General features: G+C 59.3%; 58 protein-coding genes (1 of these 58 only partly in view). 31 read left to right on the plus strand and 27 right to left on the minus strand.

The annotated features are described in order from the left end of the window. The first annotated feature begins 420 nt into the window (after positions 1 to 420). The 9 genes from GH784_RS21490 (at position 421) to GH784_RS21530 (ending at position 7,433) form a co-directional block, all read left to right on the plus strand. A complete protein-coding gene (locus GH784_RS21490; RefSeq protein ID WP_173994986.1) occupies positions 421 to 1,548 on the plus strand; it encodes a branched-chain amino acid ABC transporter substrate-binding protein in 1,128 nt (375 codons plus the stop codon). A gap of 132 nt (positions 1,549 to 1,680) precedes the next feature. Continuing rightward, entirely contained in the window at positions 1,681 to 2,358 is a 678-nt protein-coding gene (gene rpe, locus GH784_RS21495) for a ribulose-phosphate 3-epimerase (protein ID WP_003515995.1), read from the plus strand. Positions 2,359 to 2,419: 61 nt separating this feature from the next. After that, positions 2,420 to 2,956, plus strand: a complete 537-nt coding sequence (locus tag GH784_RS21500; RefSeq protein WP_013636387.1) for a hypothetical protein — start codon at positions 2,420 to 2,422, stop codon at positions 2,954 to 2,956. 107 nt (positions 2,957 to 3,063) lie between these two features. Beyond that, positions 3,064 to 4,371, plus strand: a complete 1,308-nt coding sequence (gene purB / locus GH784_RS21505) for an adenylosuccinate lyase (protein ID WP_025593893.1) — start codon at positions 3,064 to 3,066, stop codon at positions 4,369 to 4,371. Between the two features lie 69 nt (positions 4,372 to 4,440). Continuing rightward, the gene (locus GH784_RS21510; RefSeq protein WP_003516000.1) at positions 4,441 to 5,004 is read left to right on the plus strand and encodes an alpha/beta hydrolase; all 564 of its coding nucleotides are present in this window, start codon (positions 4,441 to 4,443) and stop codon (positions 5,002 to 5,004) included. Between the two features lie 183 nt (positions 5,005 to 5,187). Further along, positions 5,188 to 5,952 (plus strand): phosphoribosylaminoimidazolesuccinocarboxamide synthase, encoded by a 765-nt coding sequence (gene purC, locus GH784_RS21515; protein ID WP_003516002.1) that lies wholly within the window; start codon positions 5,188 to 5,190, stop codon positions 5,950 to 5,952. Between the two features lie 55 nt (positions 5,953 to 6,007). After that, complete coding sequence (purS, locus tag GH784_RS21520) at positions 6,008 to 6,250, plus strand: phosphoribosylformylglycinamidine synthase subunit PurS (RefSeq protein ID WP_003495372.1); 243 nt, start codon at positions 6,008 to 6,010, stop codon at positions 6,248 to 6,250. A 20-nt stretch (positions 6,251 to 6,270) separates the two neighbouring features. Next, the gene (gene purQ, locus GH784_RS21525; protein ID WP_003516005.1) at positions 6,271 to 6,942 is read left to right on the plus strand and encodes a phosphoribosylformylglycinamidine synthase subunit PurQ; all 672 of its coding nucleotides are present in this window, start codon (positions 6,271 to 6,273) and stop codon (positions 6,940 to 6,942) included. Positions 6,943 to 7,025: 83 nt separating this feature from the next. Further along, complete coding sequence (locus GH784_RS21530; RefSeq protein WP_019567095.1) at positions 7,026 to 7,433, plus strand: hypothetical protein; 408 nt, start codon at positions 7,026 to 7,028, stop codon at positions 7,431 to 7,433. 132 nt (positions 7,434 to 7,565) lie between these two features. Here the strand turns inward: GH784_RS21530 and GH784_RS21535 are convergent, their stop codons facing one another. Beyond that, entirely contained in the window at positions 7,566 to 7,871 is a 306-nt protein-coding gene (locus tag GH784_RS21535; protein ID WP_003516008.1) for a DUF1127 domain-containing protein, read from the minus strand. 93 nt (positions 7,872 to 7,964) lie between these two features. On the opposite strand from GH784_RS21535, the gene GH784_RS21540 reads away from it, so the two are divergent. From GH784_RS21540 to GH784_RS21555, 4 genes are all read left to right on the plus strand, one after another. Next, on the plus strand, positions 7,965 to 9,383 hold the full coding sequence (locus tag GH784_RS21540; protein ID WP_003516009.1) for an aminotransferase-like domain-containing protein: 1,419 nt from the start codon (positions 7,965 to 7,967) through the stop codon (positions 9,381 to 9,383). A 107-nt stretch (positions 9,384 to 9,490) separates the two neighbouring features. Further along, positions 9,491 to 10,081, plus strand: a complete 591-nt coding sequence (locus GH784_RS21545) for an acyloxyacyl hydrolase (protein WP_003516010.1) — start codon at positions 9,491 to 9,493, stop codon at positions 10,079 to 10,081. 114 nt (positions 10,082 to 10,195) lie between these two features. Continuing rightward, complete coding sequence (purL, locus tag GH784_RS21550) at positions 10,196 to 12,430, plus strand: phosphoribosylformylglycinamidine synthase subunit PurL (RefSeq protein WP_065702414.1); 2,235 nt, start codon at positions 10,196 to 10,198, stop codon at positions 12,428 to 12,430. Positions 12,431 to 12,446: 16 nt separating this feature from the next. After that, positions 12,447 to 12,680 (plus strand): BolA family protein, encoded by a 234-nt coding sequence (locus GH784_RS21555; protein WP_003516012.1) that lies wholly within the window; start codon positions 12,447 to 12,449, stop codon positions 12,678 to 12,680. A 136-nt stretch (positions 12,681 to 12,816) separates the two neighbouring features. Here GH784_RS21555 and GH784_RS21560 read toward each other — a convergent pair whose 3' ends face one another. Next, positions 12,817 to 13,965, minus strand: coding sequence for a hypothetical protein (locus GH784_RS21560; protein ID WP_065702413.1), 1,149 nt, complete (start codon positions 13,963 to 13,965; stop codon positions 12,817 to 12,819). Between the two features lie 109 nt (positions 13,966 to 14,074). Between GH784_RS21560 and GH784_RS21565 the strand changes: the two genes are divergently transcribed. From GH784_RS21565 to GH784_RS21575, 3 genes are all read left to right on the plus strand, one after another. Then, positions 14,075 to 14,326 (plus strand): hypothetical protein, encoded by a 252-nt coding sequence (locus tag GH784_RS21565; RefSeq protein WP_013636391.1) that lies wholly within the window; start codon positions 14,075 to 14,077, stop codon positions 14,324 to 14,326. 170 nt (positions 14,327 to 14,496) lie between these two features. Then, positions 14,497 to 14,832: a Grx4 family monothiol glutaredoxin gene (gene grxD / locus GH784_RS21570; protein WP_003516034.1), complete on the plus strand. Its 336-nt coding sequence runs from the start codon at positions 14,497 to 14,499 to the stop codon at positions 14,830 to 14,832. A gap of 138 nt (positions 14,833 to 14,970) precedes the next feature. Next, positions 14,971 to 16,179 carry a multidrug effflux MFS transporter gene (locus tag GH784_RS21575; RefSeq protein WP_065702540.1) on the plus strand — a complete coding sequence of 403 codons (1,209 nt, stop codon included), beginning with the start codon at positions 14,971 to 14,973 and terminating at the stop codon, positions 16,177 to 16,179. A 73-nt stretch (positions 16,180 to 16,252) separates the two neighbouring features. Here the strand turns inward: GH784_RS21575 and GH784_RS21580 are convergent, their stop codons facing one another. The 5 genes from GH784_RS21580 to rpsD form a co-directional block, all read right to left on the minus strand. Beyond that, a complete protein-coding gene (locus GH784_RS21580) occupies positions 16,253 to 17,077 on the minus strand; it encodes an inositol monophosphatase family protein (protein WP_003516036.1) in 825 nt (274 codons plus the stop codon). A gap of 30 nt (positions 17,078 to 17,107) precedes the next feature. Further along, the gene (locus GH784_RS21585; RefSeq protein ID WP_003516037.1) at positions 17,108 to 17,935 is read right to left on the minus strand and encodes an inositol monophosphatase family protein; all 828 of its coding nucleotides are present in this window, start codon (positions 17,933 to 17,935) and stop codon (positions 17,108 to 17,110) included. Positions 17,936 to 17,951: 16 nt separating this feature from the next. Next, positions 17,952 to 18,866, minus strand: coding sequence for a tRNA 2-thiocytidine(32) synthetase TtcA (ttcA, locus tag GH784_RS21590; RefSeq protein ID WP_003516038.1), 915 nt, complete (start codon positions 18,864 to 18,866; stop codon positions 17,952 to 17,954). Between the two features lie 63 nt (positions 18,867 to 18,929). Beyond that, positions 18,930 to 19,859, minus strand: coding sequence for a glutaminase (locus GH784_RS21595; protein ID WP_003495341.1), 930 nt, complete (start codon positions 19,857 to 19,859; stop codon positions 18,930 to 18,932). A 69-nt stretch (positions 19,860 to 19,928) separates the two neighbouring features. Beyond that, complete coding sequence (gene rpsD / locus GH784_RS21600; protein ID WP_003516040.1) at positions 19,929 to 20,546, minus strand: 30S ribosomal protein S4; 618 nt, start codon at positions 20,544 to 20,546, stop codon at positions 19,929 to 19,931. A gap of 451 nt (positions 20,547 to 20,997) precedes the next feature. Between rpsD and GH784_RS21605 the strand changes: the two genes are divergently transcribed. Together GH784_RS21605 and GH784_RS21610 are read left to right on the plus strand one after the other, a co-directional pair. Next, positions 20,998 to 21,981, plus strand: a complete 984-nt coding sequence (locus tag GH784_RS21605; protein ID WP_003516041.1) for a TerC family protein — start codon at positions 20,998 to 21,000, stop codon at positions 21,979 to 21,981. A gap of 131 nt (positions 21,982 to 22,112) precedes the next feature. Further along, positions 22,113 to 22,631 (plus strand): hypothetical protein, encoded by a 519-nt coding sequence (locus tag GH784_RS21610; protein ID WP_065702412.1) that lies wholly within the window; start codon positions 22,113 to 22,115, stop codon positions 22,629 to 22,631. 3 nt (positions 22,632 to 22,634) lie between these two features. On the opposite strand, the gene GH784_RS21615 is transcribed toward GH784_RS21610, so the two are convergent. From GH784_RS21615 to GH784_RS21645, 7 genes are all read right to left on the minus strand, one after another. Further along, on the minus strand, positions 22,635 to 24,152 hold the full coding sequence (locus GH784_RS21615) for a helicase HerA domain-containing protein (RefSeq protein ID WP_065702411.1): 1,518 nt from the start codon (positions 24,150 to 24,152) through the stop codon (positions 22,635 to 22,637). A 126-nt stretch (positions 24,153 to 24,278) separates the two neighbouring features. After that, the gene (locus tag GH784_RS21620) at positions 24,279 to 25,166 is read right to left on the minus strand and encodes an O-acetylserine/cysteine exporter (protein ID WP_013636398.1); all 888 of its coding nucleotides are present in this window, start codon (positions 25,164 to 25,166) and stop codon (positions 24,279 to 24,281) included. 37 nt (positions 25,167 to 25,203) lie between these two features. Beyond that, a complete protein-coding gene (locus GH784_RS21625; RefSeq protein WP_025593915.1) occupies positions 25,204 to 25,842 on the minus strand; it encodes a LysE family translocator in 639 nt (212 codons plus the stop codon). 445 nt (positions 25,843 to 26,287) lie between these two features. Continuing rightward, positions 26,288 to 26,527, minus strand: coding sequence for a DUF1127 domain-containing protein (locus tag GH784_RS21630; protein ID WP_013636401.1), 240 nt, complete (start codon positions 26,525 to 26,527; stop codon positions 26,288 to 26,290). A gap of 380 nt (positions 26,528 to 26,907) precedes the next feature. Then, entirely contained in the window at positions 26,908 to 27,729 is an 822-nt protein-coding gene (gene murI / locus GH784_RS21635) for a glutamate racemase (RefSeq protein WP_065702410.1), read from the minus strand. Beyond that, positions 27,713 to 28,555, minus strand: a complete 843-nt coding sequence (locus tag GH784_RS21640; RefSeq protein ID WP_003516049.1) for an RNA methyltransferase — start codon at positions 28,553 to 28,555, stop codon at positions 27,713 to 27,715. Before GH784_RS21640 ends, murI begins: the two co-directional genes overlap by 17 nt. A gap of 175 nt (positions 28,556 to 28,730) precedes the next feature. After that, a complete protein-coding gene (locus GH784_RS21645) occupies positions 28,731 to 29,261 on the minus strand; it encodes a hypothetical protein (protein ID WP_003516050.1) in 531 nt (176 codons plus the stop codon). Positions 29,262 to 29,477: 216 nt separating this feature from the next. On the opposite strand from GH784_RS21645, the gene GH784_RS21650 reads away from it, so the two are divergent. Together GH784_RS21650 and GH784_RS21660 are read left to right on the plus strand one after the other, a co-directional pair. Continuing rightward, positions 29,478 to 30,692: an NADP-dependent isocitrate dehydrogenase gene (locus GH784_RS21650; RefSeq protein ID WP_003516051.1), complete on the plus strand. Its 1,215-nt coding sequence runs from the start codon at positions 29,478 to 29,480 to the stop codon at positions 30,690 to 30,692. Positions 30,693 to 31,027: 335 nt separating this feature from the next. Continuing rightward, the gene (locus tag GH784_RS21660) at positions 31,028 to 31,654 is read left to right on the plus strand and encodes a glutathione S-transferase family protein (protein ID WP_003516054.1); all 627 of its coding nucleotides are present in this window, start codon (positions 31,028 to 31,030) and stop codon (positions 31,652 to 31,654) included. 77 nt (positions 31,655 to 31,731) lie between these two features. On the opposite strand, the gene GH784_RS21665 is transcribed toward GH784_RS21660, so the two are convergent. From GH784_RS21665 to recA, 3 genes are all read right to left on the minus strand, one after another. After that, a complete protein-coding gene (locus GH784_RS21665) occupies positions 31,732 to 32,115 on the minus strand; it encodes a VOC family protein (RefSeq protein WP_026331055.1) in 384 nt (127 codons plus the stop codon). 75 nt (positions 32,116 to 32,190) lie between these two features. Continuing rightward, positions 32,191 to 34,854 carry an alanine--tRNA ligase gene (alaS, locus tag GH784_RS21670; RefSeq protein WP_153793747.1) on the minus strand — a complete coding sequence of 888 codons (2,664 nt, stop codon included), beginning with the start codon at positions 34,852 to 34,854 and terminating at the stop codon, positions 32,191 to 32,193. Between the two features lie 231 nt (positions 34,855 to 35,085). Beyond that, complete coding sequence (gene recA, locus GH784_RS21675) at positions 35,086 to 36,177, minus strand: recombinase RecA (protein WP_003516062.1); 1,092 nt, start codon at positions 36,175 to 36,177, stop codon at positions 35,086 to 35,088. Between the two features lie 246 nt (positions 36,178 to 36,423). On the opposite strand from recA, the gene GH784_RS21680 reads away from it, so the two are divergent. Beyond that, a complete protein-coding gene (locus GH784_RS21680) occupies positions 36,424 to 37,365 on the plus strand; it encodes a carbohydrate kinase family protein (protein ID WP_065702408.1) in 942 nt (313 codons plus the stop codon). Positions 37,366 to 37,396: 31 nt separating this feature from the next. After that, positions 37,397 to 38,320, plus strand: coding sequence for a pseudouridine-5'-phosphate glycosidase (locus GH784_RS21685; RefSeq protein ID WP_003516064.1), 924 nt, complete (start codon positions 37,397 to 37,399; stop codon positions 38,318 to 38,320). Positions 38,321 to 38,522: 202 nt separating this feature from the next. On the opposite strand, the gene GH784_RS21690 is transcribed toward GH784_RS21685, so the two are convergent. Further along, on the minus strand, positions 38,523 to 40,751 hold the full coding sequence (locus GH784_RS21690) for an OmpA family protein (protein WP_065702407.1): 2,229 nt from the start codon (positions 40,749 to 40,751) through the stop codon (positions 38,523 to 38,525). Between the two features lie 341 nt (positions 40,752 to 41,092). Here GH784_RS21690 and GH784_RS21700 point away from each other — a divergent pair, with 341 nt between their 5' ends. From GH784_RS21700 to GH784_RS21720, 5 genes are all read left to right on the plus strand, one after another. Next, positions 41,093 to 41,866 carry an ABC transporter substrate-binding protein gene (locus GH784_RS21700; RefSeq protein WP_065687228.1) on the plus strand — a complete coding sequence of 258 codons (774 nt, stop codon included), beginning with the start codon at positions 41,093 to 41,095 and terminating at the stop codon, positions 41,864 to 41,866. A 113-nt stretch (positions 41,867 to 41,979) separates the two neighbouring features. After that, a complete protein-coding gene (locus tag GH784_RS21705) occupies positions 41,980 to 42,783 on the plus strand; it encodes an ABC transporter permease (RefSeq protein ID WP_003516067.1) in 804 nt (267 codons plus the stop codon). Continuing rightward, positions 42,780 to 43,610: an ABC transporter permease gene (locus GH784_RS21710; RefSeq protein ID WP_003516068.1), complete on the plus strand. Its 831-nt coding sequence runs from the start codon at positions 42,780 to 42,782 to the stop codon at positions 43,608 to 43,610. Before GH784_RS21705 ends, GH784_RS21710 begins: the two co-directional genes overlap by 4 nt. A 168-nt stretch (positions 43,611 to 43,778) precedes the next feature. After that, positions 43,779 to 44,045: an usg protein gene (locus GH784_RS21715; protein ID WP_003516070.1), complete on the plus strand. Its 267-nt coding sequence runs from the start codon at positions 43,779 to 43,781 to the stop codon at positions 44,043 to 44,045. A gap of 84 nt (positions 44,046 to 44,129) precedes the next feature. Next, positions 44,130 to 44,954, plus strand: a complete 825-nt coding sequence (locus GH784_RS21720; protein ID WP_025593927.1) for a class I SAM-dependent DNA methyltransferase — start codon at positions 44,130 to 44,132, stop codon at positions 44,952 to 44,954. A 101-nt stretch (positions 44,955 to 45,055) separates the two neighbouring features. Here GH784_RS21720 and GH784_RS21725 read toward each other — a convergent pair whose 3' ends face one another. The 4 genes from GH784_RS21725 to GH784_RS21740 form a co-directional block, all read right to left on the minus strand. Then, complete coding sequence (locus GH784_RS21725; protein ID WP_065702539.1) at positions 45,056 to 46,021, minus strand: aliphatic sulfonate ABC transporter substrate-binding protein; 966 nt, start codon at positions 46,019 to 46,021, stop codon at positions 45,056 to 45,058. A 291-nt stretch (positions 46,022 to 46,312) separates the two neighbouring features. Beyond that, entirely contained in the window at positions 46,313 to 46,801 is a 489-nt protein-coding gene (locus tag GH784_RS21730; RefSeq protein WP_003507846.1) for an Lrp/AsnC family transcriptional regulator, read from the minus strand. Positions 46,802 to 46,871: 70 nt separating this feature from the next. After that, on the minus strand, positions 46,872 to 47,516 hold the full coding sequence (locus GH784_RS21735; protein ID WP_194842988.1) for a uracil-DNA glycosylase family protein: 645 nt from the start codon (positions 47,514 to 47,516) through the stop codon (positions 46,872 to 46,874). After that, positions 47,509 to 48,102, minus strand: coding sequence for a thermonuclease family protein (locus tag GH784_RS21740; protein WP_065702406.1), 594 nt, complete (start codon positions 48,100 to 48,102; stop codon positions 47,509 to 47,511). The genes GH784_RS21735 and GH784_RS21740 overlap by 8 nt, the downstream gene beginning before the upstream one ends. A 108-nt stretch (positions 48,103 to 48,210) precedes the next feature. Here GH784_RS21740 and pdhS2 point away from each other — a divergent pair, with 108 nt between their 5' ends. Further along, positions 48,211 to 49,746 (plus strand): two-component system sensor histidine kinase PdhS2, encoded by a 1,536-nt coding sequence (gene pdhS2, locus GH784_RS21745; protein ID WP_065702405.1) that lies wholly within the window; start codon positions 48,211 to 48,213, stop codon positions 49,744 to 49,746. Positions 49,747 to 49,762: 16 nt separating this feature from the next. On the opposite strand, the gene GH784_RS21750 is transcribed toward pdhS2, so the two are convergent. Next, positions 49,763 to 50,167, minus strand: a complete 405-nt coding sequence (locus tag GH784_RS21750; RefSeq protein WP_065702404.1) for a diacylglycerol kinase — start codon at positions 50,165 to 50,167, stop codon at positions 49,763 to 49,765. Between the two features lie 8 nt (positions 50,168 to 50,175). Beyond that, entirely contained in the window at positions 50,176 to 51,210 is a 1,035-nt protein-coding gene (gene cobT / locus GH784_RS21755) for a nicotinate-nucleotide--dimethylbenzimidazole phosphoribosyltransferase (protein ID WP_065702403.1), read from the minus strand. Positions 51,211 to 51,341: 131 nt separating this feature from the next. On the opposite strand from cobT, the gene GH784_RS21760 reads away from it, so the two are divergent. The 3 genes from GH784_RS21760 to GH784_RS21770 are packed head-to-tail and all read left to right on the plus strand — an operon-like array spanning position 51,342 to position 53,045. Continuing rightward, a complete protein-coding gene (locus GH784_RS21760) occupies positions 51,342 to 52,127 on the plus strand; it encodes an adenosylcobinamide-GDP ribazoletransferase (protein ID WP_083211509.1) in 786 nt (261 codons plus the stop codon). Positions 52,128 to 52,146: 19 nt separating this feature from the next. Then, the gene (locus GH784_RS21765; protein ID WP_065702401.1) at positions 52,147 to 52,341 is read left to right on the plus strand and encodes a DUF1289 domain-containing protein; all 195 of its coding nucleotides are present in this window, start codon (positions 52,147 to 52,149) and stop codon (positions 52,339 to 52,341) included. Continuing rightward, positions 52,338 to 53,045: a TIGR02281 family clan AA aspartic protease gene (locus GH784_RS21770; RefSeq protein ID WP_065702400.1), complete on the plus strand. Its 708-nt coding sequence runs from the start codon at positions 52,338 to 52,340 to the stop codon at positions 53,043 to 53,045. Before GH784_RS21765 ends, GH784_RS21770 begins: the two co-directional genes overlap by 4 nt. Before the next feature lie 115 nt (positions 53,046 to 53,160). On the opposite strand, the gene GH784_RS21775 is transcribed toward GH784_RS21770, so the two are convergent. The 3 genes from GH784_RS21775 to GH784_RS21785 form a co-directional block, all read right to left on the minus strand. Then, positions 53,161 to 53,922, minus strand: coding sequence for an ABC transporter permease (locus GH784_RS21775; protein WP_003516094.1), 762 nt, complete (start codon positions 53,920 to 53,922; stop codon positions 53,161 to 53,163). After that, positions 53,919 to 54,845, minus strand: coding sequence for an ABC transporter ATP-binding protein (locus GH784_RS21780; RefSeq protein WP_019567066.1), 927 nt, complete (start codon positions 54,843 to 54,845; stop codon positions 53,919 to 53,921). The genes GH784_RS21775 and GH784_RS21780 overlap by 4 nt, the downstream gene beginning before the upstream one ends. Before the next feature lie 105 nt (positions 54,846 to 54,950). After that, on the minus strand, positions 54,951 to 55,611 hold the 3' portion of the coding sequence (locus GH784_RS21785; protein ID WP_013636424.1) for a sulfite exporter TauE/SafE family protein. Its footprint extends 161 nt past the window's final position; only the last 661 of its 822 coding nucleotides appear in the window; its start codon lies beyond the right edge, outside the window; the stop codon is at positions 54,951 to 54,953.

The following is a 55,611-nucleotide window of genomic DNA, read 5'->3' on the forward strand; positions in this document are numbered from 1 at the left end:
GCAAAGCACAAATAAAGCGCAGAGAAATATGTATATTCTCTTTTTAAATCAATAAATTAGATAAGTGGAAATAAAATGTGCATTTTATTGGGGTGCACTATAAAAGGCAAAATCGCAAACCCGCCCTTATAAAACTGTGCTTATACGCACTGCATGTTACAGTTTTATAAAGTAAAAATGCTCTAAACCATGACGAGCAGTACTTCCGCTCTTATGAAATTACAGAGTGAATTGCCGACCTTAAAAAAGATGAATCTCGGCAAAAAATAATCGCGCGCGATCACATTGAATATATACAACCATAACGCGTCATTGCAGACTGTTGTTTCAAATTGGATGAGTTGCGATCAAAACCGCCGTGCAGTGAACGATGATGTGCGATTATGATGGGTATCAGCGATTTTTCCTTTGGAAAACCAGTTGTTGCCGATAAACATCAAACCGGGACAACAGGATTTCGCGCACGTCATGCTTTCACTTCGCCTGCTAACGATCATCGCCGGTTTTGCCTTTGCGGGCTCAGCATGCGCGGCGTCGATCGGCATCGTTGCCCCACAGAACGGCCCATACGAACTGCTGGGGCAACAGGTCAGGCAGGGCGCGAAGGCCGCGGCCGCCAAGCTCGGGCTAGATGTCGTCGAAATCCATGAAAGCTGCGAAGACGGCAGCGGCGGCGCGATTGCCGATGGTCTCGTGGCCGCCAAGGTCAGCGCGGCAATCGGTTTTTTGTGCACGGAAACGCTTCAGGGCGTTCTGCCGCCTCTGAAATCAGCCGCCATTCCAGCAATCACGCTTTCCAGCCGTGCCCCGATCCTGATGGAAGACGCTCTGAAATATAGCTGGCCGCTTTTCCGCCTAGCGCCATCGGACAAGGCCGAATCGGACCGGGCCTCAGAAATCATCCTGCGCGACTGGAAGGGACATTCCATTGGGCTCGTGGATGATGGCACGATCTTCAGTCGCGATCTGGTAGATCGCATCCGTTCGGCGCTGGAGGAGAACGGGCTGAAACCGACACTCACCGATACGCTGCGCCCGGCACAGGAGCAACAGGTGGCGCTTGTACGCCGGCTGGGGCGCACCGGCATCACCCATGTGTTCATCGGCGCGGAACGCAACGACGTCGCGATTGTCGCCAGAGACGCCGGCTCCGAAAACATTCCGCTCACCATCATGAGCGGCGACGCCATGAATGCGGCAAACATCCCCGTGCCACTTGCGGCAAATGTGCTAGCGGTCACGCGCCCGGCCTATGACACATTGCCTTCGGCACAGGCCGTCGCCGGCGAATTGCGTGCCGCCAATATCGAGCCGGAAGGTTACGTCCTTCCCTCCTATGCGGCTGCGGAACTGACTGCGGCGCTTGCCGAAGCAGCCCAATCCCAAGGGAAACCCGCACCGGAGATACTGGCGAACGGTACCGTCTTCAAAACCGTGCTCGGCGATATCGCTTTCAACCCTTCGCATGAGCTTGCAGACAATCCCTATCGCCTGCAGCGCTGGAACGGCCAGCGTTTCGAACAGGCGGACAAGGCCGAAAGACAATAGGTGAAGCCGGTATCGCTGGAAATTCAGTAATCCGCGGCTGAAAACCGGCGGCAACCGCGCGACAAGCCGTTTCAAACCCTGATACTTGATGCTAAAGGCAGCTTACGCAACGCGTCGAGAGGAGTTTGCCCCATGTCCCTGCCCATCCGGATTGCACCGTCCATTCTGGCGTCCAATTTCGCCAAGCTGGGACAGGAAGTCGCCGATGTGACGGAAGCGGGCGCAGACTGGATCCACCTCGATGTCATGGACGGCCATTTCGTGCCAAACATCTCCTTCGGTCCTGACGTCATCAAGGCGCTCCGCCCGCACAGCAATGCCTTTTTCGACTGCCACCTGATGATTGCCCCCGTCGATCCCTACCTCGAAGCCTTCGCCAAGGCCGGCTGCGACGGCATTACCGTCCATGCGGAGGCAGGCCCGCATCTCCATCGCTCACTCCAGACCATCCGCACGCTCGGCAGGAAGGCCGGCGTGACGCTCAACCCCGCCACGCCGCTTTCGGTCATCGAAAACGTGCTTGACGATGTCGATCTCGTGCTGATCATGAGCGTCAATCCCGGTTTCGGCGGACAGAAATTCATTCCGGCCATGCTCGACAAGATCCGTGCGGCAAAGGCCATGATCGGCGACCGGCCGATCGAACTTGAAGTGGACGGCGGCGTGACGGCGGAGACAGCCGGCGCCATCGTCGCAGCCGGTGCCAACGCACTGGTGGCCGGTTCGGCCGTCTTCAAGGGCGATGGTGTCGCAGACTATCGCAAGACGGTTTCGTTGTTGCGCTCGGTGTCGGAAGCCGCCCGGTCCTGACCCGCCACAGCAGCCGGATACACCGGAGACGGGACGGCAGGGCGTTTGGGTGGGGGCTTTGATGAACAGCGACCGGCGAAATTTCCACGACGTCATCCCGGCAGCGCTGTTTTCGCTCCTCGCTCCGCTTGTCTGGGCCGCCATCTCGGCAGCCACCGCTACCCTCGGCCTCTATCTCCGCAACCGGCTGGAAACCGATCATGCCGCCGATATCGCCGTGCTGTTCTTCTTCGGCGGTCTCCTGGGCTGGCCGCTGGCCATGGTTGCCTTGCGCTTCCTGCCCGCATCCACCAGCCTGCCGCTGCGTTTTGCGGCAAGCTGCCTTGCCATCGCTTTTTTCACGATCGCGGTCGCGGCGGCATTTTTCGCGCTCCAGTACCGCATCTTTTATGCGCAATGGCACGCGCCGGCATTTTCCCGCATCTGGTTTTTCCAGCAATTTTTCACCTCGCTTGGCGCGATCTACCAGTTCTGCATTCTCGGCCTCGGCCTCTATTTTCCTTTTGCCGCCATTCCGCTTGCGCTGGCAGGCGCCATCCTTTGCCGCCGTGCGCACAGAGCGCCACGCGTCCGTTCGGACGTACACCGGACGCTCTAGCATTTTGAATGTACGCATCGAGCCGATGCGAAGGCTTGATAGATTGAGATTCGCGGAACACTTTGCTAAACGGGCAGCAAAATTCCTCCACAAAGAAAGTCATTGCCATGATCCCTCGTTACTCCCGGCCGGAAATGGTCGCCATCTGGTCGCCGGAAACAAAATTCCGCATCTGGTTCGAGATCGAGGCGCATGCCTGTGACGCGCTGGCCGAACTCGGCGTCATTCCGAAATCGGCCGCACAGACCATCTGGGAAAAAGGCGGCAGCGCGACTTTCGACGTCGCCCGCATCGACGAGATCGAGGCCGTCACCAAACACGACGTCATCGCCTTCCTGACGCACCTTGCGGAATTCGTCGGTCCCGACAGCCGCTTCATCCATCAGGGCATGACCTCGTCCGACGTGCTTGACACAACCCTCAACATCCAGCTCGTCCGCGCCGCCGATCTGCTGCTGGCCGATATGGACCGCGTGCTGGCGGCGCTCAAGACCCGCGCTTTCGAACACAAGAACACGGTACGCATCGGCCGCAGCCACGGCATCCACGCCGAGCCGACCACGATGGGCCTGACCTTCGCCCGCTTCTACGCCGAGATGCATCGCAACCGCGAGCGTCTCGTCAATGCGCGCGCGGAAATCGCCACGGGCGCGATCTCCGGTGCTGTCGGCACCTTCGCCAATATCGATCCGCGCGTCGAGGAACATGTCTGCGCAAAGCTCGGCCTCGTGCCCGAGCCGGTCTCCACGCAGGTCATCCCGCGTGACCGCCACGCCATGTTCTTCGCCATCCTCGGCGTCATCGCCTCGTCGATCGAAAACGTCGCCATCGAAATCCGCCACATGCAGCGCACCGAGGTTCTGGAAGCGGAAGAGTTCTTCTCTCCCGGCCAGAAGGGTTCGTCGGCCATGCCGCACAAGCGTAACCCGGTTCTCACCGAAAACCTCACGGGCCTTGCCCGCCTGGTGCGCATGTCGGTCGTTCCCGCGCTTGAAAACGTGGCGCTCTGGCATGAGCGTGACATCAGCCACTCCTCCGTGGAGCGCGCCATCGGCCCCGACACCACAGTCACCCTCGATTTTGCGCTGAACCGCCTTGCTGGCGTCATCGAAAAGCTGGTGATCTATCCCGACAACATGCTGAAGAACATGAACAAGTTCCGCGGCCTCGTGCACTCGCAGCGCGTTCTTCTGGCGCTGACGCAGGCCGGCGTTTCCCGCGAGGACGCCTACCGTCTGGTGCAGCGCAACGCCATGAGGGTCTGGGAACAGGGTGCGGATTTCCTTGAGGAACTGCTGGGCGACGAGGAAGTGCGCGCCGCCCTTCCCGAAAGCGTCATCCGTGAAAAATTCGACCTCGGTTACCACACCAAGCATGTCGACACGATCTTCGCCCGCGTCTTCGGCAACGCCTGAGGCGAGGCTCCCGAAGTTAATGCCATCGCGACCTTGATCGCGACGGCATGAAACCACAGATATGGGCCCATGAAAGTTTCAGAAGCAGATATTCTCATCGTACCGGGTTACACCAATTCCGGTCCTGACCACTGGCAGACACGCTGGGAGCGCAAGCTTTCGACAGCGCGCCGCGTCGAGCAGGCTGAATGGTCAAAACCGGTGAAGGAAGACTGGATCGCGCGGCTGGTGGAAGAAGTTAACGCCTCGACCAAGCCCGTTGTCATCGTCGCCCATTCGCTGGGTGTGCCGACCGTCATCCACGCCCTTCCGGAAATCGGCAAGAAGGTTGCAGGCGCGCTTCTGGTGGCGCCGCCGGATGTCGCCAATCCCGATATCAGGCCGAAACATCTGATGACCTTCGGTCCCTATCCGCGCGATCCATTGCCGTTTCCGGCAATCACAATTGCCAGCCGCAACGATCCCTTCGGATCCTACGAACATGCCGACGATATTGCCGCGGCCTGGGGTGCCATGTTGGTGGATGCAGGCATGTCCGGCCATATCAACGCCGAGTCTGGCCATGGCCCCTGGCCCGAGGGTGGCATGGTATTTGCCCAGTTCCTGAGCCGCCTCAAGGTGAACGAGCCCTGACCATCGCGGCCAGCCGCTGAAGCCGGTCGATTTTCGGCCGGGCAACATTCTTCCGCCCGACACAAGAATTGAAGGGAAGATATGCGAGCCGCATTGTAGAATGCACTCTTTTCCTTTATGGGACCGCTCAAAGACAGAAACGCAACGCCACCAGAATCGGCGTGAACCAAGAGACCTGCCATTATGAACCGTCGCCGCCGTATTTACGAAGGCAAGGCCAAGATCCTCTACGAAGGTCCGGAGCCAGGCACGCTTATCCAGTTCTTCAAGGACGATGCGACTGCCTTCAACAAGAAAAAACACGAAGTCATCGACGGCAAAGGTGTGTTGAACAACCGGATTTGTGAATATGTCTTCACCCATCTGAACAAGATCGGCATTCCCACACACTTCATCCGCCGCCTCAACATGCGCGAGCAGTTGATCAAGGAAGTCGAGATGATCCCGCTCGAGATCGTCGTGCGCAATGTCGCCGCCGGCTCGCTGTCGAAGCGACTCGGCATCGATGAAGGCGTGGTTCTGCCGCGCTCCATCATCGAGTTCTACTACAAGTCCGACGAGCTGGAAGACCCGATGGTCTCCGAAGAGCACATCACGGCCTTCGGCTGGGCCAACCCTGCCGAGCTTGACGACATCATGGCACTGGCAATCCGTGTCAACGACTTCCTGTCCGGCCTGTTCTTGGGCGTCGGCATCCAGCTGGTCGACTTCAAGATCGAATGCGGCCGCCTGTTTGAAGGCGACATGATGCGCATCATCCTCGCCGACGAGATTTCGCCCGACAGCTGCCGCCTGTGGGACATCGAGACCCAGAAAAAAATGGACAAGGACCTTTTCCGCCGCGACATGGGCGGCCTCGTGGAAGCCTATTCCGAAGTGGCACGCCGTCTCGGCATCATCAATGAAAACGAACCGATCCGCGGCACCGGCCCTGTCCTGGTAAAGTAATTTCGGCCTCGTGAAACAATATCGGCCTAGCAAGGTAAAATCAGGAGAAGATCAGGTGATCAAGGCACGGGTGACTGTTACGCTGAAGAACGGCGTTCTCGATCCGCAGGGCAAGGCAATCGAAGGCGCGCTCGGCAGCCTCGGTTTCGGTGGCGTCGGCCATGTCCGTCAGGGCAAGGTCTTCGATCTGGAGCTGGAAGGTGCAGACAAGGCCAAGGCCGAGACCGACCTGAAGGCGATGTGCGAAAAGCTCTTGGCCAATACGGTTATCGAAAACTACTCTATCGCCATTCTCTAAAGCCGCAGGAGCCGCCGACCATGAAATCCGCTGTCGTCCAACTTCCCGGCCTCAACCGCGATCGCGACATGATCGCGGCACTCACGAAAATCTCCGGCAAGGCGCCCGTCACCATCTGGCAGACGGAGACGACTATCCCGGATGTCGACCTGATCGTCATTCCGGGCGGTTTTTCCTATGGCGACTATCTTCGTTGCGGTGCGATTGCTGCACGCATGCCGGTCATGCAGGCCATTCGCGAAAAGGCTGAGCAGGGCGTCAAGGTTCTCGGCGTCTGCAACGGCTTCCAGATTTTGGTCGAAGCGGGCATGCTGCCGGGCGCGCTGATGCGCAACGCCTCACTGAAATTCGTCTGCCGCGAAGTGAAACTCGAAGTCGTCAACAACGACACCGAATTCACCCGCGCCTATGACAAGGGCCAGGTTCTGCGCTGCCCCGTCGCCCACCACGATGGCAACTATTTCCTCGATACGGATGAGCTTAAGTCCGTCGAAGACAACGGTCAGGTCGTTTTCCGTTATGCAGATGGCACCAATCCGAACGGTTCGCTGAACGACATTGCCGGCGTCATCAACGCCAAGGGTAACGTTCTCGGCATGATGCCGCACCCGGAAAACCTGATCGAAGCTGCCCATGGCGGCAATGACGGCCGTGGCCTCTTCGCCTCGGCGCTTGGCGTTATCGCAGCCTGACAAGCGGGCGGGCCATGCGCCTGCCCTCTTCCCGATGATGCTTTTTATGGCTCCAGTTTTTGGCCCTTACCTTGGATGACGCGATGAAACGCCTGCTCCGTTCCCACGCCCCGAAGGCCGCTGGATTGCTTCTCGCCGCAGCAGCGCTTGCTGCGTGCCAGCCCAAGCCGCAACCGGCATCGTCCTCCGCATCCCGTGCGGCATTACCGACGATGGAGCGAATCGCGCTTGGCGCCAATGCTTGCTGGTTCAAATCGGGCGATCCGGCGTTCAAGGCCTATCGCCTGGCGCCCGAACTCAACTCCTTCTCGGGCCGTCCGCGCATTCTGCTCGTACCGCGCAACAGCCCGGAATCGCGCCCGATGCTGGTTATTCAGGCAGAAGGCAACCCGGCAAAGCTCGACGCCTTCGGCCCCGTTATGAACGAAGCCATCTCCGGCCGCATCGCAACCGACGTCAAACGCTGGGCGAATGGCGGCAAGGGCTGCTGATCGGGCAAAACTGCGCTAAAAGCCGGCCAAATACAAAAAAGACCCGCCGACGCCGGTTGGGACTGGCGTGGCGGGCCTGCCGAATGGCTGTTCAGGCACCGGGGAAAGATGGCGCCGCTCTCCGGCAGAAAATCAAAGCGGCCGCGACGGCCATGAAAACAGCTGCGATCTCGCGGCCTCCTTCAAGGCCTCGTCCCGCGTAACGCCGATATCGTCCAGAAGATCGTCGGACAATTCCCGCAAGGCAAGCCGTCCCTGACGTTTGCCATGCCAGTTGGACAATCCCGCAATCAGGCGGCCAATAAGCGTGTGAGCGATCCGGGCCGGAAAGGGCGACGGTGCGACCATGTCGCCGGTATCGCGGAACACGCGTTCCCGTTCGTAGCCGTCAGGATAAAGCGTATCCGCTGTCGAAAGGTATTGATCCATCTTGCGCATATTGCACCTATTGTCTCCGTGCGTTTGATCTCATTGACTGCATCCGATGAATACAATTGACTTGCGGATAGATACAATGCATAAATTGTCACCATGACAAATTGGCTTCCCGATATCACCGAGGGCAACGGCCCCATCTACCTTCGCCTCGCGGACAAGATCGAAGGCGCAATTTCGGATGGCATCTTGCAGGCCGGGTCGAAATTGCCGCCGCAACGCAATCTCGCTTTCGATCTGGGCGTTACAATCGGTACAATCAGCCGGGCATATGCCCTCATCCACGAACGCGGCCTCGTCAGCGGCGAAGTCGGCCGTGGCACCTATGTCAACGAGCGTAAGGCTGCCGCCCCGTTATCACGCGTGGAACCGACGGCATCGGCATTCGGCGGCACGCGCTACGCGGTGGACACCAGCGCCGAATTCCGCCTGAACACCACCGCTGCTCCCGATGTCGGACAGAGCGCGCTGGTCAGCAAACACGTCGAGGCCGTGACGAGAGAGCATCCGTTCGAAATTTCCAACTACACCCGCTCCTTTCCCGACAACTGGTGCATGGCGGGCGTTCGCTGGCTTTCCCAGAACGGCTGGTCGCCGAAACCGGAAAACATCGTTTCGACGCTTGGCGCACATGCTGCGGTGATGAGTGTGGTAACGGCAATGACCGCGCCGGGCGACCGTATCGTTTTCGAACCCCTCACCTATTCCCATATCAGCCGCAGCGCCGCCCTTGCCGGACGGCGGGTGACACTGGTGGAAGTGGATGAGAAAGGCATTATCCCCGATGATTTCGAGCGCGTTTGCGCCCAACAGCATCCAAAAATGATCTTCCTGATGTCGGCGGGCCAGAACCCGACCTGCGCCACCCTGCCCGAGGAGCGGCGGCGGGCGATCGCCGATATCGCCCGCAGATACGGCGTATGGATCGTGGAGGACAATCTCTATGGCGCCATGACGCGGGATGCGATCCCACTCATTGCGGAATTCGCGCCCGATCTTACCTTCGTTGTCGGCGGCCTGTCGAAATCCGTTTCCGCCGGCGTCAGGGGTGGCTGGGTCGCCTGCCCGGCGCAATTCGCCTCGAGAATTCGCATTTCGCATTCGATGATAACCGGCGGACTGCCGTTTATGCTGGCCGAACTGAATGCACGCCTCGTCAACAGCGGCGACGCAGACGACATCCGCAAGGACTGTATCGCCGAGATCAACCAGCGCGAGGCCCTCGCCAGACGCATCTTTGCAGGGCTGGAATTCAACTCCCTGCCAGACATCGCCTTTCTGTGGCTGAGGCTGCCTGAACCGTGGCTGTCTGGAACCTTCCGCAGCGCTGCCATGAAGGAAGGTGTGCTGATAGACGACGAGGACGAGTTTAAGGCCGGGCGCACGGAGAAGGTTTACCACCGTGTCCGCATCAGCCTTTCCGGGCCGTCAAACCAGGAAGAACTGAAGCATGCCCTTGGTATCCTGCGGCATTTGCTCGACAATGGTTCAGCCGGCTACGAAAGCGAGGCGTGAGCGGGAACGAGTCTTTCCTGCAACACGCCCCCTAATTCAGTAACTCATTATTTACCACGCCGACGAATCTGCCATCCTTTCCCTACTTCGGAGCGGGGAATGATTCGATGGCAGCATTCAGTTCCATATCCGCCAGGGCATTTGTTGCTCTCGCGATGGTTTTCGCAGCATGTGTGTTGAGTGACATGACGCCGGCCGCCGCCGCAGACGGCACGGTGTTCGATGAATTGCGTTTCGGGGTCACAACCTCGCTCGCCGATCGCAATGGTGGCGGCGAAGATGGTGTCTTCCCGGCTTTCACTGCCTATTTCGATCCTTTCGCGAGCGCCTCGGCGGTCACCTTTGGCGAAAAACTTGCCCGACCGCGTCTGCATCTGGGTGCGGAAATCGGCACCGAGGGCGAAGCAAATACCATTTACGGCGGTATCAACTGGACCTTCGATCTCAATCCGAAGATTTTCGTCGACCTCGGCTTTGGCGGCCTGTGGCATGACGGCAGGCTGAGAAATGGTCCGGGCGAAACTGGCGCGGAATTCGGTTGCCGCGTGCTTTTTCATGAATATGCCGCCATCGGATATCGCTTCAACAGCAACTGGAATATTTCGACCCAGATCGAACATGCCTCCCATGCCAATCTGTGCGACGGCCCCAATGACGGGCTGACGCGTGTCGGACTTATGGTCGGCTACAAGTTCTGAATAACCCAACAAAGCAGCGTTTTGCTGGCAAAACTGCGCATTTTCCTGTCGCACGGAGAGGCCTCTTGCGCTAAAGAACCGGAAACTTTCCTCGGCTCGAACCGCGTGAGACCTATGTCGATTCCAAACTCCATCAAGATCACCCCGGAACTCGTTGCATCCCACGGGCTGAAGCCCGACGAATACCAGCGTATCCTCGACCTGATCGGACGGGAGCCGAGCTTTACCGAGCTTGGCATTTTCTCGGCCATGTGGAACGAGCACTGCTCCTACAAGTCCTCCAAGAAATGGCTGAAGACCCTGCCCACCACGGGCCCGCGTGTCATTCAAGGCCCCGGCGAAAATGCCGGCGTGGTGGATATCGATGATGGCGACTGCGTCGTCTTCAAGATGGAAAGCCACAACCATCCGTCCTACATCGAGCCCTATCAGGGTGCGGCAACCGGCGTCGGCGGCATCCTGCGCGATGTCTTCACCATGGGCGCACGCCCGATCGCAGCCATGAATGCGCTACGTTTCGGCGCACCCGACCATCCGAAGACCCGCCACCTCGTGGCTGGCGTCGTCGCCGGTGTCGGCGGTTACGGCAACTCCTTCGGCGTGCCGACCGTCGGCGGCGAAGTGGAATTCGATCCCCGCTATAACGGCAACATCCTCGTCAACGCCTTTGCCGCCGGACTTGCCAAGTCCGATGCGATCTTCCTTTCGGAAGCCAAGGGCGTCGGCCTGCCGGTGGTGTATCTCGGTGCGAAGACCGGCCGCGACGGCGTCGGCGGCGCGACCATGGCCTCTGCCGAATTTGATGAGTCGATCGAAGAAAAGCGCCCAACCGTTCAGGTCGGCGACCCCTTCACCGAAAAGTGCCTGCTGGAAGCCTGCCTCGAGCTGATGAAAACAGGTGCGGTCATCGCCATTCAGGACATGGGTGCCGCAGGCCTTACCTGCTCGGCCGTCGAAATGGGCGCCAAGGGCGATCTCGGCATCGAACTTGATCTCAACGCCGTACCGGTGCGCGAAGAGCGCATGACGGCCTACGAAATGATGCTATCGGAAAGCCAGGAGCGCATGCTCATGGTTCTCGAGCCCTCCAAGGAAGAAGTCGCCAAGGCGATCTTCGTCAAATGGGGCCTGGACTTCGCCATCGTCGGCAAGACCACCGACGACCTGCGTTTCCGCGTGCTGCACAATGGCGAGGAAGTCGCCAACCTTCCGATCAAGGATCTCGGTGATCAGGCTCCGGAATACGACCGCCCGTGGACGCCCGCCAAGGTTCAGGCTCCGCTTGCGGAGAACGACGTTCCTGATGCAGACATTGCCGACGCATTGGTGTCGCTGGTCGGTTCGGCCAACAACTCCTCGCGCCGCTGGGTCTACGAGCAGTATGACACGCTGATCCAGGGCAATTCCCTGCAGCTGCCGGGTGGCGATGCCGGCGTTGTCCGCGTTGAAGGCCATGACAAGAAGGCGCTCGCCTTCTCCTCCGACGTGACACCGCGTTATGTCGAGGCAGACGCCTTTGAAGGCGGCAAGCAGGCCGTGGCCGAATGCTGGCGCAACATCACCGCAACCGGCGCTTTGCCGCTCGCGGCCACCGACAACCTCAATTTCGGCAATCCGGAAAAGCCCGAGATCATGAGCCAGCTCGTCCATGCCATCAAGGGCATCGGCGAAGCCTGCCGCGTACTGGAATTCCCGATCGTTTCCGGCAACGTCTCGCTCTACAACGAGACCAACGGTCAGGCGATCCTGCCCACCCCCACCATCGGCGGCGTTGGCCTGCTGAAGGACTGGGGCCGTATGGCGCGCATCCGCTTTGCCGCCTCGGACGAAGTCGTGCTGCTGGCGGGCGCGCCTGCCGGTCTTGGCACCCATATTGCCCAGTCCGTCTACATGCGCGACGTGCATGGCCGCATCGATGGCCCGGCACCGCATGTCGATCTGGAAGCTGAAAAGAGAAATGGCGATTTCGTCCGCGCCCTTATCGCAGACGGTCTTGCCACAGCGGTTCACGATTGCTCCTCGGGCGGCCTGGCTCTCGCGGTTGCCGAAATGGCAATTTCCTCCGGCATCGGCGCGACGATCGACGCGGTCGAGGGCCATAATCCCGTCCTCACCTTCTATGGCGAAGATCAGGGCCGTTATGTGCTGACCGTCAAGAAGAGCGATCTGGATGAAGTGCGCGCGGCAGCGAAGGCAGCGGGCGTTTCCTGCCCGGCGATCGGCGTCACCGGCGGCTCAAGCGTAAAGCTGGGCACGGCACGCGCTATCGAGATTAAAGAATTGCACTTGGCCTATGAATCGTGGTTCCCTCAATTCATGGATGGCGAAACTCTAATCGCCGCAGAATGAATTAAGGAGATACACCATGCCCATGAAACCCGGCGACATTGAAGACATGATTAAGGCGGGAATTCCCGGGGCAAAGGTCACGATCCGCGATCTGGCCGGTGATGGCGATCATTACGCGGCGGAAGTCGTCGCGGATGCTTTCAAGGGCAAGACGCGCGTGCAGCAGCATCAGATGGTCTATGACGCGCTGAAGGGCAATATGGGCGGTGTTCTGCACGCCCTTGCCCTGCAGACCTCGGCTCCCGAATGACTGAGCTCCGAAAAGCGTCTCCGGCAGGACGGTTTCACTGTCCTTGCCGCGGCAACGCTTGAAGCCATGGATTGAAAAAGGCCCGCGTGAGACTGTCACGCGGGCCTTTTCTTTTCCGGCAAATGGCGCGTGCCGCTTACAAAACAGGTGGCTGCTGCGATTCCAGATCGGCAAAGGAGGCAGCCGGCAACGGCCCAGCCGTCAGCAGGGTAAAATCGTAACCGGACTTGCGGTCCGGCCCCAGAACATATTGCCGGTGCATGCGCAGGAAGTTGCGCTTGTTCTTTTTGTAGCGATCGGGTGAAAGCGAGTGCTTGAAACGGATCGGCACGATCTTCGGCTGCGGCGCATCCTTGTGCCCGGTCAGCGCCACGGTGTTGCAGCGGTAGAGGTGGATCGGATCCGTCAGGCACTGGATATCGAACCATGTCACTTCAGAGTGACGCGCAATCACGCCGACGCTCTGGCGAAGCCTATCCGCACTCGACAGCAGCGCGCATTGCAGCGCAGCGCCACCGAGCGTCGCAAAGGACAGCTTCCGGCCATCCAGCGCATCTGGCCGCAGTTCCAGCACACGGCCTATCACGGCGAGCGCCAGGCTGGCGCCCATGCTATGCGACACGACCAGAACCTCCTCAGACGGCTGCTCCAGCGCCTTGAGAACGAGGGCTGCCTTCTCTTCAATCCAGTTGCGGGCAATCGGCTCATCGCGCCCGACGGCCAGCGCAAAGCGCCAGTCGGCATAAAGATGCAACGTATGAAACCGCTCGGCGAAAGGCAGAAATGCCTTCACGAAGAACAAGGCCGCAGCGGGAAGACTGATCGCAAGCAACCAGAGCGGCAAACCGAACAGCCATGGCGAGAGCGCGATCCCCGCCGCAAGCGCACCACCCACCAGCATCAGCAGAAACGGGAAAATGAAGAACAGGCCGAAACGCCAGGCGTGACGGAGGTAACGCCCTGCCCCACCTTCCGCGACGATACCGGCCGCAGCCGCAAAGCCTAGTGCGATCTGCCGCCAGAGTGGCGCATCCCGCAGGCGCGATATCACCGCATTGTGGTCGTAGACGAAGATGGTGGAACGCGTCCGCCAGTCGCCGGCCGAGGCCTCCACCGAGAATGTTTCGCCAGCCGGCGAGTTCTCCAGCGCACCCACGGCATAATTGACATCCCACGTCTTGCCAGCAAGCGCTGCCGCCCGCTGATAGCGCAGATGATGCGCAGCCGCATCGAGCGGATCGAAGCCCGGGAAATAAAGAACAAGTCGTGACTTGACGGTCGGCATGCATAAACCCTCGAGCTGGAGACACCCGAAAGGATCGCTTGATACAGTGGGCGATGCACGTATAGTAAAAAACGCGACGGAAATATGATTTATTTGTTGCGAGGGAATTTTGTCTGGGATCGTCGATCAATTGCTAAACGGCGTCGTCAAAGGCGCTCTGTCCGAAGTCCTCGCCAAGACAGGCCTTCGCAAAACCCGCCGCATCCGCCGCCGGACCAAAAGCAACACGTCCCTCGCAGGCGGCATCGTCGGCTCCGTGCTGGAAGCGGCAATCAAAGCAGCCGTCAAACCCAAGCCGGCCAAAAAACAGGTGAGCAAAAGACGCACCGCCGCCGCCCGCAGCAGACAGCGGCTTCGATGATGCATCACCTCAGCGTGCTTCCCACCTGGTAGCCAAGGTTTCGGCCGTCACTTTGCGACTACACAGCAGCGTATTTTTTACGCTTCCCGGGTGGAAATCGCGCCGCGACATGTTATTTAGGGACAAAGTCAAAGCAGCGGCCTTGAACCGCATGTGAAAGGAATAGGCCTATGAGCGGCATTCACGATATGATCGACAGCGAAGTGAAGAGCAACGACATCGTTCTTTTCATGAAGGGCACCCCGCAATTCCCGCAGTGCGGGTTTTCCGGTCAGGTCGTACAGATCCTCGATTATCTCGGCGTCGACTACAAGGGCGTCAATGTGCTCGCCGATGCCGACATCCGTCAGGGCATCAAGGATTATTCCAACTGGCCGACCATCCCGCAGCTCTACGTCAAGGGCGAATTCGTCGGCGGCTGTGACATCGTAAGAGAGATGTTCCAGTCCGGTGAACTTCAAAATCACTTCCAAGAACAGGGTATCAGCGTCCGCGGCGCGGCCTGATTTCGGCCGGTTCATCCGGCCCACCCTGATTGTCAGAAAACTTATGCCAGGCGTTGCTTCATGCAACGCCTTTGCCGTTCTTTTTGGGGCAATCCTGTGACAGAACTTTCACAATCCACCACTTCGCGCGCCGTTTCGATGGGGCGCACGGAATTCATCGCGCTTGCCGCGATGCTGATGGCGCTGAATGCGCTTGCCATCGACATCATGCTTCCCGGCCTTCAGGAAATCGGCGCGTCACTTGGCGTCGTGAATGAAAACCACCGTCAATACGTCATTTCCAGCTATCTTCTAGGTTTCGGCATTGCCCAGCTTCTGTACGGACCGATCTCGGACCGTTTCGGGCGCCGCAAGCCGATGCTCGTCGGGCTGGCAATCTACATCGTCTCGGCCATTGCCGTCGTCTTCGTACCTTCATTCACTGGCCTGCTGGTTCTGCGCTTCATTCAGGGCATCGGCTCTGCGGCGACGCGCGTCATCACCATTTCGATCGTGCGCGACATCTATGGCGGCCGTCAGATGGCGGAAGTCATGTCGCTGATCATGATGGTCTTCATGGTCGTTCCGGTCATCGCACCCGGCACTGGCCAGATCGTGCTGTTTTTCGGTGACTGGCACCTTATCTTCGCCTTCATGGCCGGAATTGCCGCCGTCGTGACCGCCTGGATGTATTTCCGCCTGCCTGAAACCCTGCATGCCGATGACGTCAGGCCTTTCACGATTCGTTCGATCCTCGGTGGCTTCAAGATCGTGCTCACCAACCGTATCGCGCTCTGCTACACGCTCTCCAGCACATTTATCTTCGGTGCGCTGTTCGGCTTCATCAATTCCGCCGAACAGGTCTATAAGGGCATCTACGGGCTGGGCGCATGGTTTGCGGCCGCTTTTGCGGGCGTCGCCCTGTTCATGGCCTTCTCGTCCTTCATCAATGCAAGGCTTGTCGGCAGGTTTGGCATGCGCAAGCTGTCGCACGGTTCGCTGCTCGGCTTCATCGCCATCACCTTCGTGTGGCTGGTGGTACAGATGGTCGGGCCGGAACCGATGCCCTTTGCGATCTTCATCGTGTTCTTCGCGCTTGCCATGTTCCAGTTCGGCTGGATCGGCTCGAACTTCAACTCGCTCGCCATGGAGCCGCTCGGCCATGTCGCCGGCACGGCCTCGTCCGTCATTGGCTTCATGGGAACCGTCGGCGGTTCGCTGATCGGTGCCGTTATCGGTCAGGCTTTTGATGGCACGGCGCTGCCAATGGTAGCCGGCTTCTTCGCCGTCTCCATTATCGGCCTCGTCTTCGTGCTTATCGGAGAAAAAGGCGTGCTGTTTCAGGCCCACAACAAGCCGACGCACTAAGGGCGGACAGACAAATAAAAAGGGCGCGGAACTCGGTTCCGCGCCCTTTTTGTTGATTAAACCAGAACTTCACTCAAACCGTGAAAATCTTCTCGCGCAGCAATTCCCATGTCTCCTGATCAGGCGCAAGCAGCAGGCCACCTTCAAGGTGGCGCGGCAGGTAAGGCGAGCCGTCGAAACGGGCGGCGTAGGCGCCCGCTTCCTGCGAAAGCAGGGTGCCAGCGAGATGATCCCAGGGCATAAGCTTGTTGTACATCAGGAAATGCATGTGGCCGCCGCAGAACACGCGGTATTCATGCGCAGCACAACGGTAGCTGGTGAAGAGCCGCACATCCGCGAGGTTCATGAGAATCTTGCGGCGGGTCTCCACGTCAAAATAACCGGTGTTGGCGATGCCGACCATCTGCGACAATGCCGGTGCGGGCACGACGGACATCTGCGTCTGCGAGCCATCGGCGGCACAAAGCCATGCGCCGGAACCCTTTTCGGCAATCGCCCAGTCATTGCCCATCGGATCGAAGATGAGACCGGCAACGGTCTCGCCCTTGGAGATGACGCTCATCATCACGCCAAACAGCGGCAGGCCCGACGCGAAGTTGTAGGTGCCGTCGATCGGATCGACCACCACGGCAAGATCCGCATCCGCAAGCTTGCCAAGCAGCGAGGCATCCGCCGCAACGGCCTCTTCACCGATGAACAGCGCCTGCGGCATGATTTCCTGCACGCGGGCGCGGATCAGCCGCTCAGCAGCCTCGTCAGCCTCGGTTACGAGGTCTATCGCCTCGCTCTTTATCCTGACGTCGCCCTCACCCAGATTACGGAACCTCGGCAGGATTTCCACTGCCGCCGCCTCCTGAAGCGCATTGGCGAGAGAGGCGATGTCGAGTTCGATAGCCATGGGCGGTATCCTTCTATTTAAGCATCAATATTATAAGGCCACGATTTCCCGGCGCAGCATCTTCCAGCTTTCCTTGTCGGGTGCCGACAGGATGCCGCCTGTCGTCTGTCCTGGCCGGTAGGGCGTATTGTCGAAACGGGCCGTGTAGCCGCCCGCTTCCTGATGAATGAGAACGCCGGCGAGATGATCCCAGGGCATCAGCTTTTCGTGGCCGATGAAGTGCAGCTTGCCAGTCGAGGCAAGCCAATATTCATGAGCCGAGCAATTGATTGAAAGCGCCATCTTGATCTTGGCCATATTGGCGGCGATCACCGGGCGGCGATCTTCATGGCTGTGACCCCAGGAAAATATGCCGACCATTTCGGACAATGGCAGGGGATCGGCAACCTTGAGCCTTGCCTGTGAGCCGTCCTTGCGGTGGAGATAAGCGCCCTCGCCTTTGAGAGCAAGGATGGTATCACCCATGACAGGATCGTGGATGATGCCTGCGACCGTCTCACCCTTGACGGTGACGGCGAGCAGCGTGCCGAAAGCTGGAAAACCGGAAGCATAGTTGAAAGTGCCGTCGATTGGATCGATCACGAAGGCAAATGGTGCATCGGCAAGGGCAGGAATAACGGATTGATCCGCGTCATAGGCCTCTTCGCCGACAATATGGGCCTTCGGAAACCGTTGCAGAAGAGCGGCGGTTATCGCCTTTTCCGTCAGAATATCCGCCTCGGTGACGAGATCGACCGCAGAGGTCTTTTCGGAAATCGCGCCTGCGTCGAGATTGCGGAAGCGGGGCATGATTTCCTGGCGGCCGGCAGCGGCAACGGTGGAAATCAGAAAGTCGATATCTTTATCGGAAAGGGTCATCGCTAAGGGCACTTCTTCATAAGGGAGGGCTGGCCTCCGTACGCTCTTCAGGTGACGCGCCGGTGACAGAGAGCGCCGAGAAATCAAAAAGCTTCGGGTCGAGCAGATGCGATGGATTGACATGGGCAAGCGCCCGCAGCATCACGTCCTTGCGGCCCGGCATACGCCTTTCGATGTCAGCCAGCATCTCCTTCATGGCATTGCGCTGAAGCCCGTCCTGCGAGCCGCAGAGGTCACAGGGAATGATCGGGAATTCCATCGCCGCCGCGAATTTCGCCATATCCTCTTCGGCGCAATAGGCAAGCGGACGCAGCACCATCAGGTCGCCCTCGTCGTTCATCAGCTTTGCCGGCATGCCAGCCAGACGGCCGCCATGGAAGAAGTTCATGAAGAAGGTCTCGAGAATATCCTCGCGGTGATGGCCGAGCACGAGCGCGTCGCAGCCCTCTTCCCGCGCAATACGGTAGAGATTGCCGCGCCGCAGCCGCGAACAGAGCGAACAATAGGTTCCACCCGCCGGCACCTTTTCCTTCACAACGGAATAAGTGTCGCGATATTCGATGCGATGTGCGACGCCGATCTTCGCCAGATATTCCGGCAGGACGTGCTTGGGGAAATTCGGCTGGCCCTGATCCAGATTGCAGGCAATGAGTTCCACGGGCAAAAGGCCGCGCCACTTCAGATCAAGCAGCAGCGCCAGAAGGCCGTAGCTGTCCTTGCCGCCGGAAAGGCCTACCAGCCAACGCTTCTGGCCGTTCAGCATGCCAAAATCCCCGAAGGCCTGACGTACATTGCGCAACAGCCGCTTGCGCAGCTTGTTGAAGGAGACAGAACGGGGTGCCGCGTCGAACAGCGGATGCGAAGCGCCATTTTCTCCGGCCAGGTCCTGATCGGCCTCGACCTCATCTGCGATGCTGGTGACAATGTTCATGATTAGCCCGCTCTGGCATTCAGCCATTTTCAATGCTGGAAATGCCCGCATCCGCCCGCAATATCAAGCCCCGAATACCGACCAGCCGGTTTTCGTCGCCAGCATTTCCAGCGCATGCGACCCAAGCGCCGAATTCCCGACCTTGTTCAGACCCGGCGACCAGACCGCAATCGACGCCTTGCCCGGCGCCACTGCCATGATGCCGCCGCCCACGCCGCTCTTGCCCGGCAGGCCGACATGATAGGCGAAATCGCCCGATCCGTCATAATGGCCGCAGGTCAGCATCAGCGCATTGATGCGCCGCGCGCGTCGGTCTGACACAACCGTATGACCACTCAGCGGATTGCGGCCGCGATTGGCAAGGAAAAGACCGGCCCGTGAAAGCTGCGCGCAGGTCATGGACAGCGCGCACTGATGAAAATAGACGCCCAGCGTATATTCAACAGGGTGATGCAGATTGCCGAAGGACCGCATGAAATTGGCAAGTGCGAAATTGCGGAAACCCGTCGCCTGCTCGGATTTCGCCACGGTGTCATCAATGCTGATCGTGTCATCATCAGCGAGATAACGGACGAAACGCAGAAGCTCGCCAATCGCCTCGCGCGGCTGGTGGCCGGAAAGAACGATATCCGTCACCACGATGGCACCGGCATTGACGAAGGGATTGCGCGGGATGCCGTGCTCGTGCTCCAGCTGGACGATAGAGTTGAAGGACGACCCCGACGGCTCACGCCCCACCCGGTTCCATACCGTCTCGCCCGCCTTGCCGAGCGCCAGCGTCAGCATGAAGACCTTGGAGATGCTCTGGATCGAAAACGGCGTGAGCGCATTGCCAGCCGTATAGGTGGTTCCGTCGACAGTGGTGATGGCGATACCGAACTGGTTCGGATCGACCTTGGCGAGTTCCGGAATGTAATCCGCAACCTTGCCCTCGCCCAGGCGCGGCACCATGCTGTCGTAAATGGAATCGACGATCGCCTGAATGTCCTGCATGCAAAGCCTTCCCCAGCAAACAAAAAAGCCGCCCCGAGGGGCGGCTTTCTCAATACTGAAACGCGCCGATTAACGCGAGTAGAATTCGACGACCAGATGCGGTTCCATGACGACCGGGTACGGAACGTCAGACAGAGCCGGGATGCGAGCATAGGTCGCAACCATCTTGTTGTGATCGACTTCGATGTAATCAGGAACGTCGCGTTCTGCGAGCTGAACAGCTTCGAGAACGGTCACCAGCTGCTTGGACTTCTGGCGAACTTCGATAACGTCGCCCGGCTTGCAACGGTAAGAACCGATGTTGACGCGAACGCCGTTAACCGTGACGTGGCCATGGTTGATGAACTGACGCGATGCGAAAACGGTCGGAACGAACTTGGCGCGGTAGACGATGGCGTCCAGACGCGACTCGAGCAGGCCGATCAGGTTCTCGGAGGTATCGCCCTTGCGACGGTTTGCTTCGTCGTAGGTGGCGCGGAACTGCTTTTCGCGCAGTTCGCCGTAGTAGCCCTTGAGCTTCTGCTTGGCGCGCAGCTGCGTGCCGAAGTCGCTCATCTTGCCCTTGCGGCGCTGACCGTGCTGGCCCGGGCCGTATTCGCGGCGGTTTACCGGGGACTTCGGACGGCCCCAGATGTTTTCGCCCATACGGCGGTCAATTTTATACTTAGCCGATTCGCGCTTGCTCATCGCATTTCCTTCTCAATAGGTTATGCCGGTTTGTTGCCAAACCGGTTTGAGGAAACACGCCCTCCTCTGAAGCCCGTTTCAGGACCTCTGACAGGTTTCTCACATGCGAATGGAGAGACCACGGGACATGTCGGTGATGTTGACCGCCGAACGTCAGCTTATAAACTGCAAGGCAGTCAACGAAACACACCGGACATGACTGCCCGGCGTTGGGGCGGCTTCTAAACACGTTTTACAAATTTGTCAAACAAAGCCCGCCGCTTTTTTCTCGAACTAGCCCTTGAAAAGCTGGAAGGCCCACCCACTTCTAAGCCGTAATCAGGACTCGGGCCCCTCTGGCGTGTTACCGGACAACACGCGATGTCGAGTCTCTTGAAGGTTGGGGCCCACGTTTATTCCTGATACGCGTCCCCATCCGCAAAGCCAACCTCGTCCGGCTAAAGGTTGACTGATGGAGTTCCTCCTCAACGATTTTCTCGGTACCCCCACATGGATGTGGGCGGTCTTCATTTCTCTCGTCCTTGGCCTCTTGGCGCTCGATCTCGGCGTGCTGCACAAGAATTCCAAGGAAATCGGCATCCGTGAAAGCTTGCTGATGTCCGGCTTTTATATCGCCATCGGCTTGGCCTTCGGCGGATGGATCTGGTACCAGTCCGGTGAACAGTCAGCGATGGAATATGTCACCGGCTTCGTGGTCGAAAAAAGCCTCGCCATGGACAATATCTTCATCATCGCGATGATCTTCTCCTATTTCGCGATTCCCCGCCAATATCAGCACCGCGTGCTGCTATGGGGCATCCTCGGCGTGATCGTTCTGCGCGGCATCATGATTGCCGGCGGCGCCGCAATTGTCGAAAACTTCCACTGGGTGCTTTATCTCTTTGCGGCCTTCCTCGTCTTCACGGGCCTCAAGATGCTGTTTTCATCCGACCATGACGAGAACGACATCGGCAATAACCGCATCCTGAAATTCCTGCGCAGCCGCCTTCCGGTAACGGAGAAGCTGCATGGCGAGAAATTCTTCGTCAAGGAGACCGATGCTGCCACAGGCAAGCTGAAGACCTTTGTGACGCCGCTGTTTCTGGCGCTCATCATGGTCGAAATCGCCGACCTTATCTTCGCGGTCGATTCGATCCCGGCGATCTTCGCGATCACCACCGATCCGTTTATCGTCTATACCTCTAACATCTTCGCAATCCTCGGCCTGCGCGCCCTCTATTTCGCACTTGCCGCCCTAATCCACCGCTTTGCCTATCTGAAATATGCGCTGGCTGCAGTTCTGGTCTTCGTCGGCTCGAAGATTTTCGTCGCGGATATGCTCGGCATCGCCAAGATCCCGCCCGCCGTCTCGCTCGGCGTCACCGTCGCCATCCTCGCAACAGGCATCATCGGTTCGCTGATTGCAACGCGCAAGGAAACAAAGGCTATCGAGTAATGATGAGCAAGGAGGAGGCGATTACGCCTCCTCCTTCTTTTTTGATGATGAAATATATAATCTGTATTATTGTTAGCTAGAGCGAAATCTATTTTCTCAATATTAAAACAAACGTCCAATTCATCGCAAAAATGACTTTTGAAACCGTTGATCAGGCAATCTCAGAAAAGAAACTTTGGCGAGCGAAGGAAATCCTTCAGGGCAGGCTCAGCCATCCTGACGTCGATCTGGCACTCTTTCAAAAATACGGTGAAGTGCTGCTTGAGATGAACGATCTCATTGAAGCGGGACGGATGTTGTTCTGCTCAGGCGCACGCGACGAGCGTTTCAGGGAAGCGATCACTATATTCCTGTCAAGAAGCAACAGGCATGAACCGCAACGCTTTCTGGCGCAATTGCCTTCTTCCATTAGACGACAACGGCATCTTGCTGAATTTATCGCTTCGCCGGAATTCGAACGTGACGGATGGACAGCGACCCAGCTCTCCCGGCTCGCTCCCTTGCAAACACATGTCAGCACCCGCCCCTATCAACGGCCGCATCGATTGACCTCGGCACTGTTTATAGCCGTTATTGTTTGCGTACTGGCTCTGAGCCTCAGTGGTCTCTACACGACGATCAGTTTCGCAGTGCGGACTTTGACTGAATAGCGATTACTCCGCCGCCAGCCTCGCATCATCCTCAGCCGCATCCGCATCGCCGGGTGCGGTCTTCGCGTCAAGATCGGGGAACGCCACGATACGCTTGCCGGAGAAATCGGCGTGTACCACCACAAGCTCCTTCTCCTCGAAATAACCGAGAAGACGGCGCGCACGGCGGGCGGAATGGGTACCGTAAGCGCGGGCAATACGGGCGTCGGATGGGCAAGGCTCCTCATTGAGCGCCGCCTTGACCAACAGCAGGAAAACCCCCTGCAGATCGTCGGAGACCGACATCGACAATTCCAGCGCCTTCTCCCAACCTTCGCTGGCCGCCATTGCCGTATCCACGCCGGAGCGGGCAATCGCCACCTGCCGGCGGAAATCCGCCAGCGTCATCGGCGTGCCGGGAATACGGCGCATGCGGGCGCGCACCAGAAAATCCTGGTACAGCACGGCGTCGGTTCGATAGGCCGATTGCGGATCGTCGAGAATTTCGACCAGCACTGCCGCGATCTTCTCTTCGCGCTCCTCCGGCGTCAGCTCCGGCTGACCTGCACGCGGCGACTGCTCCGGTGAAGGACCGGCGGCGGCGGGGGTGGAGCGGGAGAGTTCAGCGAGAATATCGGTTGTCGGGCGCGGCGCTGGCGGCGTGCGGCGCGTGGCGGGTCGCGTGAACTCTTCCGGGTCCGGCGTGAAGATCAGATCCTCCACATCCTGCGGTGCATCCGGCAGCGGCATGAGTTTCGGCGAGGAAGACCGCGCCGAGGTTTCCACCGCACCGATGACAATGGGCAACGGGCGGCGCGACAGCGCCGGTCCAAGCGCCACGAAATTGCCGCGCTGCAGATCGCGGAACATTTCCGCCTGCCGCCGGTCCATGCCGAGCAGATCGGCAGCGCGCGCCATATCGATATCGAGAAAGGTGCGGCCCATCAGAAAGTTCGAGGCTTCCGCCGCTACGTTCTTGGCAAGCTTGGCAAGGCGCTGCGTGGCGATGACGCCCGCAAGCCCGCGTTTACGCCCACGGCACATCAGATTGGTCATGGCGCCCAGCGACGCCTTGCGCGCATCCTCGGTCACCTCGCCGCCGACGGAGGGCGCAAACATCTGCGCCTCATCCACAACGACAAGCACGGGATACCAGAATTCGCGATCCGCATCGAACAGGCCGTTGAGGAAAGCGGCAGCGGCCCGCATTTGCTGTTCGATATCAAGACCTTCAAGCGTCAGCACGCAGGAAACGCGGTGCTGGCGGATGCGGTTGGCAATGCCCGCAAGCTCGGCTTCCGTGCGCTCTCCATCCACCACCACATGGCCGAACTTGTCGGACAGCGTGACGAAATCACCCTCGGGATCGATAATGACCTGCTGCACCCATTGCGCCGATTGCTCCAGGAGCCGGCGCAGAAGGTGTGACTTGCCGGACCCGGAATTGCCCTGCACCAGCAAACGCGTTGCAAGCAATTCCTCAATATCGAGCTTGGCCTGCTGCCCGCCCGATAGGGTTCCCATGTCGATGCCGACCTGCAATGTTCCGTTCCTCGTGCTGCATGTCATCCGGCCGATTCCCGTAACGGCGGCCGAACATGCTCTTTACCAAAAAATCACCAATTGCGTCTGCCCCGTGCCGATAATGCACAGGCAATTGCGCCACATCTATGCGGCCCCGGACGAGACGCGCGAAAATGATAGCCGCCTGCCGAACACATTCAGCATCAGCCCGATGATGACCAATGCGGCACCGACCACTTCGAAGACGGTAATATGCTCCGCAAAAGCGAGATAGGCGCTGACGAAACCGACAATCGGCACCAGCAGCGAAAACGGTGCCACCGTTCCGGCCGGGTAACGCAGAAGCAGGTAACTCCAGATACCCGCGCCGACGATGGTCGCACCATAGGCCATGTAGATCACCACGAGAGCCATCGTAGGCGTCGCATTGTGCAGCCCTTCCGCAATCGCATCAGGTCCCTCCACCACCAGCGAAAGCAGCACCAACGGCAGAACGGGTACAAGGCTCGTCCATGCGACAAAGGAGACCGCATTCACCTGGCCGATGCGGCGATTGACGATGTTGCCGCAGGCCCAGGCAATGGCCGAGCCGACGCCCATCAGCAGCGGTATCAACGCTGCAGCCGTCATGCGCTCCACGCCGATGACCGCCAGCCCGCCAAAGGCAACGATTGCGCCGACGATCTGTGACGGCAACGGCCGCTCGCCGAGAAACACCACGGCCAGCGCCAGCGTGAAGAAGGCCTGCGACTGCATGACGAGCGAAGCAAGCCCAGCCGGCAGGCCGAGCTTGATGGCCGGGTAAAGCAGGCCGAATTGCACGAAACCCATCGCCATGCCGTAAACGATCATATGCCGCCACGGCACATTGGGTTTGGGAAGGAAGAACACCAACGGCACGGCTGCAAACAGATAGCGCACCCCCGTCAGAAACAGAGGCGGCATGTCGGCGACGCCGATCTTGATGGCAACGAAGTTGAAGCCCCACAAAAACACGGTGATCAGGGCAAGAAGAATATGCGGCAACGCCATTTTGTTATGTCCGAATTTCAGGCGATCGACGGGCGTTTTACGCCGAAACCGCCCTCTTCCAGCCAAATGTAATGAGACCGGCGCCGATCAGGAGACCGCCGCCCGTGCGGTTGACGATGCGCTGAACCTTGGGTTTGCGGATCGTATTGCGGGCGGCACTTGCCAGAAGTCCATAAAGGGCCGCATTGCAGCTGGCAAGCACAAGGAATGTCGCTTCGAAAATCAGCACCTGCGGCCAGAAAGGCAGCGTCGGCACCAGAAACTGCGGCAGGAAGGCGACGAAGAAGACAATGCTCTTGGGGTTCAGCGCCGTAACGACATAGGCATGCAGGAAGATTTTGAGCGGCCTTTCACGGCCGGTTACGCCTGCGGCTTCACCACCTTCAACGCCAACCGGCGAACGCCACAGCTTGATGCCGAGATAGATGAGGTAAGCCGCGCCTATCCATTTCAGACCGGTAAAAAGGGCCGCCGATGTGGCAAGCAGCGCGCCGAGCCCCAGCATGGAGGCCGTCATCGCAGTGAAATCACCAAGCGCCACACCCGTCACCGTCGCGGTGCTCGCCTTGCGTCCATGCCCCAGAGCATAAGAAATCACCAGCAGGATCGTCGGCCCCGGAATGGCAAGCATGATGGCGGATGCGGCCACGAAGGCCAGCCAGTTCTCCAGTGGCATGATGCAATTTCCCCCGTTCGGTCTTTGGAGCAAGCCACCAAAAGCGCCCGGTATCAAGCCAGATTTTCGGGGACTATGCCGCTTTGTCATCCAGCGGACGACAGGCTGCTGCCGCAGCTTCATCGCCTGTGCAAGATCGTAATTTGACGGCACGGCAAGCCATGCCGCGCCGCGCTGCCCCCTGCCCGCTCCAGCCGCAGGGCAAGATCAGGGGTAACGCCCGCCTGGACGTTCCCGAGAATAGTGCAACGCGCTATATGCCAGGCCTTTCCGCAGCTTCCGTTACGGAAAACTGAAGTGCGGCAATGAACTCCTCGCAGACGCGCCGTGGGTGGACGACGGGTCGAGTCCCGCATGACGGAGGCGCGCATTTCGAACATCATTAGAAGTGTGAAACGTACGACGGAGCCTCCCCGGCATTTTCTCGCCGGAGAGACTGTCGCCATCAAAACCGCGGCGCCCAGTAAGGAGGCGCCCACTCCCGCCGCATTTTGCGGTCGGACGGCTCCAGGCCGATATCATCCAGAAGACGCTCCGGCAGATCGGAAAGATCGGTCGGCGGCGGGCGCGGCACCATTGCCGCGACGAGAACCGCTTTCAGGGTTTTCCAGACGCCGAATGTGACGAACAGGCGGTCGACCGCATCCGGCAGCGCATATGCTACCAATGGTTGATTTTTCTGCATGGGAAATCCGTCCCGGCGCGGCGAAGCAGCCAGGTCCTTTATCGATGATAAAACGACATGCAGGAACGGCGGGCGCAACACGCGGTAGCGCGGACGCACAATTCAGCTGTCAGACGAAGTGAAGATGCCAAACGGCAGGGAAATCAGGCAGGAAGCCTTATCGGAGGTCGATGCCTCGGGACATGTAACCGCCGACGACCATGCCGGAAAAGCCAGACATGCCGGTAAGGCGCATATTCATATAGTCAGTCATTCCACGCCTCCTTTTTATAGCGGTTACAGACAAGATGTATCTTACACGAGATGCCGGACGCGACAAGAGGTCGCAATCTCGAATTGCAAAAGTCCGGCAGAATAGATGCAAAAATGCAACAAGCCGTTCAGCTCAGCGAGACGCTGAGGCCAAAACCCTGCATCAGCCGCCGTGTGGCGAAATCCGGCTTGCCGGAAGTGAAGACGGCGAAATCGAAACCATCTGGATGCTCCGCATCCTGCGGCAGTGGCACCAGGTGGCGCGCGCGACGGGCAATCGCTTCCGCCGGATCGAGCCAGTCCACCGGCCATGGCGCCAGCCGGCGAAACACATTGGCCATGAAGGGATAATGAGTGCAGGCGAGAACAACGATATCGGTGCGCTTGCCGTCGTTATCGATGAAGCAGGGCTCGATTTCCGCCAGCACGGCTTCATCGGAGATCGGTTCGCCCCTGATCCAGCTTTCGGCCATACGCGCCAGATTTTCCGACCCCACGAGGCGAACATGGCATTGCGTGGCGAATGACTGGATGAGATCGCGCGTATAGGCGCGCTTGACGGTGCCGGGTGTTGCCAGCACGGAAACGAGACCGGAACGGGTACGTTCGGCCGCAGGTTTGATAGCTGGAACGGTGCCGACGAAAGTCATATCAGGGAAGCGCGCCCGAAGGTCGGCGCCTGCCAGTGTGAAGGCGGTGTTGCAGGCAATGATGCAGACTTCAGGGCTATAGTCTTCAAGCAGCTTTTCGAAGAGCGAAAGAATGCGCGCTTTCAGCGCCTCCTCTTCCCAGCCGCCATAGGGGAAACCGGCGTCGTCGGCCACATAGATGAAACCGCGCTCGGGCATCAGCACGCGCGCCTCGCGCAGTACCGTCAGCCCGCCAATGCCGGAATCGAATACCAGCACCGGTTTGAGAACATCGGCCAGAGCCTCAGTCGTCTTCAGCATTCTCCCCAGCCCTCTCCGACAATGGTCCCTCCGCCGTTCCGGCCCGGCCTGCCTGCTTAGGCCACTGCCGGGGAAAACGATCGAGTGACCTGATCACGCCACGGAAAACACTGATTTCCTGCTCGGAAAAGCCGCGTCTCGACAGCACCGCACGCAGATTGTCCACCATTTTCGGCTTTTTTTCGGGCGGATGAAAATATCCGCGCGCATCGAGCGCCTCCTCAATGTGTTCGAACAGGCCGAAGACCTGTTCCTTGGTCGAGGGCCGCTGCTCGATGGGCTGGAAAAGCGTCTCGTCCAGATCGTCCATGCCGGATTTCATCCACTCATAGGACATCAAAAGCACGGCCTGCGCGATGTTGAGCGAGGCAAAGGCGGGGTTGACCGGAAATGTCACGATCTCATCGGCCAGCGCCACTTCTTCATTGGTAAGGCCCCAGCGCTCACGCCCGAACAGGATGCCGGTTCTTTCACCCGCCTTGAACTTCGCGCGCAGCGTGCCGGCTGCGGTGACGGGGGCACGAACCGGTTTGAAACCGTAACGCTCCCGCGCGGTCGTGGCATAGACGAAATTGAGATCCTTGATCGCCTCTTCCAGCGTCTCGAACACCTTCGTCCCGTCGATGACATGATCGGCCTTGGAAGCGGCGGCGCGCGCCTTCTCGTTCGGCCAGCCGTCACGCGGCTTGACGAGGCGAAGTTCGGCAAGACCGAAATTGGCCATTGCCCGTGCCACCATGCCGATATTTTCGCCGAGCTGCGGTTCGACCAGAATGATCGCCGGGCCTTCCGCCACAAGTTCAAGCTCGCTGTTTGTGCCTGCCATCGTCGTTTTCCAGTTTCTGAAGCGCCGCATCGATTTTTCAGGCCGATGCGCTTTATGGTTTTCGCGCATTTCCAGACTGAAAACCGGTCGCCGCTTTTCCTGAAAATGCTCTAAATCGCGCTTCACTGGCACAGATCGGCGCCAAAATCAAAGCCGGGGCAGGCAGAACGCCCTGTTATTCGCCCTTGATGATCGCCGCCATCTCTGCGCGCAGCGAATCCCTGCCCTCGTCTCCAACCCGGTGAATGTCGCTGATGACAGGCTGGCCGTTTTCCTCGATGACATCGAAATGCACCTCGTCGACCGTTGCCTTCATCTCTGCCTCATCCATGCAGGCCCAGAGCTTGAACTTCGCCGTCACGTCAGTCACGCCGTCCTTCACCTCACCGGGCGTTACCGAAACATCCACCAGCGGACAGCCATCCTGCGAGTTGGTCACCACATCGTAGCCGAAGGGATCGCCGGTCTCGCCGCTTTCCGCCTCGTAGGCCGGCTTCTTGGAAGCTTCGCGGTATTGGGCAACGAAGTCCTTGCTGAACAGGCTGGTCAGCATGTCCTCGTCGAAGATGTATTTCCAGTTTTCCGCATCGCCGGACCAGTTCTTGACGGTAATGTCCATCACCTTCTGGACGGGATCGGCGGGGCCGGCCGCAAGGGCGCTGTGGGAAAAGAGGACGGCGGCAGTCAGAAGCAGAATATTCCGCATGATGTGATCCCGGAGGTAGGCCCGACGCGCGGGCGAAGCGATTCGCCTGACTGTATTCCGGCAATATGGTTTGGCAATGCGCAAAGCGTTATTGCACCGCGCCAAAAAAGCGCCCCCCATGGCTTTGCCTCAGGCGCGCGCGATGCTATAGCCGCACCGGATATTTTTCCGAATACCGGCGTCACCAGGCGCCACAGCTTCGAAGGTGAGGAATTCATGGCAAAGATCAAGGTAGCCAATCCAGTCGTCGATCTCGACGGCGACGAAATGACCCGTATCATCTGGCAGCTCATCAAGGACAAGCTGATCCTGCCATACCTCGATCTCGACATCGAATATTATGACCTCTCGGTCGAAAACCGCGATGCTACCAACGACCAGGTAACCGTCGATGCGGCACATGCCATCAAGAAGCACGGCGTCGGCATCAAGTGCGCGACGATCACGCCGGATGAGCAGCGCGTCGAGGAATTCGGCCTGAAGCAGATGTGGAAGAGCCCGAACGGCACGATCCGCAACATTCTGGGCGGCGTCATCTTCCGCGAGCCGATCATTTGCAAGAACGTTCCCCGCCTCGTTCCCGGCTGGACGAAGCCGATCGTCGTCGGCCGCCACGCCTTCGGCGACCAGTACAAGGCAACCGATTTCAAGTTCCCCGGCAAGGGCAAGCTGACGATCAAGTTCGTCGGTGAAGACGGTCAGGTCATTGAAAAGGACGTCTTCGACGCTCCGAGCGCTGGCGTTGCACTCGCAATGTACAACCTTGACGAATCCATCCGCGAATTCGCCCGCGCATCCATGATGTACGGCCTGATGCGCAAGTGGCCGGTTTACCTGTCCACCAAGAACACCATCCTGAAGGCCTATGACGGCCGCTTCAAGGACATCTTCGAAGAAGTCTACCAGACCGAGTTCAAGGCGAAGTTCGATGAAATCGGCATCATCTATGAACACCGCCTGATCGACGACATGGTCGCCTCCGCTCTGAAGTGGTCCGGCGGTTACGTCTGGGCCTGCAAGAACTACGATGGCGACGTGCAGTCTGATACGGTTGCCCAGGGCTTCGGTTCGCTCGGCCTGATGACCTCCGTTCTCCTGTCGCCGGACGGCCGCACGGTTGAAGCTGAAGCGGCACACGGCACGGTCACGCGCCACTACCGCCAGCACCAGAAGGGTCAGGAAACTTCGACCAACTCGATCGCTTCGATCTTCGCCTGGACCCGTGGCCTCGCCCACCGCGCCAAGCTGGACGACAATGCAGAACTCGCAAAGTTCGCAGCAACGCTCGAAACCGTCTGCGTCGACACCGTCGAAAGCGGCTTCATGACCAAGGACCTCGCGCTCCTCATCGGTCCGGACCAGCCCTGGCTCTCCACCACCGCCTTCCTCGACAAGATCGATGAAAACCTCAAGACGGCGATGGCGGCTTAAAAGAACGGGGCACTGCCCGTTTGAAATATCGACAAAAGGAAACCCGGCCGCAACGCCGGGTTTCTTTTTTTGTTCACAGTATCTTGCTTAGATGTTGCACTAGGCGCAGACTTCGATTCCACAGCGTGCCGCAGTCAGAAAAATAAAAATATATAGCTGAAACAGCATAAAACGACACATAACTTGTCCGGCACAGTCAAAAATTCATGTGGTTACCAGCGCGATCCTTCGGGAAAACAGATAATGCTGTGGACTATAAAAACGCACCGTGTCAGCGCGAACTGCGCGCGGGTTTTCAATGATGCTTTTGCAATTTTGCTTGGGGAGGCAAAGCAATGAGTGAATTGATCTTCTACACCAATCCCATGTCGCGCGGACGCATTGCGCGATGGATGCTCGAGGAAGTGGGCGTTCCCTACAAGACAGAGATACTGGGCTTCTCGACGTCGATGAAATCGCCGGCCTATCGGCTGATCAATCCGATGGCCAAGGTGCCCGCCATCAAACACGGCGACACCATTGTCACCGAAGCGGCAGCGATCTGCGCCTATCTGGCGGATGCCTTTCCGGGCGCCAACCTTGCGCCGACGCCGAAAGCGCGCGGACTTTATTACCGCTGGATGTTTTTTGCTGCCGGTCCGTTGGAAATGACAACCAGCATGAAGGCGATGGGTTTCGAGGTGCCGCAGGAAAAGCTGCGTATGGCTGGCTGCGGCAGCTATGCGGATGCGATCAACACGCTCGAACGTGCCGTCAGCGAAAACCGCTTCATTGCCGGCGATCACTTCACTGCGGCGGATGTCTATGTAGGTGCCCATGTCGGCTGGGGCCTGCAGTTCGGCACAATCGAAAAACGTCCGGCCTTCACGGACTATATGGCGCATCTGACCGACCGCCCCGCCTTCAAGCGGGCCACCCAGCTTGACGAAGCGGCAGCGAAGGATATGCAGGCGGCGGGTTGAGGAAACTGACAGGCATTTCGCCTGAAAGCGGAGCACCAGCGCTCGCAAGGGTTACAAAACGGATTTTGGAAGCGGGCTTATTCGTTGGACTGGGCGAGTGGTTCGCCGATCTCGACTGCATGCCCGTCCGGATCATAAAAACGGAACACTCTCTGTCCCCATGCCTGCCGTTCAACGGGATGGATCAACTCCACATGCGGCGCAATATTCCGAAATGCCGCATCGACATCCTCATGTTCGAAATAGAGCAGCAGATTCCGTCTGCCGTAAGGTTTGTCCGTGTCCGGCGATGTCCGCCAGACCGTCTGTTCGAGCGAACGCCCCTCATGGATTGCAAAGCCGCTTTCAAAGAGGACGAAATTTCCGAAATCGTCCAAAACCTTCAGGCCGAGCCGGTCACGATAAAACTCCCTGGAGCGGTTGATATCGCACACGAAAGGGATGGGATTTACAAAGCGCATCACGTTCCTTTCGGATTTCAACATCCAGAATCAAAAAGGCGGGGTAGAACCCCGCCTTTTTTCAATTCATCCAGATCAGGCCGCCAGGGCCGCTGCCACCGCGTTGATGGCGTCCTGTGCCTTGGCGCCATCGGGGCCGCCGGCCTGCGCCATATCCGGGCGTCCACCGCCGCCCTTGCCGCCGAGGGCCGCAGAGGCCGTGCGGACGATATCGACGGCGCTGAAACGGCCAGTCAGATCCTCGGTCACGGCAGCAACAGCACTTGCCTTGCCGTCTGCGGACACGGCGATCAGCAGCACGACGCCGGAGCCGATATTTGCCTTGGCTTCATCTGCAAGACCCTTGAGGTCCTTGGCATCGATGCCGGACAGGGATTTTGCGAGGAAATTGACGCCCGCAACCCGCTGTACGTCGTTTGCGCCGGCATCCGACGAGCCGCCGCCCATTGCGAGTTTCTTGCGGGCATCCGCAAGCTCGCGCTCCAGCTTCTTGCGCTCGTCGAGAAGTCCCTCGACACGCGACAGTACATCGCCCGGCTGAACCTTCAGCGACGAGGCCAGTGCCTTTACGCGCTCATCCTGCTCGGAGAGATAGGCAAGCGCGCCCTGACCCGTTACGGCCTCAAGACGGCGCACGCCCGCACCGACAGCACTTTCGCCGAGAATGCGGATAAGGCCGATCTGGCCGGTTGCGGCAACATGGGTGCCGCCGCAAAGCTCGACCGAGTACGGACGGTTGGCCTTCGCACCGTGAACACCGGTGCCCATGGAGACAACGCGGACTTCATCGCCGTATTTTTCGCCAAACAGTGCCATAGCACCCTCGGCGATGGCGTCGTCAACGCTCATCAGACGCGTCACGACAGGCGAGTTCTGCAAGACGATCTCGTTTGCCATTTCCTCGACGACCTTCAGCTCCTCGGCCGACATCGGCTTCGGATGCGAAACGTCGAAGCGCAGACGCTCGGGTGCGACCAGCGAACCCTTCTGAGCAACGTGCGTGCCAAGAACCTCGCGCAGCGCCTCATGCAGCAGGTGGGTGGCGGAGTGGTTGGCGCGCAGACGCGAGCGGCGGTCGTGATCGACCGTCAGCTGCACGGCGTCATCGAGCTTCAATCCACCCTTGGACACCGTGCCGGAATGCACGAAAAGGCCCTCGCCCTTCTTCTGGGTTTCTGAAACGGTAAAGGTGCCGTTATCGCCTGAGATTACGCCGGTATCGCCCATCTGACCGCCGGACTCGCCATAAAATGGCGTCTGGTTGACGACGATCTGCACCGTCTCGCCCTCGGCAGCACTATCCACCGACTTGCCGTCCTTGACGATCGCCTGAATGACGCCTTCGGCTGTTTCAGTGTCGTAACCAAGGAATTCGGTCGCGCCGAGCTTTTCCTTCAGTTCGAACCACACCGTTTCGGTCGCCTTGTCGCCAGAACCAGCCCAGTGCGAGCGTGCTTCCGCCTTCTGGCGCTGCATGGCATCGGTGAAGCCGGAAATATCGACGCCGATTTCGCGGGCGCGCAGCGCATCCTGCGTCAGATCGAGCGGAAAGCCATAGGTATCGTAAAGCTTGAAGGCGGTTTCGCCGTCCAGCATGTCGCCCTTGTGCAGGGTCGAGGTCGCGTCAGACAGCAGCGACAGGCCGCGTTCCAGCGTCTTGCGGAAACGGGTTTCCTCAAGCTTCAGCGTCTCGGAGATCAGCGCCTCGGCGCGAACCAGTTCCGGATAGGCGCGGCCCATCTGCTGTATCAGCGCCGGCAGCAGCTTGTAGATCAGCGGCTCGCGCGAACCGAGAAGCTCGGCATGGCGCATGGCGCGGCGCATGATGCGGCGCAGAACGTAACCACGGCCCTCATTTGACGGCAGGACGCCATCGGCGATCAGGAAAGCGGAGGAGCGCAGATGATCGGCAATGACGCGGTGGCTGGCGCGCTTCTCGCCCTCTGCCGGAACGCCGGTCGCTTCGACGGAGGCCGAAATCAGCGCCCGGAACAGATCGGTGTCGTAATTGTCGTGTTTGCCCTGCAACAACGCCGAAATGCGCTCGAGACCCATGCCGGTGTCGATAGACGGGCGCGGCAGATCGATGCGCTCTTCCTTCGTCAGCTGCTCATATTGCATGAAGACGAGGTTCCAGATTTCGATGAAACGGTCGCCATCCTCTTCCGGTGAACCGGGCGGTCCGCCCCAGATATGATCGCCGTGGTCATAGAAGATTTCCGAGCAGGGACCGCACGGACCGGTATCGCCCATGGCCCAGAAATTATCGCTGGTCGGAATACGGATGATGCGATCGTCAGAGAAACCGGCGATCTTCTTCCAGAGATTAAAAGCCTCGTCGTCGGTGTGATAGACCGTGACCAGCAGACGGTTGCGATCGATGCCGAATTCCTTGGTGATCAGGTTCCAGGCATGGGTAATCGCCTCTTCCTTGAAATAGTCGCCAAAGGAGAAATTGCCGAGCATTTCGAAGAACGTATGGTGACGCGCCGTATAACCGACATTGTCGAGGTCGTTATGCTTGCCACCGGCGCGCACACATTTCTGCGCGGAAGCGGCCGTGGAATAAGGACGGCTTTCGAGACCGGTGAAGACGTTCTTGAACTGCACCATGCCGGCATTGGTGAACATCAGCGTCGGATCGTTGCGCGGCACCAGCGGACTGGAGGGCACAATCTCGTGTCCGTTCTTCTTGAAGTAGTCGAGAAAGGTCGACCGAATTTCATTCACACCGCTCATGCCCACACACCGCTCACAGCTGGAGTCCATCACCGCCATCCCGAATGATGGCTATCTTGCAAAATCAAAGGCTTTTATCGTCCGCATCCTGCCCTGTCCAGCCATGGAGGCGCACCAAGGCGTCTAGGCAAAGAAAAAGGGCCACGCGAGGAAAATCGCACGACCCTTTTGATCCATACCGGCTCACGCCGGCAAAGCCACCGGGCGCGAACGCCCGGACCTTCGAATGCATCAGCCCTCGTCGGGACCGTCGTCGCTTTCGCCGGCTTCCGGGCCGCCATTCTGCAGGAACCGATCGGCGATCAGACCGGCGTTCTGGCGCAGCGCCAGTTCGATCTCGCTTGCCATTTCCGGATTGTCGCGCAGGAAGGTCTTGGCATTTTCACGCCCCTGCCCCAAACGCTGGCTGTTATAGGAGAACCATGCACCGGATTTCTCGACGATACCGGCTTTCACGCCGAGATCGACAAGCTCGCCGGTCTTGGAAACACCTTCGCCATACATGATGTCGAATTCCACCTGCTTGAAAGGCGGTGCCATCTTGTTCTTGACGACCTTGACGCGGGTCTGGTTGCCGACAACCTCTTCACGCTCCTTGACGGCGCCGATACGGCGAATGTCGAGACGCACCGAGGCGTAGAATTTAAGCGCATTACCACCCGTCGTCGTTTCCGGCGAACCGAACATGACGCCGATCTTCATGCGGATCTGGTTGATGAAGATCACCATGCACTTCGACTTGGAGATCGAGGCGGTCAGCTTGCGCAGCGCCTGGCTCATCAGACGTGCCTGAAGGCCCGGCAGGCTGTCGCCCATCTCACCTTCGATTTCGGCACGCGGCGTCAGCGCCGCAACCGAGTCCACCACCAGAATGTCGACGGCACCGGAGCGCACCAGCGTATCGGTGATTTCAAGCGCCTGCTCGCCCGTATCCGGCTGCGAGATCAGAAGGTTCTGCAAATCCACACCGAGCTTGCGGGCATAGACCGGATCGAGCGCGTGTTCTGCATCCACGAAGGCGCAGATGCCGCCCTTTTTCTGGGCTTCCGCGATCGTCTGCAACGCAAGCGTCGTCTTACCGGAGCTTTCCGGGCCGTAAATCTCAACGATACGCCCCTTCGGCAGACCGCCGATACCGAGCGCTATATCCAGGCTGAGAGAACCCGTCGAAATGGTCTCTACTTCAACCACGTTTTCATTGGAACCGAGCTTCATGATCGATCCCTTGCCGAACGACCGTTCGATCTGGGAGAGCGCCGCTTCCAGTGCCTTGCTTTTATCCACCGATTTATCCTCTACGAGACGCAAAGAATTTTGTGCCATCCGATCCACCTTTAGGTTATTGAAGCCGCACAGGCAATGAAGCAGTATGGAAATAGGATGTACTCTATTTGTTCTCATATCGCAAGGCGCAGCCAGCATATTGAAAACAAATAGCGATAAGTGGTTTGTTCTGCTTTCGTTTTTCCGTGTCCGGCCTATCGCTGCGGACCGGATGTGAAGGGGAACAAACAAAAGATTGGGGCGAATCGTCCACCTTTTCCATCCGCGAAAGAGGGAAACACAAGCGTGAAGAAAATACTCGTTCTGGGCGGCGCGCATATAGACAGGCGCGGCATGATCGAGACTGAAACGGCGCCCGGCGCCAGCAATCCTGGCTCATGGATGGAAGAGGCTGGCGGCGGCGGTTTCAATGCGGCGCGCAATCTTTCCCGGCTCGGTTTTGCCGTCCGTATCATCGCGCCGCGCGGCGGTGACGTGACCGGCGAAGCGGTGGCCGAGGCAGCAAGGCAGGCGGGCGTGGAAGATACGCCCTTCGTTTTCCTCGATCGCCGCACGCCAAGCTACACCGCCATTCTGGAGCGCGACGGCAATCTTGTCATCGCACTCGCGGATATGGACCTTTACAAGCTGTTTTCGCCGCGCCGCCTCAAAGTTCGCGCGGTGCGTGACGCGATTACCGCGAGCGACCTTCTGCTTTGCGATGCCAATCTGCCGGAGGATACGTTGAAGGCGCTCGGTCTCATTGCCCGCGCCTGCCAAAAGCCGCTTGCGGCCATCGCCATTTCGCCCGCCAAGGCGGTGAAGCTGAAGGACATGCTCGCCGATATCGACATTCTCTTCATGAACGAGGCAGAGGCGCGCGCGCTGACAGGACAGACGGCAGACAATGTTCGCGACTGGCCGGGCATTCTCCGCAGGGCAGGCCTTGCCGGCGGCGTCATCACCCGTGGCGCAAGCGAAGTGGTAGCCTTCAACGCGACGCAAACCGCAAGCCTCCACCCACCCATCATCCGCGAGGTGAAAGACGTAACCGGGGCCGGAGACGCCATGGCGTCAGGTTATCTCGCGGCGATTGCGGAGGGCAAAACCATCACTGAGGCCCTGCGACTGGGTGCCGCTGCGGCCGCCATCACCGTGCAATCGCCTTTCGCCACCGCCCAAGACCTGTCAAAAGACAGTGTCGAGACCATGTTGGGGCTTGTCCCCAAGGCCGAAATGCTGGCATGAACCCGTTTTCTTATAGTCTGGAACAAACAGAATGACCCGCCCCATCTCCCCGCTCCTGCCCATCGTCTATTCGCAAGAGGTTGCCGCTGCCAAACAGCGCGGCGCGCCGATCGTCGCGCTGGAATCGACCATCATCACCCACGGCATGCCCTATCCCGGCAATATCGAGATGGCTGAAGGCGTCGAACAGATCATCCGCGATCAGGGAGCCGTTCCGGCAACCATCGCCGTCATTCACGGCACGCTGCATATCGGCCTCGAGAAGGAGCAGCTCGAAGCGCTCGCCCAGACCACCGACGCCATGAAGGTCTCGCGCGCAGATATTGCCTTTGCGATTGCCGAGCGCCGCACCGGTGCCACGACAGTGGCAGCCACCATGATTGCCGCTGCCCGCGCCGGCATCCGCGTTTTCGCCACCGGCGGCATCGGCGGTGTGCACAAGGGCGCGGAGGAGACCTTCGATATTTCGGCCGATCTGACCGAGCTTGCCAAAACCGGCGTGATCGTCGTCTGCGCCGGCGCCAAGGCCATTCTTGACATCCCAAAGACGCTGGAAGTTCTCGAAACCAACGGCGTGCCTGTCGTGACTTTCGGTTCGGAAGAGTTCCCGGCTTTCTGGTCGCGTTCTTCGGGCCTTCCCAGCCCGCTGTCGCTCAACAGCCCTGCAGCCATCGCCAATTTTCAGACGACCCGCGAACAGCTCGGCATCGATGGCGGTATGCTGATTGCCAATCCCGTGCCGGAAGAGGACGAAATTCCGCGCGAGGAGATGGAAATCTACATCAATCGCGCCATTTCCCACGCCGAGCGCGAGGACATCACCGGCAAGGCCGTCACGCCCTTCCTGCTCGGCGATATCTTCCGCCTGACCGACGGCCGCAGCCTCGCGACCAATATCGCGCTGGTACGCAACAATGCCCAGCTCGCAGCAGAGATTGCTGTGGCGCTTAACTAAGCGTTAGAGGCTGGATTATCCTCAAATTTGAGGATGATGGCAGGGTGAGAAGCATCCCAGTCATGCCGGATTTGATCACGCCGGACCCCGCATCTGGTCCGGAGTTACGGATAATGTGTCGGCCTGGGAACTTTGCTACCAATAAAAAAGCCCGGAAAGCTTTGCGCTTTCCGGGCTTTCATTTTTCAGTTCCTGAACCTTATCAGTTCTGGGCGACCGGTCTTACCAGCGGTGTCACGCGGCGGATGGTGACGCGGCGGTTCTGCTGTTCCGGGCCGAGTGTCTGAACCTTCAGGTAACGCTCGCCGTAGCCTTGCGTCGCCAGGTTTTCCGGCGGAATGCCGTAAACATCGGTCAGGACATTGGCGACGGAAGCGGCACGCTCGTCGGAAAGAACAAGGTTGCTTTCATCCGAACCAACGGCGTCGGTGTGGCCTTCGATCAGAAAGGTTTCCGCCGGGTTTTTTGCCAGCGCCTTGTTGATCGCATCCGCTACCTTCCGCAGCGAACGGGCCTGCGCCATCGGAATGTCAGCGCTTCCAGTGGCAAATGTGATCGTATCGAGGTCGATACGGCGCACCTTGTCGCGGATACGGGCCGAATAACGCACTTCATCCAGCGAGTAGACACGCTCCACCGGCTCGACCGGCGGCTGCTCCAGGAAGCGGTAGTAATCGCGGTCCGGATCGCTCGACGTGTCGATGATGTAGTCACGAACCGGAATGCGCAGACGCATCGGCGGCAGGTCGAGGCCGGGATCGCGATAGACATATTCACGGTCCGGTTCGTCCATCAGTTCCGGTGCATAGAACAGAACATATTCCCGGCCACGGTCGTCGATGCGCGAACGCTGGATGACGTCGCCATAGCGGTTGCGGATCGTCACCACCTGCGTGCCGTCGCGACGCTCGACGGTCTCGCGGACACGTCCGCCGGGTAGGCGCTCGTAATAGGGCTCGCCGCCATCGCGGATGAAGCGCTGATTGTCGTCGCCGCGCACAACCACGCGGTCACCGAATTGCAGGATGATCGGCGCATCGCGATCCTGATCGCGCCGGCCACCTTCGCGCGGCTGCCATTCCCGCGCACCTTCCGGCCGGTCATATTGCGGACGGCGGTCGACACGCTCACCCTGCTGAGAGGTAATCGCCTCCATCTTCACGGGCGGCGGAGCCTTGCCTCCGGCAGCACCGGCGCGCTGCGCTTCGGCGTCGGAAGTCGGCACCTTCACGTCACCGGCCTGCTCACGCTCGCGGCGGCGTTGCTCGCGTGCCTGGTTGTTACCGGAGCGCTCCACTTCCTTGTCGCTGTCGAGAACGGCGGCACCCTTGTCGACGGGCAGAATGACGGTGTCGGCAGTCTTGGACGGGTCCTTGGCGATAGCCTTGGCCTTGTCCAGTTCCTGCTTCGTCGTCGGAGGCGCTTCCGTCTGCGGAATGGCGACCTGATTAGGAACGGCTTCGCCGGCAGGCGCCTGTCCTGTCGTGGCGCCGCTTGGCGGCGGAGGTGTCGGAGTACCCGGCAGCGGCGCTGCAGGCTCCGTCTTGCCCTGGCCTTCTACCGGCTGCTTTTCAGAAGGCTGCTGGCCGGGCGCAGGATTGGGCTGAGCTTCCGGAGCCGGTGGCCGTGCCGGTGTCGGCGCTTCCGTTGGAACAGGAGCCTCCTTTACAGCTGGCTCAGGAGCCGCTGGCTTTTTCTCCGGAACGGCCTTTTCGGCGGGTTCCGATTTCGGTTCCGGTGCTGGAGCGGGCGCCTTTTCCTCTACCGGCTTTTTCTCGGCGGCGGGCTCGCGCTGTTTCGCCGGCTGCTCGGTATTTTCAGGGCGTGCGGCTGGCTGTTCGGCCGCCGGCTCCGGCTTGCGCGGACGCGCGGGGCGTTGCTCGCCCTCACCTGCCGGCTGCTCGGCTCTAGCCGGTTTGCGCGGCCGTTCCTGCGGCTGCTGCTCGGCTTGTGCAGGTGCGGCTTCGGGCTCAGGCTGCGGGCGCTGCTTGCGGGCGGGTGGCTGTTCAGCTGGCGCCGGTTCCGGTTGGGCTTCGCGCTGCTGCGGCTGCCGTTTCGGTTCCGGCTGAGGCTCGCGTTGCGGCTCGGGCTGAGCTTCACGCTTGGGTTCAGGACGCGGTTCGGCCGGTGCGGCTTCAGCCTTCGGCTGTTCGCGCTGCGGTTCCGGAGCCTGCTCCTGCTTTTTCGGCTCTGGCTCTGGCTTCGGCTGCGCCTCTTCTGCTTGCTGGCGTTGCTTGCGCAGCAGCTCTTCCGGGTTCTGCTCCTCCGCCTGCGGCTGCGCCTGTGCCAATATCACCGGGGCCTTTGCCTGGGGCATTTGCGTTTGCGTCCATGCGGCGCCGGCATAACCGGCGGCGGCCGGCTCCACCGCGATCGCCAGCGACATGAGGGGGAAAACCACCCCCGTCAGCAATGTGTTCTTCTTCAGCATCGGTGCTTCCTCATCTGCCAATCGTTGTACGCCGCTTATGCCGCGACATTGTGAATCCGGCCGCGCGTGCAGGCGCTGGTCAACGCCTTGCATACGCTTCGGTTCCCATGATGACCAAAGCGTTCTGTACCGGAAATGAACAGATCAAGGCCATTTCGTGAAAGCTCCGCGACGAAAAAGAGGGCGCTAATATTGCAGTTGCATTTTTTGACCAACCGGACGAATAATTGCCGCGCGCTGAAGGCCACGAATGGCAACCCGTTCTGTTGCGCCTGCGCTCACGACGTCCGCACTGAAAACAACAACAGACTGCGGATGAACGACCAAAAGAGAGGATCGAAATGCCTATTTCCACCCGTCTGCTCGCAGCCGCATCGATTGCCGCCATCTCCCTGTTTTCCGGCGCGGCCCTCGCGCAGGACAAGATCGTCATCGGCACGGAAGGCGCCTACCCGCCCTTCAACAATCTGGAAGCCGACGGTACGTTGACCGGCTTCGACATCGACATCGCCAAGGCGCTGTGCGTCGAAATGAAGGCTGAATGCACCTTCGTCACCAATGACTGGGACGGCATCATCCCCGCCCTGCAGGCAAAGAAATTCGACGCCATCATCGCGTCCATGTCGATCACGCCGGAGCGTCTCCAGAAGGTCGATTTCTCCAAGAAATATTACAACACCCCGCCGGCAATCGCCGTACCGAAGGATTCGCCGATCAAGTCCGTCGACGACCTGAAGGGCAAGTCGCTCGGCGCGCAGGGTTCCACGACCCACTCCAACTATGCAGAAAAGCACTTCCCGGGTTCCGACCTGAAAATGTACCCGACCGCCGACGAATATAAGCTCGACATCGCCAACGGCCGCATCGACGCCGTCATCGACGATATCGTCGTCCTGTCGGAGTGGCTGAAATCGGATGCAGGCAAGTGCTGCAAGATCCTGACGCCGCTTCCGGTGGATGTCGAGATCAACGGCAATGGTGCAGGCGTAGCCGTTCGCAAGGGCGATACGGCTCTCGCCGACAAGTTCACGGCTGCCATCGCCGGCATCCGCGCCAACGGCAAGTACCAGGAAATCAACAAGAAATACTTCGATTTCGACGTTTACGGCCAGTAAGCGGCGCGTCGCCTGTTGAAATCTGGTGGCGGAAGGCTTGCCCTTCCGCCATTTTTGTTTGAAAACGTAACCATAACAATCACGGCGGCTTAAGACCGCGGGGGAAAACTGGCATGAGCGGAGCATTTTCCGCCATAGGTGCGTTCTGGACCTATGTCTCGACACTTCTCGACCCTTTCTGTGGGCCGGTCGGTCTCTTCACGCTTTTCGGAAACGGCACCCTCGTCACCTGTGGCGATGCCGGCTGGGGCGACGAAATCGCCTTCGGCGTCAAGGTAACGATCTCGCTGGCGCTCGCCACCCTGCCCGTCGGGCTTGTGATCGGTTTCCTCATTGCGCTCGCCGCGCAATCGGAGGAAAAATCGCTGCGGCTGGCGGCCGGTGTCTATACCACCATCTTCCGCGGCCTGCCGGAACTCCTGACGCTGTTCATCGTCTATTACGGCATACAGATGCTGCTGCAATCGGCCGCCGGTTATGTCGGGATAACCGGCCCGGTAGAGATCAACGCCTTCGTGGCGGGCATGGTCGCGCTGTCAGTGGTGTTTTCGTCCTATTCCTCGGAAGTGTTGCTATCCGCCTTCAAGGCCATCCCAAAGGGCCAATATGAGGCTGGACATGCACTCGGCCTCTCGCGCGGCCACACCATGGTGCTTGTCATCATTCCGCAGCTGGTAAGGATCGCCCTGCCCGGCATGACCAACCTTTGGGTCATCCTGCTCAAGGATACCTCTTACGTCTCGATCATCGGCCTTGCCGATATCGTGCGCCAGACCGGCATCGCTGCCCGCGTCAGCAAGGAAGCCTTCTTCTTCTACGGCATCGCCTGCCTGCTCTACCTCATCCTCGCTCTGCTCTCCTCCATCGGCATCGGCTTCATCGATCGCTGGTCGCGCAAGTCGGAGGCAAGCCGATGAGCCATGTTCAGGAACTCATTCCGCCGCGCCCCGCGCCGGTTGCCACAGACAAGCCCCTCAACATATCGCGCGTCGTCGGCATCGCCGTCATAACGCTCTGGCTGCTGCTGGCCGCCGGGCTGATCTTTGCGATGATCGAAGGCTGGGACTGGGCGAAATTCGAACGTTACGGGCCGCGTTATATCGATGGCCTCATCACCACCATTACGCTAGTTGGCAGTTCGATCATCCTCGGCGCACTTCTCTCGGTGCCGATCGCCTTCGCCCGCATGTCGGAAAATCGCGTCATCAGCGCGCTGGCCTATGCCTATGTCTACGTTTTTCGCAGCACCCCGCTGCTGGCGCAGCTTTTCCTGATCTATTACGGTCTCGGCAGTTTCCGTCAGGGGCTGGAAACCGTTGGCCTGTGGTGGTTCTTCCGCGAGGCCTGGTATTGCGGCCTCTTGTCGCTCACCCTCAACACCGCCGCCTATCAGGCCGAAATTCTGAGGGGCGCGATCCGAAGCGTGCCACGCGGCCAGATTGAAGGTGCGGCCTCGCTCGGCCTGTCGAAATTCATCACCTTCCGCAAGGTCATTCTGCCGCAGGCCCTCATCGTGGCTCTGCGCCCCTACGGCAACGAGATCATCCTGATGATCAAGGGTTCGGCAGTGGTCTCCATCGTCACGGTCTTCGACCTGATGGGACAGACGCGCTATGCGTTCTCCCGCACATTCGATTATCAGGCCTATCTCTGGGCGGCGATCTTCTACCTGACGATCGTCGAGACGCTCCGGCATGTCTGGGCATGGCTCGAAGCCCGCCTGACACGCCATCTCAAGCGCTAGGGGCACGGTTGGCAGCACTCAACAGAGAAGACTGCCAACATTTTGAAAAATATAACTATTTTGTGACAACCCAGACCTTTGGCAAGGTTGGGTTAACCCTGTCGTGTTCCCATATCAGATACAGCGACAACGCTGTGATCGGCAATCATGAGAACGGGAACAGCCGACATGAACAAGGAAATGGAAATGATGCTGAGGGGCTACGGCCTCACCACCGCCCAGATTTTTTATCGCATGCCGGACCATCCGCTGGTTCTCCAGACCTATGTCTGGCAGGACTATGATCTCGCCCCGGATTTCCCCGAAATGCACGGTTTCCTCAAATTCTGGCAGGAAAAGCTAGACGGTCCGTTGCACTCGGTCCGCTATGTGCACCGGCAGGTGATCTCGGCGCAGGAATGGCGCGCACTGAAAGGAGAGTTCATTCTCCACTGAGGCCCATCGCCACATAAGCATTGCGCCCGTCCGTCTTGCGGCTTACAGCAGACTTCAACTGAAGATGCTGACGGATACCGCACGATGACGAAGAACCAGAAAATTGACGAAGAGGCGCTTGCCGAAGCCTATAACCGCGCGCTCGCGCTTGAAAAAGCCGGCGATGTTGACGCGGCGGTGAAGGCCTATGAAGAGGTTCTGGCCATCGACCCGGACGATCACGGCGGCGCAGCCGTTCGCATCGCCGCCATGGGCCGCGGCGAACCGCCTTCCAAAGCGCCCGACGCCTATGTCGAAACCCTGTTCGACCAGCACGCCGAAGCCTTCGAGGATATTCTTGTCGAACAGCTCGGTTATGCAGTGCCGATGATGGTGCGCCAGCGCCTGCAAACGCTCGATCTCGGCCCCTTCAAGCGCCTGCTCGATCTCGGCTGCGGCACCGGCCTCACCGGCGAAGCGCTGCGCGACATGGCTGATGACATCACCGGCATCGACATTTCCGAAAACATGGTCGAGATCGCCCACGAGAAGGACCTCTACGAGACGCTCTATGTCGCCGAAGCCGAGGACTTTCTCGAAGACAATGACGACGAGCCCTTCGACATCATCACCGCAACCGATGTGCTGCCCTATCTTGGCGCGCTGGAACCGCTGTTTTTCGGCGCCGCTGAAAACCTCGTCCCTGGTGGCCTGCTGATCTTCTCGTCGGAAACGCTGCCCGAAGCAACCATGGCCGGACGTCCCTATATGGTCGGCCCGCACCAGCGTTTCGCCCACGCCGAAACCTATGTTCGGGAAAGACTGGCAGCGACCGGTTTCGACATAGTCGAAGTCACCGATATCAACGTGCGCATGCAGGACGGCAACCCCACACCCGGCCATCTGGTGATTGCCAGGCTCAAGGGCTGAGGCAGAGGCAGAGGCAAGCGCTCCTGACATGGAACGCTTGCCTGAATCAATCTCTCAGCAACAACAGCCAGACGATTGAAGAGACTCAGCTTTCGCCCGGCTCAACTCGCTTTCGGACGCCAGACGATATCGGTAACCTTGAGTTTCTTCGGCACGATTTTCAGATCGTAGAACTCGTCGGCCAGCGCCTGCTGATAGCTGATGGCCTCATCCGAAACCAGCGAGACACGCCCCAGATCCGCTCCCGGACGCGTCAGCGACACCTTGGTGACATCCTGCGGGACGCCGGTTATCGCCGCCAGCAATTTTGCAGTCTCATCGATATTGGCCTGAGCCTTTGCGCCGACGCTTGCGAGTTCCTTGAGGAGCAGCGGCACGAGGTCGGGATTGCCTTCCACGAAGTCGCCATTGGCAAGGAAATAGCTCCAGGGATCAACAATACCTTCGGCAGTCGTGAGAACCCGTGTCGTCGGCTCCTTTTCCGCCACGGCAAAATAAGGATCCCAGATCGACCAGGCATCGATGCTGCCGCTTCGGAAAGCGGCCGCCGCATCCGGCGGGGCAAGGTCGATGGATGTTATGTCGTTCAGCGTCAGACCGGCCTTTCGCAATGCTTTGACAGTGACGTTATGGGCGCTGGAGCCGCGCTTGAAAGCCACCTTCTTGCCCTTGAGGTCGGCCAGCGTCTTCAGCGGCGAATCCTTCTGCACAAGGATTGCCGATCCACCGGCGGCGCCCTTGTAAGTTCCCACATAGCGCAGATTGCCACCGGCAGCCTGCGCGAAAAGCGGCGGCACATCGCCCGTCGGTCCGATATCCAGCGCACCTGCGCCCAGCGCTTCAAGAAGCGGCGGCCCGGAGGAGAACTCCGACCATTTGACCTCAATGCCGCGATCCTTCAACAGCGCTTCAAGCGCGCCCTGGCTCTTTGCCAAAGCGATCACGCCATTCTTCTGCCAGCCGATCCGTAACGTGGTGGTCGCGGCTCCAGCCCGCCGGATATGCGGCAGGAACGCCGCCCCCGTTGCACCCGCAATCAGTCCCAATGTTCCGCGTCGTGTGAGCATGTGGATATCCTTCGCTGTTGCCATCATCAGATATACAAAGCGTAGATATTCGAGTGATTTTATCAAAATCCCACTTTGCGCGGCACCAGTGCAAAGAGAATTGAATGTGCTAATTTGCCGTCGCAGGCGGAATAAGATTGCCTGGCCGCCTCGGTACGCCAGGAGTGTGCATTCCCCGGACAACCGCCAGATGGCCGACTTGAGTGCTTGCGGAAAAGCAAACTGCCCAACGAAAAATGCCCTCCCCGGCAGCCGGAAAGGGCATTATTCAAAAAGCCTGATCAGCCGGGATCATTCCTCGCCGGATTTGGGATTATCCAGCAGCATGTAATCGAGCGGCAGTTCCGTCGTATATTTGATCTGTTCCATCGCAAAGGCAGACGACACGTCACGAATTTCGATCTTGGCAATCATGCGCTTGTAGAAGGCGTCATAGGCCGCGATGTCAGGCACGACAACGCGCAGCAGATAATCGACATCGCCGCTCATGCGGTAAAACTCGACGACTTCGGGGAACTCGGACACCACCTCGGAAAACCGCTTCAGCCATTCGATGGAATGGGAGGCAGTGCGGATGGAGACGAAAACGGTGACCTTGGTGTTGACCTTGACCGGATCCAGCAGCGCCACGCGCCGGCGGATGACACCGTCCTCTTCCATCTTCTGGATACGCCGCCAACAGGGCGTCGTGGAAAGGCCGACCTTTTTCGCCAGATCAGCGACAGCCAGCGTGGAATCCTCTTGCAGAATGCGCAAAATCTTACGGTCTAGGCGATCCAATGCGTCTACCCTCCTGAATTAATTTCCTTTCAATACACTAATTTTTAGAGAAAAACAGAAAATTGTTTCACTAAAGTCGCATTTCCACATGTTCTCGCAGAACAGGAAGCAGCTCCTCGGTAAACCACGGATTCTTCTTCAGCCAGCCGGTGTTGCGCCAGCTCGGATGCGGCAGCGGCAAAATGGCTGGTCCCGAATTTGAATGAAAGTAGCTGCGCCAGTCGTACACAGTCTCGGTCATGGTTTTCCGCCGTCTTTCGCCGAGATGAAAGGCCTGGGCATATTGACCGATGGCAAGGACCAGCTCCACCTGCGGCATCGCCGCCAGCACCTTCTCCCGCCACTGCGGCGCACATTCGCGTCGAGGCGGCAGGTCACTGCCCTTGTCGTCATAGCCGGGGAAACAGAACCCCATGGGCACGATGGCGAAGCGGTCCGGATCGTAGAATGTCTCACGATCAACATTCAGCCACTGGCGCAGCCTGTCGCCGGAAGCATCGTTGAAAGGCACACCCGTTTCATGCACGCGAAGCCCGGGCGCCTGCCCTGCAATCAGGATACGCGCCCTGGTCGACATCACCACGACCGGTCGGGGTTCGTGCGGCAGGCGTCCGTAGGTCGGGGTGTCGCGACAGATGCGACAGAGGGAAATCGCGCCCCGCAGCCCGTCCAACCTGTCGTCATTCATCGGCAGGGCTCGATCCGCCTCAGCCATGATTCCATCCCAGAAGATGACGGATGATGGTGAGGAAACCCGCGGCGGGCGTTTGCAAATCCGCTGCGCGATGTTCGCGCCGCCACTCTGCCGGTTTTTCGAATTCTCCGGCCCATATGCCGCGAGCTTCTTTGCGCGCCAGCGCCTGTTCGCCGGAGAACTGGAAATAACCTGAAGCGATGGCAAAACCCGACGCCACCATTTCCGAGGACACATCCCGGTCTCCCGCCGAGCAATAGACCAGCAGCCGTCCGTAACGGTCCCTGGAACTGCCGGAACAGGAAAAGGTCGTGCCTTCCATCATCTGTTGCAGAACGCGGCGCGCCTCCGCGCCGCATGGCCAGGTTTCGCTGCCGCGCCGGCACGTCTGCGAAAGCTCCGGCGCATCGATGCCGAGCAGCCGGAACCGGTCCTCGCCCTTTGAAAGCGTATCGCCATCGATCACGAAGAAACGGCCGGTATGGGTCTCGCTATTGATCTGATCGAGCTTGGCGGCAATCAGAATGCCGAGAAAAACGGTGGCAAGGAAAAGCCCGCCGTCGCGAAAAGTCGAGAAAAAGCCGCGCCTGCCTCCATTTCGTCTCATGTCACAACAAACCCTTGTCAGAAATGGCAAACAAATCCTTTCACGGCAGCATCTTCTTAAGATTTTGTGCGTAGCCTGCAAAGGGTTCATGTCACCTGCGTTGTAACAATGAGTAAAAGCGTCAGCACGTCCCCCGATAAGATCATCGTCGACCGTTCACGAAAGCACCGTAACAAGGCTGTTTTCGACACGGTGAAGACGACGCGTGAACGCTTGCAGCAAGGCGCTGGCGGCAGCGAAGCCTATGAACGTGAAATGCTGACGATGCACATCGCAGAAGCCCTTCAGGGCGCGATGATCATGCCGCTTTTCATCGTATTCGCCTCTATCATCGGTTTGTATATCACGGGTGACATAGGGCTGATCATCTGGTCGCTCATTGCGCTGAGTTTCCATGCCATGTCTCTGGTGCTGGCCAAAAGAGCCGCCAAACAGGGGATCACGGCCGAAAATCTGCCGAAGTGGCGCAATCTCTTCCTTGCCATGCAGATCCTCATCGGTTGCGCCTGGGCAATGTTCGCCTTGGCCGAACCGGTGCGCAACAACCCGGCACTCGTTCTTTTCTTCAAGGGCGCGACGCTGCTGATCGCGCTTTCGCTTACCGCCATGGCCAATTTCATGCTGCGGCGGGCCACCTTCATGACCTTCCTGCCGGTGCTGGCGGCGCTGTGCGTCACCTCCGTCGTCTCCCGTGATCCCTTCGATGTTGGCCTCGCCCTGATGTTCGGCATGGCGATCCTCTTCTGTCATCGCATTACCAGCCGGCTTTATCAGACCAGCATCAAGCTGCTGTCGTCACAGACTGAAAAAGATGATCTGATCGCCGAACTCGAAGTCGCCAACTCGATGTCGGATGAGGCGCGGCGGCGTGCGGAAGAGGCCAATCTGGCGAAATCGCGCTTTCTCGCCTCCATGTCGCACGAGCTGCGAACCCCGCTCAACGCCATTCTCGGCTTCTCCGAGGTCATGTCCGCAGAGGTACTCGGTCCGCTCAACAATCCGCTCTACAAGGAATATTCCGGCGACATCCACCGTTCCGGCCAGCATCTGCTCGACCTTATCAACGAAATCCTCGACCTGTCGCGTATCGAGGCCGGCCGCTACGACCTCAATGAGGAAGCGGTCTCGATGCTTGAGATCGCCGAAGATTGCATCGGCATGATCCAGCTTCGCGCCCGCGCCAAGACCATCAGGATTTCGCAGCAGTTCGAGAGCAGCCTGCCGCAGGTCTGGGCGGATGAAAAATCGATCCGCCAGGTCATCCTCAACCTGCTCTCCAACGCCGTCAAATTCACCCCGCAGGGCGGTGAAATCCTCGTGAAGGCTGGCTGGACGGCGGGTGGCGGGCAATATGTGTCGATCAAGGACAACGGCCCCGGTATTCCAGAGGAAGAAATCCCCGTGGTGTTGTCTGCCTTCGGTCAGGGATCGATCGCGATCAAGAGCGCCGAACAGGGAACCGGGCTCGGCCTGCCCATCGTTCAGGCCATCCTTGCCAAGCATGACGGCCAGTTCATCCTGAAATCGAAATTGCGTGAAGGCACCGAAGGCATCGCCATCCTGCCGGCAAAACGTGTGCTGCAAAGCCTGCCAGCCGTGGAGGAAACCCACGCCATCCAGCCACGCCGCCGGTCCTTCGCCTAAGCATCAAATCTGCCGTTCAGAAGAACAGCGTCGTCACCAGCGAATAAAGCACGAAAAATCCGTTTGCCGTCAAAAGGCAGAAGACGGCGAAAGAACCGAGATCCTTGGCGTGCCGCCCGACGGAAGAGATTTCCGGCGAGATGCGATCCACCAACTCCTCAATCGCGGTATTGAGCGCCTCGACGGCGAACAAAAGCAGCATCAGCACCGTAAAGACGAGAAGATGCGCAAACGGCGTGCCAGCGACCAGAAGCAGGGCAAGGCCGACGCCGAAGGCGAGAACCTCGTGCCGGAACGCCGCTTCCTGCCACAGCCGTCCAAGCCCCTGCAAGGAATAGCGGGCAGCAGCAAAAAGATGCCGCCATCCCTTTTCCTTACGGAAGGCAGGTTCCGGTTGCTTCTTATGCGGCGTTGCGTCCATCTTCGCCCTCAATGCTCAGTGTGGGAATGGGTACCAGTATCGACACCGGCAGCTTCGAAAGTCGCCATGCCGGAATGGCAGGCGGCGGCAGCCTTGACGATGCCGGCGGCCAAAGCGGCACCCGTGCCCTCGCCAAGCCGCATGCCCAGCGCCAGAAGCGGCGTCTTGCCAAGTTTCTCGACGGCAGCCAGATGGCCCGGTTCACCGGAGACATGGCCGATCAGGCAATGGTCGAGCGCGGAAGGATTGGCAGCCTTCAACAGCGCGGCAGCGGCAGTCGCCACATAACCGTCGATCAGCACGGGAATGCGCTGCACGCGGGCGGCAAGGATGGCGCCGGCAATCGCCGCAATCTCACGGCCACCGAGACGGCGCATGATTTCGAGCGGATCGGACAGATGGTCCCTGTGGAACTCGACGGCAGCCTTCACCGCCGCGATCTTGCGGGCCATGACCTCGCCTTCAGAGCCAGTGCCGGGACCGGTCCACTCTTCCGCCGTACCGCCATAAAGCGCCAGATTGATCGCCGCTGCGATGGTGGTGTTGCCAATGCCCATTTCGCCAACGCAGAGAAGGTCGGTACCGCCAGCAATCGCCTCCATGCCGAAGGCCATGGTGGCGGCGCAATCGCGCTCGGAAAGGGCAGGCTCGCAGGTGATGTCGCCGGTCGGGTAGTCAAGTGCCAGATCGAAAATCTTCAGACCGAGATCGTTGGTGACGCAAATCTGGTTGATCGCCGCACCGCCTGCCGCAAAATTCTCCACCATCTGCTGCGTCACGGATGTCGGATAGGGCGTGATGCCGTGCCGGGTGACGCCATGATTACCGGCGAAAATCGCCACCAGCGGACGGGTGACGGCGGGCGAGCGGCCCGACCATGCGGCAAGCCACATGGCGATTTCTTCCAGCCGACCGAGCGAACCGGCCGGTTTCGTCAGTTGCGCATTGCGCTCCTTGGCCGCGACCAGCGCATGCGTATCCGGGCCGGGAAGCTCGCGCAGCAGCGCGCGGAAATCGTCGAAGGGCAATCCGCTCATGCTCATGGTATCTGTCTTTCTCGTCGTCGGGTTGGCGGAAACTTGTGTTTTCCGGCAAATCGGTCTTTGTTGCGCCTCTCATAATCGCGGACGCGCCGCGGAACAACCGGAAATGCAAGCACAGCAGCGGAGAGAGCATGAAGGCCGGGGATTTTATAACAGATGTCATGCATTCCGTTGCCTTTCTCAGCCGCCTGCCGGTCCCATCGCGCTTTTTCGGTGAAGGTGACGGTCCATCGATGCGCCGGACAGCACGCGCTTTTCCCGCAGCAGGCCTCCTGATCGCCCTGCCCGCTGCTGTGCTCGTGGTGGCATTAGCGAAGTTCGACGCCTCACCGCAGCTCACCGGCTGGCTTGCCATCGCCGTCACCGCGCTCATAACCGGTGCGTTGCACGAAGACGGCTTGGCGGATATGGCCGATGGCTTCGGCAGCGGCAAGGACAAGTCGAAAACGCTTGAGATCATGAAGGACAGTCGCATTGGCAGCTATGGCACGATCGCCATGGTCCTGTCCTTTGCACTGCGCGCCACGGCACTCGCATCGCTTATAGAAACCCTGCCTGCCAAAACCGCCGCCGCCTGCCTGATTGCCGCGCTGGTGGTGAGCCGCGCCCTGATGGTATGGCACTGGCAGTCACTGCCCGCCGCCAAAACCTCCGGCATCGCCGCCGGCGCCGGCCAACCCGGGGAAAGCGAGCGCAACATCGCGCTCGCAACAGGGTTGCTGCTGCTTGTGCTTTTCACGCTGCATGCCCTGCCCTTTGTGTCGATCGTAGTCGTTCTGGCGGCTGCCTGCCTCGCGACGATGCTGTGCGGCAGGCTCTGTGTCAGCAAGATCGGCGGCCACACCGGCGACACCATCGGCGCCAGCCAGCAGATCACGGAGATCGTTACTCTCGTCGCTCTTGCCCTTGCGACGTGACAGACTGATATAGATCCCCATGGAAACACCCTGCATTCATATCTGCTCCCTCGACGCCACAAACAGCCTCTGTATCGGTTGCGGACGCACGCTGGACGAGATCGGCGGCTGGGCAACCTATAGCGACGAAAAGCGCCGCATGATCATGCAGGCGCTTCCCGAAAGACTGGCAAAAACAGGCAAGGACACCTTCAGGGAGACGCACACCGCATGAACAGGCTGACTTTCGTTCTCCTCTTGCTGGCCGTGGGTCTCGGCCTGCTTCTCGTCAATCACGACAGCGGCCGCACCTTCGGCATCGACAACGAGAAATTCGGGCAGATCGTCTATCTCCTGCCGATTGCGGGCTTGCTATCCGTCGGCATTCTGGCGGGAAGCCGCGGCAGCTTCGCAAGCGTTGTCCGGCAACTCGCCATCTGGCTCGTGATTATCCTCGGCCTCGTATCCGTCTATCTCTATCGCTACGACCTGCAATCCTTCGCCGACCGGCTGCTGGGTGGCCTGATGCCCGGCCGCGCGGTGGTGGTGACGACCGCTGGCGGCGAACAGGAGATCATACTGCACAAATCGATGAGCGGCCATTTCGAGGCGAATGTCAGCATTGAAGGCAAAACGATCCACATGCTGTTCGATACCGGCGCGAGCTCCGTGGTGCTGGCCAATGCCGATGCCGCCGCCATCGGCATCGACACCACGAAACTGCGCTACACCGTGCCGGTGATGACCGCGAACGGCCGCACGGCGGCAGCGCCCGTCACCCTGTCCGAGATCGGCATCGGCCCGATCGCGCGGAACAACATCCCCGCCCTCGTCGCGCAGGATGGCCAACTGGGCCAGAGCCTGCTCGGCATGAGCTTCCTGTCGACGCTTGGTTCGATGCAGATGCAGACCGATGAGTTGAGATTGCGAGACAGGTAAAACCTGCCGGGCAGACAGTTCCTGCTCGAGATCAAAAAATAACGTCTCGCTGTCCGAATACGAAAACGCCCGGTGCAAACCGGGCGTATCACATTCACGGCAAACCTCTTTCCGGTCAGTTGCGCAGCCGGTAACCGGTCTTGAACATCCAGCCGACGACGCCGAGGCAGAGCGCAAGGAACAGCGTGATCATCGCCAGGCTGATGACGGGATTAACGTCGGCGATCTCGTAGAAGCTCCAGCGGAAACCGCTGATGAGGTAGAGCACCGGGTTGAAATGACTGACCGTCTGCCAGAAGGGCGGCAGCATGTCGATGGAGTAGAAGCTGCCGCCAAGGAATGTCAGAGGCGGCACCACCAGCATCGGGATGAGGTTCAACTGCTCGAAATTCGTGGCCCAGATGCCGATGATGAAGCCGAACAGGCTGAAGCTCACCGCCGTCAGCACAAAGAACAGGATCATCATGAACGGATGGGCGATGGTGATATCCACGAAGAAGGAGGCCGTTATCAGGATGATCGTGCCGATCATCAGCCCCTTGGTCGCCGCCGCCCCGACATAACCGGCAACAATTTCCGTCATCGCCACTGGCGCAGACAATATCTCGTAGACCGTGCCGGTGAATTTCGGAAAATAGATGCCGAAAGAGCCGTTGCTGATGCATTGCGTCAAAAGCGTCAGCATGATCAGGCCGGGCGTTATGAACGCGCCATAGGAAACCCCGCCAACCTCCTGAATCCTTGAACCGATCGCCGTTCCGAAAACGATGAAATAGAGAGAGGTGGAAATGACCGGCGACACGACACTCTGCAACAGGGTGCGGCGGGTGCGCGCCATTTCGAACAGGTAGATGGACTTGACAGCTTCGAAATTCATTTCTGGTCTCCTACCAGCGAGACGAAAATATCCTCAAGAGAGCTTTGACGTGTCGAAATATCCTTGAAATGGATGTTGGCACCGGAAAGCGCAGTCAGCAGATCGGCAATGCGCCCCTGCTCGCCGTTGTCCTCGATCTCGTAGGTGATGGTGTTGCGGTCATCCGAGAGCGAAAGGCCGAAGGATGAGAGACTATCCGGCAACGCCTCCACCGGCTGCGAAAGTTCAAGGAAAAGCTGCTTGCGGCCGAGCTTCTTCATCAGCGCGGTCTTTTCTTCCACCAGCAACAATTGGCCGCCATTGATAACGCCCACTCGATCGGCGATCTCTTCCGCCTCCTCGATGTAATGCGTGGTCAAAATGATTGTGACGCCCTTGGAGCGCAGCTCGGAAACGACATTCCACATGTCGCGGCGCAAGGTAACATCCACACCCGCCGTCGGCTCGTCGAGGAAGAGGACCTTCGGTTCGTGCGCAAGCGCCTTGGCGATCAGCACGCGTCGCTTCATGCCGCCGGAAAGCTCCCGCAGCATATTGTCCTTCTTGTCCCAGAGCGACAGCGATTTCAGGACGCGCTCGATCAGTTCCGGGTTCTTCTTCTGCCCATGCAGACCGCGCGAGAAGCTGACCGTGTTCCACACGGTCTCGAACTGGTCTGTCGTCAGTTCCTGTGGCACAAGGCCGATCAGGGCACGCGTCTGGCGAAAATCCTTCACCACATCATATCCGCCAACGAGAACCGAGCCTTCACCCGGATTGACAAGCCCGCAGATGATAGAGATCAGCGTCGTCTTGCCGGCTCCGTTAGGCCCGAGAAGAGCAAGGATTTCCCCCTCCCTGATATCGAGGCTGACACCTTTGAGCGCCTGAAAGCCATTTGAGTAGGATTTGGTCAGATTCCGTATCGAAACAATGGCATTCATCGCGAATCTTTCGAAAAAAACGAGTAAGATGCACGCCATATAGGCCGTACAACCCGCAATTGCCAGCCCAACGGCCTGAACACTGCATTCGGCGGAGAGGGAAAATCAGCTGTAGACGCTGTAGAAAAACTGGGCCGCGACGAAGACCAGAAACACCCCGAAGGCCCGCTCCAGCTGCTTCTTGCTGAGTGCATGCGCCAGCCGCGCGCCATAGGGCGCGACGACAAGCGTGATGGGGATCAGCAGCGCGACGGCGATCCAGTTGATGAAGCCGGTGGAAAAAGGCGGCAGACCTGCATCACCCCAGCCGGCCCAGATATAGCCGAGGAGACCCGGCAGCGAAATAAGCACTCCGACACCGGAGGATGTGGCAACCGCCTGATGGATGGTGCGTCCGTAAAGCGTCATGAAAGTATTATTCATCACCCCGCCGCCCACACCCATCAGGCCAGACAGAAGGCCGATGCCGGTGCCGACCAGAAAGCGGACCGGATTTTTCGGCAGGTCTGAACCGAGATGCCAGCTCGCCCGGTTGAAGATCATCCGGAAGGCGAGCGCAAGCGCAATGAAAGCGAAGATCAGCCGCAGGGCGACGCTCGAGGCATGCGCAGCCACCACAGATGCGAGGATGGTGCCGAGCGGCACGGCGACGATCCAACCCTTCAGGAGATCGATATCAACGGCACCTTTCTGGCGATGCGTCAGGAAGGAACGAATGGAGGTCGGCACGATGATGGCGAGCGAAGTCCCAAGCGACAGATGCATG

Origin of the sequence: Agrobacterium tumefaciens (assembly GCF_009649785.1) — a bacterium.
In the GTDB taxonomy this organism is placed as follows: domain Bacteria; phylum Pseudomonadota; class Alphaproteobacteria; order Rhizobiales; family Rhizobiaceae; genus Agrobacterium; species Agrobacterium tumefaciens.

What these genes read in the sequence shown, in the direction of transcription:
- rpe (WP_003515995.1), top strand. Translation starts at nt 1,681, where the DNA reads ATGTCCCTGCCCATCCGGATTGCACCGTCCATTCTGGCGTCCAATTTC.
- GH784_RS21500 (WP_013636387.1), top strand. Translation starts at nt 2,420, where the DNA reads ATGAACAGCGACCGGCGAAATTTCCACGACGTCATCCCGGCAGCGCTG.
- purB (WP_025593893.1), top strand. Translation starts at nt 3,064, where the DNA reads ATGATCCCTCGTTACTCCCGGCCGGAAATGGTCGCCATCTGGTCGCCG.
- GH784_RS21510 (WP_003516000.1), top strand. Translation starts at nt 4,441, where the DNA reads ATGAAAGTTTCAGAAGCAGATATTCTCATCGTACCGGGTTACACCAAT.
- purC (WP_003516002.1), top strand. Translation starts at nt 5,188, where the DNA reads ATGAACCGTCGCCGCCGTATTTACGAAGGCAAGGCCAAGATCCTCTAC.
- purQ (WP_003516005.1), top strand. Translation starts at nt 6,271, where the DNA reads ATGAAATCCGCTGTCGTCCAACTTCCCGGCCTCAACCGCGATCGCGAC.
- GH784_RS21530 (WP_019567095.1), top strand. Translation starts at nt 7,026, where the DNA reads ATGAAACGCCTGCTCCGTTCCCACGCCCCGAAGGCCGCTGGATTGCTT.
- GH784_RS21535 (WP_003516008.1), bottom strand. Translation starts at nt 7,871, where the DNA reads ATGCGCAAGATGGATCAATACCTTTCGACAGCGGATACGCTTTATCCT.
- GH784_RS21540 (WP_003516009.1), top strand. Translation starts at nt 7,965, where the DNA reads ATGACAAATTGGCTTCCCGATATCACCGAGGGCAACGGCCCCATCTAC.
- GH784_RS21545 (WP_003516010.1), top strand. Translation starts at nt 9,491, where the DNA reads ATGGCAGCATTCAGTTCCATATCCGCCAGGGCATTTGTTGCTCTCGCG.
- purL (WP_065702414.1), top strand. Translation starts at nt 10,196, where the DNA reads ATGTCGATTCCAAACTCCATCAAGATCACCCCGGAACTCGTTGCATCC.
- GH784_RS21555 (WP_003516012.1), top strand. Translation starts at nt 12,447, where the DNA reads ATGCCCATGAAACCCGGCGACATTGAAGACATGATTAAGGCGGGAATT.
- GH784_RS21560 (WP_065702413.1), bottom strand. Translation starts at nt 13,965, where the DNA reads ATGCCGACCGTCAAGTCACGACTTGTTCTTTATTTCCCGGGCTTCGAT.
- grxD (WP_003516034.1), top strand. Translation starts at nt 14,497, where the DNA reads ATGAGCGGCATTCACGATATGATCGACAGCGAAGTGAAGAGCAACGAC.
- GH784_RS21575 (WP_065702540.1), top strand. Translation starts at nt 14,971, where the DNA reads ATGGGGCGCACGGAATTCATCGCGCTTGCCGCGATGCTGATGGCGCTG.
- GH784_RS21580 (WP_003516036.1), bottom strand. Translation starts at nt 17,077, where the DNA reads ATGGCTATCGAACTCGACATCGCCTCTCTCGCCAATGCGCTTCAGGAG.
- GH784_RS21585 (WP_003516037.1), bottom strand. Translation starts at nt 17,935, where the DNA reads ATGACCCTTTCCGATAAAGATATCGACTTTCTGATTTCCACCGTTGCC.
- ttcA (WP_003516038.1), bottom strand. Translation starts at nt 18,866, where the DNA reads ATGAACATTGTCACCAGCATCGCAGATGAGGTCGAGGCCGATCAGGAC.
- GH784_RS21595 (WP_003495341.1), bottom strand. Translation starts at nt 19,859, where the DNA reads ATGCAGGACATTCAGGCGATCGTCGATTCCATTTACGACAGCATGGTG.
- rpsD (WP_003516040.1), bottom strand. Translation starts at nt 20,546, where the DNA reads ATGAGCAAGCGCGAATCGGCTAAGTATAAAATTGACCGCCGTATGGGC.
- GH784_RS21605 (WP_003516041.1), top strand. Translation starts at nt 20,998, where the DNA reads ATGGAGTTCCTCCTCAACGATTTTCTCGGTACCCCCACATGGATGTGG.
- GH784_RS21610 (WP_065702412.1), top strand. Translation starts at nt 22,113, where the DNA reads ATGACTTTTGAAACCGTTGATCAGGCAATCTCAGAAAAGAAACTTTGG.
- GH784_RS21620 (WP_013636398.1), bottom strand. Translation starts at nt 25,166, where the DNA reads ATGGCGTTGCCGCATATTCTTCTTGCCCTGATCACCGTGTTTTTGTGG.
- GH784_RS21625 (WP_025593915.1), bottom strand. Translation starts at nt 25,842, where the DNA reads ATGCCACTGGAGAACTGGCTGGCCTTCGTGGCCGCATCCGCCATCATG.
- GH784_RS21630 (WP_013636401.1), bottom strand. Translation starts at nt 26,527, where the DNA reads ATGCAGAAAAATCAACCATTGGTAGCATATGCGCTGCCGGATGCGGTC.
- murI (WP_065702410.1), bottom strand. Translation starts at nt 27,729, where the DNA reads ATGCTGAAGACGACTGAGGCTCTGGCCGATGTTCTCAAACCGGTGCTG.
- GH784_RS21640 (WP_003516049.1), bottom strand. Translation starts at nt 28,555, where the DNA reads ATGGCAGGCACAAACAGCGAGCTTGAACTTGTGGCGGAAGGCCCGGCG.
- GH784_RS21645 (WP_003516050.1), bottom strand. Translation starts at nt 29,261, where the DNA reads ATGCGGAATATTCTGCTTCTGACTGCCGCCGTCCTCTTTTCCCACAGC.
- GH784_RS21650 (WP_003516051.1), top strand. Translation starts at nt 29,478, where the DNA reads ATGGCAAAGATCAAGGTAGCCAATCCAGTCGTCGATCTCGACGGCGAC.
- GH784_RS21660 (WP_003516054.1), top strand. Translation starts at nt 31,028, where the DNA reads ATGAGTGAATTGATCTTCTACACCAATCCCATGTCGCGCGGACGCATT.
- GH784_RS21665 (WP_026331055.1), bottom strand. Translation starts at nt 32,115, where the DNA reads ATGCGCTTTGTAAATCCCATCCCTTTCGTGTGCGATATCAACCGCTCC.
- alaS (WP_153793747.1), bottom strand. Translation starts at nt 34,854, where the DNA reads ATGAGCGGTGTGAATGAAATTCGGTCGACCTTTCTCGACTACTTCAAG.
- recA (WP_003516062.1), bottom strand. Translation starts at nt 36,177, where the DNA reads ATGGCACAAAATTCTTTGCGTCTCGTAGAGGATAAATCGGTGGATAAA.
- GH784_RS21685 (WP_003516064.1), top strand. Translation starts at nt 37,397, where the DNA reads ATGACCCGCCCCATCTCCCCGCTCCTGCCCATCGTCTATTCGCAAGAG.
- GH784_RS21690 (WP_065702407.1), bottom strand. Translation starts at nt 40,751, where the DNA reads ATGCTGAAGAAGAACACATTGCTGACGGGGGTGGTTTTCCCCCTCATG.
- GH784_RS21700 (WP_065687228.1), top strand. Translation starts at nt 41,093, where the DNA reads ATGCCTATTTCCACCCGTCTGCTCGCAGCCGCATCGATTGCCGCCATC.
- GH784_RS21705 (WP_003516067.1), top strand. Translation starts at nt 41,980, where the DNA reads ATGAGCGGAGCATTTTCCGCCATAGGTGCGTTCTGGACCTATGTCTCG.
- GH784_RS21710 (WP_003516068.1), top strand. Translation starts at nt 42,780, where the DNA reads ATGAGCCATGTTCAGGAACTCATTCCGCCGCGCCCCGCGCCGGTTGCC.
- GH784_RS21715 (WP_003516070.1), top strand. Translation starts at nt 43,779, where the DNA reads ATGAACAAGGAAATGGAAATGATGCTGAGGGGCTACGGCCTCACCACC.
- GH784_RS21720 (WP_025593927.1), top strand. Translation starts at nt 44,130, where the DNA reads ATGACGAAGAACCAGAAAATTGACGAAGAGGCGCTTGCCGAAGCCTAT.
- GH784_RS21725 (WP_065702539.1), bottom strand. Translation starts at nt 46,021, where the DNA reads ATGCTCACACGACGCGGAACATTGGGACTGATTGCGGGTGCAACGGGG.
- GH784_RS21735 (WP_194842988.1), bottom strand. Translation starts at nt 47,516, where the DNA reads ATGGCTGAGGCGGATCGAGCCCTGCCGATGAATGACGACAGGTTGGAC.
- GH784_RS21740 (WP_065702406.1), bottom strand. Translation starts at nt 48,102, where the DNA reads ATGAGACGAAATGGAGGCAGGCGCGGCTTTTTCTCGACTTTTCGCGAC.
- pdhS2 (WP_065702405.1), top strand. Translation starts at nt 48,211, where the DNA reads ATGAGTAAAAGCGTCAGCACGTCCCCCGATAAGATCATCGTCGACCGT.
- GH784_RS21750 (WP_065702404.1), bottom strand. Translation starts at nt 50,167, where the DNA reads ATGGACGCAACGCCGCATAAGAAGCAACCGGAACCTGCCTTCCGTAAG.
- cobT (WP_065702403.1), bottom strand. Translation starts at nt 51,210, where the DNA reads ATGAGCATGAGCGGATTGCCCTTCGACGATTTCCGCGCGCTGCTGCGC.
- GH784_RS21760 (WP_083211509.1), top strand. Translation starts at nt 51,342, where the DNA reads ATGAAGGCCGGGGATTTTATAACAGATGTCATGCATTCCGTTGCCTTT.
- GH784_RS21765 (WP_065702401.1), top strand. Translation starts at nt 52,147, where the DNA reads ATGGAAACACCCTGCATTCATATCTGCTCCCTCGACGCCACAAACAGC.
- GH784_RS21770 (WP_065702400.1), top strand. Translation starts at nt 52,338, where the DNA reads ATGAACAGGCTGACTTTCGTTCTCCTCTTGCTGGCCGTGGGTCTCGGC.
- GH784_RS21775 (WP_003516094.1), bottom strand. Translation starts at nt 53,922, where the DNA reads ATGAATTTCGAAGCTGTCAAGTCCATCTACCTGTTCGAAATGGCGCGC.
- GH784_RS21780 (WP_019567066.1), bottom strand. Translation starts at nt 54,845, where the DNA reads ATGAATGCCATTGTTTCGATACGGAATCTGACCAAATCCTACTCAAAT.